This window comes from Pseudomonas sp. MS19, assembly GCF_013277615.1.
Lineage (GTDB): Bacteria > Pseudomonadota > Gammaproteobacteria > Pseudomonadales > Pseudomonadaceae > Aquipseudomonas > Aquipseudomonas marincola.
In genome coordinates, this window is sequence record NZ_VBTO01000009.1 from 171,154 (window position 1) to 222,841 (window position 51,688).

General features: G+C 57.9%; 50 protein-coding genes and 2 tRNA genes. 12 read left to right on the top strand and 40 right to left on the bottom strand.

Annotated elements, in window-relative coordinates:
- Nucleotides 1-133 precede the first annotated feature (133 nt).
- The 3 genes from FEZ62_RS11135 to FEZ62_RS11145 form a co-directional block, all read right to left on the bottom strand.
- The gene (locus tag FEZ62_RS11135) at nucleotides 134-1,192 is read right to left on the bottom strand and encodes a PA0069 family radical SAM protein (RefSeq protein WP_172927690.1); all 1,059 of its coding nucleotides are present in this window, start codon (nucleotides 1,190-1,192) and stop codon (nucleotides 134-136) included.
- Between the two features lie 69 nt (nucleotides 1,193-1,261).
- Nucleotides 1,262-2,035 (bottom strand): N-acetyltransferase, encoded by a 774-nt coding sequence (locus tag FEZ62_RS11140; RefSeq protein WP_172927691.1) that lies wholly within the window; start codon nucleotides 2,033-2,035, stop codon nucleotides 1,262-1,264.
- A gap of 189 nt (nucleotides 2,036-2,224) precedes the next feature.
- Nucleotides 2,225-3,235: a bile acid:sodium symporter family protein gene (locus tag FEZ62_RS11145; protein WP_172927692.1), complete on the bottom strand. Its 1,011-nt coding sequence runs from the start codon at nucleotides 3,233-3,235 to the stop codon at nucleotides 2,225-2,227.
- Nucleotides 3,236-3,317: 82 nt separating this feature from the next.
- On the opposite strand from FEZ62_RS11145, the gene FEZ62_RS11150 reads away from it, so the two are divergent.
- The gene (locus FEZ62_RS11150; RefSeq protein WP_172927693.1) at nucleotides 3,318-4,106 is read left to right on the top strand and encodes a helix-turn-helix transcriptional regulator; all 789 of its coding nucleotides are present in this window, start codon (nucleotides 3,318-3,320) and stop codon (nucleotides 4,104-4,106) included.
- 21 nt (nucleotides 4,107-4,127) lie between these two features.
- Here FEZ62_RS11150 and FEZ62_RS11155 read toward each other — a convergent pair whose 3' ends face one another.
- From FEZ62_RS11155 to prlC, 3 genes are read right to left on the bottom strand one after another with little or no spacing between them, the layout of a single operon-like run.
- Entirely contained in the window at nucleotides 4,128-4,898 is a 771-nt protein-coding gene (locus FEZ62_RS11155) for a DUF1835 domain-containing protein (RefSeq protein WP_172927694.1), read from the bottom strand.
- Nucleotides 4,898-5,179, bottom strand: coding sequence for a YheV family putative zinc ribbon protein (locus FEZ62_RS11160; RefSeq protein WP_069902371.1), 282 nt, complete (start codon nucleotides 5,177-5,179; stop codon nucleotides 4,898-4,900). Before FEZ62_RS11160 ends, FEZ62_RS11155 begins: the two co-directional genes overlap by 1 nt.
- A complete protein-coding gene (prlC, locus tag FEZ62_RS11165; RefSeq protein WP_172927695.1) occupies nucleotides 5,176-7,224 on the bottom strand; it encodes an oligopeptidase A in 2,049 nt (682 codons plus the stop codon). Before prlC ends, FEZ62_RS11160 begins: the two co-directional genes overlap by 4 nt.
- 188 nt (nucleotides 7,225-7,412) lie before the next feature.
- On the opposite strand from prlC, the gene FEZ62_RS11170 reads away from it, so the two are divergent.
- Nucleotides 7,413-7,955, top strand: a complete 543-nt coding sequence (locus FEZ62_RS11170) for a gamma carbonic anhydrase family protein (protein WP_069902373.1) — start codon at nucleotides 7,413-7,415, stop codon at nucleotides 7,953-7,955.
- Nucleotides 7,956-7,993: 38 nt separating this feature from the next.
- Here the strand turns inward: FEZ62_RS11170 and FEZ62_RS11175 are convergent, their stop codons facing one another.
- Nucleotides 7,994-8,368, bottom strand: coding sequence for a hypothetical protein (locus tag FEZ62_RS11175; RefSeq protein WP_172927696.1), 375 nt, complete (start codon nucleotides 8,366-8,368; stop codon nucleotides 7,994-7,996).
- Nucleotides 8,369-8,376: 8 nt separating this feature from the next.
- On the bottom strand, nucleotides 8,377-9,702 hold the full coding sequence (locus FEZ62_RS11180; protein ID WP_069902653.1) for a sulfite oxidase: 1,326 nt from the start codon (nucleotides 9,700-9,702) through the stop codon (nucleotides 8,377-8,379).
- A gap of 212 nt (nucleotides 9,703-9,914) precedes the next feature.
- Between FEZ62_RS11180 and FEZ62_RS11185 the strand changes: the two genes are divergently transcribed.
- The gene (locus tag FEZ62_RS11185; RefSeq protein ID WP_172927697.1) at nucleotides 9,915-10,562 is read left to right on the top strand and encodes an HAD family hydrolase; all 648 of its coding nucleotides are present in this window, start codon (nucleotides 9,915-9,917) and stop codon (nucleotides 10,560-10,562) included.
- 15 nt (nucleotides 10,563-10,577) lie between these two features.
- Here FEZ62_RS11185 and FEZ62_RS11190 read toward each other — a convergent pair whose 3' ends face one another.
- Complete coding sequence (locus FEZ62_RS11190; RefSeq protein ID WP_069902376.1) at nucleotides 10,578-10,808, bottom strand: DUF1161 domain-containing protein; 231 nt, start codon at nucleotides 10,806-10,808, stop codon at nucleotides 10,578-10,580.
- A 167-nt stretch (nucleotides 10,809-10,975) separates the two neighbouring features.
- Nucleotides 10,976-12,097 (bottom strand): aminopeptidase, encoded by a 1,122-nt coding sequence (locus FEZ62_RS11195; RefSeq protein ID WP_172927698.1) that lies wholly within the window; start codon nucleotides 12,095-12,097, stop codon nucleotides 10,976-10,978.
- A gap of 66 nt (nucleotides 12,098-12,163) precedes the next feature.
- Between FEZ62_RS11195 and FEZ62_RS11200 the strand changes: the two genes are divergently transcribed.
- Both FEZ62_RS11200 and FEZ62_RS11205 read left to right on the top strand, forming a co-directional pair.
- Nucleotides 12,164-12,571 carry a hypothetical protein gene (locus tag FEZ62_RS11200; protein WP_172927699.1) on the top strand — a complete coding sequence of 136 codons (408 nt, stop codon included), beginning with the start codon at nucleotides 12,164-12,166 and terminating at the stop codon, nucleotides 12,569-12,571.
- Between the two features lie 54 nt (nucleotides 12,572-12,625).
- Nucleotides 12,626-13,039 carry a hypothetical protein gene (locus FEZ62_RS11205; protein ID WP_069902379.1) on the top strand — a complete coding sequence of 138 codons (414 nt, stop codon included), beginning with the start codon at nucleotides 12,626-12,628 and terminating at the stop codon, nucleotides 13,037-13,039.
- 39 nt (nucleotides 13,040-13,078) lie between these two features.
- On the opposite strand, the gene FEZ62_RS11210 is transcribed toward FEZ62_RS11205, so the two are convergent.
- The 3 genes from FEZ62_RS11210 to FEZ62_RS11220 all read right to left on the bottom strand — a co-directional run bounded on the left by FEZ62_RS11210 (nucleotide 13,079) and on the right by FEZ62_RS11220 (nucleotide 16,741).
- Nucleotides 13,079-13,498, bottom strand: a complete 420-nt coding sequence (locus FEZ62_RS11210; protein ID WP_172927700.1) for an SRPBCC domain-containing protein — start codon at nucleotides 13,496-13,498, stop codon at nucleotides 13,079-13,081.
- A 70-nt stretch (nucleotides 13,499-13,568) separates the two neighbouring features.
- Nucleotides 13,569-14,564, bottom strand: coding sequence for an LLM class flavin-dependent oxidoreductase (locus FEZ62_RS11215; protein WP_172927701.1), 996 nt, complete (start codon nucleotides 14,562-14,564; stop codon nucleotides 13,569-13,571).
- Between the two features lie 269 nt (nucleotides 14,565-14,833).
- Entirely contained in the window at nucleotides 14,834-16,741 is a 1,908-nt protein-coding gene (locus FEZ62_RS11220) for a beta-ketoacyl synthase (RefSeq protein ID WP_172927702.1), read from the bottom strand.
- A 246-nt stretch (nucleotides 16,742-16,987) separates the two neighbouring features.
- On the opposite strand from FEZ62_RS11220, the gene FEZ62_RS11225 reads away from it, so the two are divergent.
- Entirely contained in the window at nucleotides 16,988-18,619 is a 1,632-nt protein-coding gene (locus FEZ62_RS11225) for an acyl-CoA synthetase (RefSeq protein ID WP_172927703.1), read from the top strand.
- Between the two features lie 77 nt (nucleotides 18,620-18,696).
- Here FEZ62_RS11225 and arcC read toward each other — a convergent pair whose 3' ends face one another.
- From arcC to FEZ62_RS11295, 14 genes are all read right to left on the bottom strand, one after another.
- Nucleotides 18,697-19,626 carry a carbamate kinase gene (gene arcC, locus FEZ62_RS11230; protein ID WP_069902384.1) on the bottom strand — a complete coding sequence of 310 codons (930 nt, stop codon included), beginning with the start codon at nucleotides 19,624-19,626 and terminating at the stop codon, nucleotides 18,697-18,699.
- A 71-nt stretch (nucleotides 19,627-19,697) separates the two neighbouring features.
- Nucleotides 19,698-20,708 carry an ornithine carbamoyltransferase gene (locus FEZ62_RS11235; protein WP_090515585.1) on the bottom strand — a complete coding sequence of 337 codons (1,011 nt, stop codon included), beginning with the start codon at nucleotides 20,706-20,708 and terminating at the stop codon, nucleotides 19,698-19,700.
- A gap of 95 nt (nucleotides 20,709-20,803) precedes the next feature.
- Entirely contained in the window at nucleotides 20,804-22,057 is a 1,254-nt protein-coding gene (gene arcA, locus FEZ62_RS11240) for an arginine deiminase (RefSeq protein WP_069902386.1), read from the bottom strand.
- Between the two features lie 26 nt (nucleotides 22,058-22,083).
- On the bottom strand, nucleotides 22,084-23,514 hold the full coding sequence (gene arcD, locus FEZ62_RS11245; protein WP_172927723.1) for an arginine-ornithine antiporter: 1,431 nt from the start codon (nucleotides 23,512-23,514) through the stop codon (nucleotides 22,084-22,086).
- Between the two features lie 337 nt (nucleotides 23,515-23,851).
- Nucleotides 23,852-25,135: a C4-dicarboxylate TRAP transporter large permease protein DctM gene (dctM, locus tag FEZ62_RS11250; RefSeq protein WP_172927704.1), complete on the bottom strand. Its 1,284-nt coding sequence runs from the start codon at nucleotides 25,133-25,135 to the stop codon at nucleotides 23,852-23,854.
- Nucleotides 25,135-25,764 carry a TRAP transporter small permease gene (locus FEZ62_RS11255; RefSeq protein WP_069902389.1) on the bottom strand — a complete coding sequence of 210 codons (630 nt, stop codon included), beginning with the start codon at nucleotides 25,762-25,764 and terminating at the stop codon, nucleotides 25,135-25,137. Before FEZ62_RS11255 ends, dctM begins: the two co-directional genes overlap by 1 nt.
- A 117-nt stretch (nucleotides 25,765-25,881) precedes the next feature.
- The gene (dctP, locus tag FEZ62_RS11260) at nucleotides 25,882-26,871 is read right to left on the bottom strand and encodes a C4-dicarboxylate TRAP substrate-binding protein DctP (RefSeq protein WP_069902390.1); all 990 of its coding nucleotides are present in this window, start codon (nucleotides 26,869-26,871) and stop codon (nucleotides 25,882-25,884) included.
- 281 nt (nucleotides 26,872-27,152) lie between these two features.
- A complete protein-coding gene (locus tag FEZ62_RS11265; protein WP_172927705.1) occupies nucleotides 27,153-28,526 on the bottom strand; it encodes a sigma-54 dependent transcriptional regulator in 1,374 nt (457 codons plus the stop codon).
- Nucleotides 28,527-28,636: 110 nt separating this feature from the next.
- A complete protein-coding gene (locus FEZ62_RS11270) occupies nucleotides 28,637-30,448 on the bottom strand; it encodes an ATP-binding protein (RefSeq protein WP_172927724.1) in 1,812 nt (603 codons plus the stop codon).
- A gap of 107 nt (nucleotides 30,449-30,555) precedes the next feature.
- On the bottom strand, nucleotides 30,556-32,148 hold the full coding sequence (locus tag FEZ62_RS11275; RefSeq protein WP_345940440.1) for a phospholipase D family protein: 1,593 nt from the start codon (nucleotides 32,146-32,148) through the stop codon (nucleotides 30,556-30,558).
- 106 nt (nucleotides 32,149-32,254) lie between these two features.
- Nucleotides 32,255-33,358 (bottom strand): DUF1254 domain-containing protein, encoded by a 1,104-nt coding sequence (locus FEZ62_RS11280; protein WP_172927706.1) that lies wholly within the window; start codon nucleotides 33,356-33,358, stop codon nucleotides 32,255-32,257.
- 292 nt (nucleotides 33,359-33,650) lie between these two features.
- Nucleotides 33,651-34,505, bottom strand: coding sequence for a glutathione-dependent disulfide-bond oxidoreductase (gene yghU / locus FEZ62_RS11285; RefSeq protein WP_172927707.1), 855 nt, complete (start codon nucleotides 34,503-34,505; stop codon nucleotides 33,651-33,653).
- A gap of 117 nt (nucleotides 34,506-34,622) precedes the next feature.
- Nucleotides 34,623-35,318 (bottom strand): haloacid dehalogenase type II, encoded by a 696-nt coding sequence (locus tag FEZ62_RS11290; protein WP_172927708.1) that lies wholly within the window; start codon nucleotides 35,316-35,318, stop codon nucleotides 34,623-34,625.
- Nucleotides 35,319-35,364: 46 nt separating this feature from the next.
- On the bottom strand, nucleotides 35,365-35,916 hold the full coding sequence (locus tag FEZ62_RS11295; protein ID WP_172927709.1) for a carboxymuconolactone decarboxylase family protein: 552 nt from the start codon (nucleotides 35,914-35,916) through the stop codon (nucleotides 35,365-35,367).
- A gap of 133 nt (nucleotides 35,917-36,049) precedes the next feature.
- Here FEZ62_RS11295 and FEZ62_RS11300 point away from each other — a divergent pair, with 133 nt between their 5' ends.
- Complete coding sequence (locus tag FEZ62_RS11300; protein WP_172927710.1) at nucleotides 36,050-36,652, top strand: TetR/AcrR family transcriptional regulator; 603 nt, start codon at nucleotides 36,050-36,052, stop codon at nucleotides 36,650-36,652.
- A gap of 64 nt (nucleotides 36,653-36,716) precedes the next feature.
- Here the strand turns inward: FEZ62_RS11300 and FEZ62_RS11305 are convergent, their stop codons facing one another.
- The 13 genes from FEZ62_RS11305 to FEZ62_RS11365 all read right to left on the bottom strand — a co-directional run bounded on the left by FEZ62_RS11305 (nucleotide 36,717) and on the right by FEZ62_RS11365 (nucleotide 48,398).
- Nucleotides 36,717-36,932 (bottom strand): hypothetical protein, encoded by a 216-nt coding sequence (locus FEZ62_RS11305; RefSeq protein WP_090515921.1) that lies wholly within the window; start codon nucleotides 36,930-36,932, stop codon nucleotides 36,717-36,719.
- Between the two features lie 138 nt (nucleotides 36,933-37,070).
- Nucleotides 37,071-37,146: transfer RNA gene (locus tag FEZ62_RS11310), tRNA-Thr, on the bottom strand.
- Between the two features lie 291 nt (nucleotides 37,147-37,437).
- On the bottom strand, nucleotides 37,438-38,643 hold the full coding sequence (locus FEZ62_RS11315) for a methyltransferase (protein ID WP_172927711.1): 1,206 nt from the start codon (nucleotides 38,641-38,643) through the stop codon (nucleotides 37,438-37,440).
- Nucleotides 38,644-38,678: 35 nt separating this feature from the next.
- Entirely contained in the window at nucleotides 38,679-39,368 is a 690-nt protein-coding gene (locus FEZ62_RS11320) for an ABC transporter permease (protein WP_069902397.1), read from the bottom strand.
- Nucleotides 39,365-40,060, bottom strand: coding sequence for an ABC transporter permease (locus tag FEZ62_RS11325; RefSeq protein WP_069902398.1), 696 nt, complete (start codon nucleotides 40,058-40,060; stop codon nucleotides 39,365-39,367). Before FEZ62_RS11325 ends, FEZ62_RS11320 begins: the two co-directional genes overlap by 4 nt.
- A gap of 50 nt (nucleotides 40,061-40,110) precedes the next feature.
- The gene (locus tag FEZ62_RS11330) at nucleotides 40,111-40,863 is read right to left on the bottom strand and encodes an ABC transporter substrate-binding protein (RefSeq protein WP_069902399.1); all 753 of its coding nucleotides are present in this window, start codon (nucleotides 40,861-40,863) and stop codon (nucleotides 40,111-40,113) included.
- A gap of 17 nt (nucleotides 40,864-40,880) precedes the next feature.
- Complete coding sequence (locus FEZ62_RS11335; RefSeq protein ID WP_069902400.1) at nucleotides 40,881-41,654, bottom strand: ABC transporter ATP-binding protein; 774 nt, start codon at nucleotides 41,652-41,654, stop codon at nucleotides 40,881-40,883.
- Nucleotides 41,655-42,033: 379 nt separating this feature from the next.
- The gene (locus FEZ62_RS11340) at nucleotides 42,034-43,029 is read right to left on the bottom strand and encodes an HAD family hydrolase (protein WP_172927712.1); all 996 of its coding nucleotides are present in this window, start codon (nucleotides 43,027-43,029) and stop codon (nucleotides 42,034-42,036) included.
- Nucleotides 43,030-43,456: 427 nt separating this feature from the next.
- Nucleotides 43,457-43,532, bottom strand: a tRNA-Phe gene (locus tag FEZ62_RS11345).
- Between the two features lie 134 nt (nucleotides 43,533-43,666).
- Nucleotides 43,667-43,939, bottom strand: a complete 273-nt coding sequence (locus tag FEZ62_RS11350; protein WP_172927713.1) for an oxidative damage protection protein — start codon at nucleotides 43,937-43,939, stop codon at nucleotides 43,667-43,669.
- A complete protein-coding gene (gene mutY / locus FEZ62_RS11355) occupies nucleotides 43,936-45,003 on the bottom strand; it encodes an A/G-specific adenine glycosylase (protein WP_172927714.1) in 1,068 nt (355 codons plus the stop codon). The genes FEZ62_RS11350 and mutY overlap by 4 nt, the downstream gene beginning before the upstream one ends.
- Complete coding sequence (locus FEZ62_RS11360; RefSeq protein ID WP_172927715.1) at nucleotides 45,000-47,225, bottom strand: AsmA family protein; 2,226 nt, start codon at nucleotides 47,223-47,225, stop codon at nucleotides 45,000-45,002. Before FEZ62_RS11360 ends, mutY begins: the two co-directional genes overlap by 4 nt.
- 63 nt (nucleotides 47,226-47,288) lie before the next feature.
- Nucleotides 47,289-48,398 carry an NAD(P)/FAD-dependent oxidoreductase gene (locus FEZ62_RS11365; RefSeq protein WP_172927716.1) on the bottom strand — a complete coding sequence of 370 codons (1,110 nt, stop codon included), beginning with the start codon at nucleotides 48,396-48,398 and terminating at the stop codon, nucleotides 47,289-47,291.
- Between the two features lie 122 nt (nucleotides 48,399-48,520).
- Between FEZ62_RS11365 and hisB the strand changes: the two genes are divergently transcribed.
- Genes hisB through hisF form a run of 5 tightly spaced genes read left to right on the top strand, consistent with a single transcriptional unit; the run spans nucleotide 48,521 to nucleotide 51,612 of the window.
- Nucleotides 48,521-49,114 carry an imidazoleglycerol-phosphate dehydratase HisB gene (gene hisB / locus FEZ62_RS11370; RefSeq protein WP_069902408.1) on the top strand — a complete coding sequence of 198 codons (594 nt, stop codon included), beginning with the start codon at nucleotides 48,521-48,523 and terminating at the stop codon, nucleotides 49,112-49,114.
- Nucleotides 49,114-49,752, top strand: coding sequence for an imidazole glycerol phosphate synthase subunit HisH (gene hisH, locus FEZ62_RS11375; RefSeq protein ID WP_069902409.1), 639 nt, complete (start codon nucleotides 49,114-49,116; stop codon nucleotides 49,750-49,752). Before hisB ends, hisH begins: the two co-directional genes overlap by 1 nt.
- Entirely contained in the window at nucleotides 49,752-50,009 is a 258-nt protein-coding gene (locus FEZ62_RS11380; protein WP_090513873.1) for a DUF2164 domain-containing protein, read from the top strand. Before hisH ends, FEZ62_RS11380 begins: the two co-directional genes overlap by 1 nt.
- Before the next feature lie 36 nt (nucleotides 50,010-50,045).
- Entirely contained in the window at nucleotides 50,046-50,783 is a 738-nt protein-coding gene (hisA, locus tag FEZ62_RS11385; RefSeq protein ID WP_172927717.1) for a 1-(5-phosphoribosyl)-5-[(5-phosphoribosylamino)methylideneamino]imidazole-4-carboxamide isomerase, read from the top strand.
- Between the two features lie 58 nt (nucleotides 50,784-50,841).
- The gene (gene hisF / locus FEZ62_RS11390; protein ID WP_150548172.1) at nucleotides 50,842-51,612 is read left to right on the top strand and encodes an imidazole glycerol phosphate synthase subunit HisF; all 771 of its coding nucleotides are present in this window, start codon (nucleotides 50,842-50,844) and stop codon (nucleotides 51,610-51,612) included.
- The last annotated feature ends 76 nt before the right edge of the window (nucleotides 51,613-51,688 follow it).

Below are 51,688 nucleotides of genomic sequence, written 5' to 3' on the forward strand. Positions count from 1 at the left end.
CGGCGGGCGCCAGTACAGCGTGCTACTGGCAAGCCCAGTTAAGACTGGACACATTACAAGGAGTTCGGGTCACAGTTGCGTGTAATAAACTCCAAGTTTATTACCGTTCCGGCCTGTTCGGCAAAGCGCAGGGCTACAGCAGCGACAGCTGACCGCCGGGCGGACAGAACGCCGAGCAATCGAGATTGAAGCGCTCGCGCTGCGCCAGACCATTGCGCTTGAGCGCCACCTTGAAGCGTTGCGAGAGCAGCTCGGCAAATGCGCCTTCGCCGCTGAAACGCTTGCCAAAGCGACTGTCGTAAAGCTCGCCGCCACGGCTTTGGCGCACCAGACTCAAGACATGCTCGGCGCGCTGCGGATAATGCGCGTGCAGCCACTCCTCGAACAGTGGCGCCACTTCACGCGGCAAGCGCAAAAACATGTAAGACGCACTTTGCGCGCCCGCTTGCGCCGCCGCCTCAACCAGATGCTCAAGCTCCATGTCGTTGATCATCGGGATCATGGGTGAACACAACACGCCCACCGGAATACGATTTTCGCGCAGCACCCGAATCGCCCGCAGCCTTGCGGATGGCGAAGCGGCGCGCGGCTCCAGAATACGCTTAAGCTCATCGTCCAGCGTGGTCAGGCTGATCATCACCGCCACCAAACGCTGCCTGGCTAACTCAGTGAGCAGGTCGAGGTCGCGCAAGATCAGCGAGCCCTTGGTGATGATGGTCAGCGGATGACGATAATTGAGCAGCACTTCAAGGGTGCGCCGGGTCAATTGTTGCTGGCGCTCGATAGGCTGATACGGGTCGGTATTGGAGCCAAGGTTGATCGGCGCACACACGTAACCGGGCTTGCTCAACTGCTGTTCAAGCATGGCCGGGGCATTGTGTTTGGCGATGAGCCGGGTCTCGAAATCGATGCCGGGGGACAGATCCCAGTACGCATGGCTGGGCCTTGCGTAGCAGTAAATGCAGCCGTGCTCACAGCCACGGTACGGATTGATCGAGCGATCAAACGGCAAATCGGGCGACTGATTGCGGGTGATGATCGATTTGGCTGTTTCGAGGCGCACTTCGGTCGCCTGCGTGGGCGGTACTTCCTGAAACCAGCCGTCATCACTGGCGATTATCTGCGTCGGTGCGTAGCGGTTTGCAGGGTTGCTGGCAGTGCCGCGCCCGCGGGGTGGCAGGGGAGCGTTCATAAAATAGCCTCGAATTTTACTGGCTAAATATACAGTATAAAATCGAGGCCTTTGCAACTGTTTGTCGGTTTAACCTTTCGCCAGCAAATGCGCCCAGCGCTTAGCCCGGATCAGATAGACGCGGGTGTACGAGCACACCGGCACCACCCTGTAGCCAAGCTTCTCGATAGCTTCCAGGCAGTGTTCCATCAGGATCGCGCCCAAACCCTCGCCACGACGATTAGCGGGAACTTCGGTGTGCGTCAGGTACAGGGTTTGGCCCTCTTTGCGATAAATCAGCTGGCCGCTGGCGCCGTCGCCAAAGTCGACCTCGAAGCGCTGATGCGCCGGATTGTGGCTGACCGTGATCCGGCTTGGCGATGGTTCGGCCGGTGAGCTGTCGAGTGCGGCGCTGATGGTTGCGGCGAGATTTTCCGGACGATAGTTGTTGGCGACAACCACGCCATTGCGGTCAATCACGATAAACCACGGCGTGCCGCCAGTGCGGTAGTCACTCATGATTGTGGGGCGCGGCAATCCGTCGTCCTGACCGAAGGGCAGATCGAGCTGGTAAAGCTCGGCGTTTTCCGCGCGTTTCTCGGGGCCGTTTTCGCGGTGCCCTTCGAACACGCTCTGCACCACGGCAAACACCACAGGTTGGTCTTTGAATTCAGTAATCAGGCTCTGCAGAGTCGGGAAGCCGTGACTGTGGCAGCCCGGGCACCATGCTTGGAAACAGTAGATAACACGCACCTTGCCGTCATGCTCGCTGAGCCGGAAAGGCGCTATGGGCTGGCCGTGTCGATCCACCCAATCGGTTATTCGCAGTTCGGGAGCCGGTTGTCCCTTGATTCCAAATTGCATGGCAAACCTCCTTGTGGTTCTGCGCTGCACCCAGCCAGACAACCGCAGAACCAGGCGACTGGCAAGGCGATTTTGGGCCTGCCAGCCGAGCGGTTATGGGTTGCATAACGGATGCATGAAGATTGCGTTCAGCTTGAGCAAACGCGCCTGCTCTGGCTCCTCTCTAACGATGGGCGTCGACCTGTGGTGTCAGCCTTTGGAGCCGGTTGGCTGGTCGGTTGCAGTGATGTTGATGCCTTCGGGGCGCTGCGCATAACGCTGGGCGATGACCGCGCAGACCATCAATTGAATTTGGTGGAACAGCATCAGCGGCAGAATCAGCAGGCCGATGGTGCTGCTGGCAAATAACACCTGAGCCATCGGTACGCCGGTGGCGAGGCTCTTTTTCGAGCCGCAGAAAAGAATGGTAATGCGGTCTTCAGTATTGAAGCCCAACCACTTGCCCAGCAGGTGTGTCGCCAGCAGCGCCAACGCCAGCAGAATGCAGCAAGCCACAACCAGACCGATAAGTGTTTGCAGCGGCACTTGATGCCACAGCCCTTCGATAACTGCGGCGCTGAAGGCGGTGTAGACCACCAGCAGAATCGAGCTTTGATCGACGAATTTCAGCCAATTCTTGTTGCGGCCGACCCACTCGCCAATCCAGCGCCGGGCAATCTGGCCGGCGACAAAGGGCACGAGTAATTGCAGGGTGATCTTGCCAATCGCATCGAGCGTAGAACCGGCTTCACCGTGCACATTCAGCAGCAGTGCGACCAGAATCGGCGTCAGGAAAATGCCAAACAAGCTGGAGGCCGCCGCACTGCAAATAGCCGCTGGAATGTTGCCGCGCGCCAGCGAGGTGAAGGCGATAGCCGACTGCACGGTGGCGGGCAGGGCGCAGAGATAGAGCATGCCCAGATACAACTCATCGCCGACCATCGGCGACAGCAAGGGTTTCAGCGCCAGCCCCAGCAATGGGAACAGGATGAAGGTGCAGGCGAACACCAGCAAATGCAGACGCCAGTGGCCGGCACCGGCAATGATCGCCTGGCGTGAGAGCTTGGCGCCGTGCAGGAAAAACAGCAGGCCGATGGCAAGGTTGGTGATCCATCCGAAGGCCACCGCCGTTTGGCCGCTGGCGGGAAACAGGCTGGCGATGGCGACCACTGCAACCAGTGCGCAGGTGAAGTTATCGGGCAGGAAACGCTTGAGTGACATGTTCAAATCTCGTACTTGCAGGCAGGTTGAGACAGACACTACTCTGTTGACAAATTTCCGGCTAACGCCAAAGAGTCAGCGAATGTCGCCAAACAGACAAAACAGCGCCGTGCACCGCTCGCTCCCCGAGCTGCAAGCCTTGCCGCGCCCGCTTTATGGCCGTGTCGAGTCGTTGCCGAACCGGGCACTGACATTTCGGCACAGTCATCCGTGGGTGCAATTGTCTTATGCGATTGCCGGGGTGCTGGAAGTGCAAACTGAAAACGCCCGTTATGTCGCCCCGCCGCAGCGTGCCGTTTGGGTGCCGGCCGGGCTGGTGCATCAGGTGTCGAGTTCCTCGCGCACCGAAATGCGCAGCCTGTATATCGACTGCTCGGTGACTGGCTGGGCGGCGGATAGCTGTCGGGTGCTGGCGGTGAGTCCGTTACTGCGCGAACTGATCAGCGCATTCAGCGAACTGCCGGCGGAATACGATGAGGCCGGCGAGGGCGGACGGCTTGCGCAAGTGTTGCTGGATCAGTTGCGGGTGGCGCGGGAAGTCGATCTGGTGCTGCCAATGCCGCACGATTCAAGGCTGCAACAACTGTGTCTGAGCCTGCAGGATAATCCTGAGCAGCATGCCACACTGGCCGACTGGAGCCAGCTTCTCGGCGTCTCGGAGCGCACCCTGAGCCGTTTGTTTGTGCAGGACACCGGCCTTACGTTTCGCGCCTGGCGCCAGCGCTCACGCCTGCTGGGCGCATTGACGCCACTGGAGCAGGGCGCGCGCGTAACTGATGTGGCATTGGCCTGTGGTTACGATTCGATTTCGGCTTTTATCGCCGCATTTCGCCAGCATTTCGGTGCAACGCCAGGCGAGTTCTTTCGTTAGCGTCCGCCACGATTGCGATTGTTATGCGCGCTTTACCTGTTGCTCAGCAAGGTTTTGCTCTGGCGGCGAGGCAAGCAACAGTTGCCCATTCGCGGCGAGTTCGCGCACCCGCCACCAGAGGAAAAAGTCGGTGGCAAAGAAGCCGTCGCACTCGGCCATTACGCATGTCATGACCCGCGTTAGAGGCAGCCACTGTGCTTGGGCAAAGTGCAGCAAACGCTGGTCTGTCGCGGTGTAATCTTCGCCGCTGAACTGGCCGTGCTGCCAGCGTCTGACCCCGGATGAATCCGCGAGTACAGCGCGCCACTGCGCAGCAAGTTGCTGTTGGCGATCGGCCGCAATGCGCTTCGGCTGATACAGCGCAACCAGCTCCTGTGGCGCGCGCATTGAAACGGCTTTGCGCGTGGCCACCCGGCTATCACCGCTGCCACAGGCCACCTCGAAAAGCGCAACTTGAGAGTGTTCCAGCGCCGCAGCAACGCGGGCCAGCAACAGTTGCTCTGAACAGCTGTCGCCATGCCAGACGGTCACAGCTTGCGTTTGCTGGTTCAGCGCAGCCAGCCACTGGGCATCTTCGCTTAAAGCGCTGCAGAAGTCGGGTTGCGGCTGCACGCTTTGCGGCCACACCTGCTGCCAGAAAGCTGCCCGCGCAGCACAAGGTGCTGCATCCACATCGTGCAGCGGGCCAACGGCCAGATCGTCGCGCATAACCCGCAGCGTTTTGGCCGCTTGCTCATCAAGCAGGGGCTTGATGCTTTCGGCCGCCAAATCGCCACAGGTTAAATGCCACATTACTCGGCAGGCTTTTTCAGTTTCGGGTTGGGGAAGAACTGAACTGTCTGGCCTTTCGGCTGCACCGGTTTGGCCGCGGCCTTATTGACCCGGGTGCCGAGTTCTTTCGGCACCGACTGGCCCTGTGCGTTGAGCGTGTCGATGTAACCGCAGCTCACGCACTCGCGATGCGGCACGCCGTCCTCGTCCCACATTTTTACCGTGTCCTGCGCGCTACACGCCGGGCATACAGCACCGGCGATAAAGCGCTTGGGCGTCACCTGACGGGGTGCGTCACTCATGCTGCCTCCTGAGTCAGGCCCAGATGGCGCAGCAGTGCATCGATGCTTGGTTCGCGGCCACGGAAGTCAACGAACAATACCATCGGCTCCTGCGAGCCACCGCGGGCCAGAATCGCTTCACGGAATGCACGGCCGGTTTCACTGTTGAACACGCCTTCTTCCTCGAACCGCGAGAAGGCATCGGCAGACAACACTTCAGCCCACTTGTAGCTGTAGTAACCCGCTGCGTAGCCGCCGGCGAAGATGTGCGCAAAGCTGTTGGGGAAGCGGTTGTACTGGGGCGGACGCAGCACTGAGACTTCATCGCGGATGCTTTCCAGCACCTGCATCACACTGCGGCCATCGCCATGGGTGGCATGCAGTTCGAAGTCGAACAGCGAGAACTCCAGCTGACGCACCATCATCAGGCCGGACTGGAAGTTTTTCGCCGCCAGCATCTTGTCGAGCAAGTCTTCAGGCAAGGCTTCGCCCGAGTCGTAATGGGCCGAAATCAGCGCCAGACCTTCCGGCTCCCAGCACCAGTTTTCCATGAACTGGCTTGGCAGTTCGACCGCATCCCACGCCACACCGTTAATGCCCGAGGCACCGGCGTGTTCAACGCGGGTGAGCAGGTGATGCAGGCCGTGACCGAATTCGTGGAACAGCGTAGTGACTTCATCGTGGGTCAGCAGCGCAGGCTTGCCGCCAACCGCCGGGGTGAAGTTGCACACCAGATTCGCCACCGGGCTGATCAGCGTGCCATCGGCAGCGCGACGCTTGTCACGTGCGCCATCCATCCAGGCACCGCCGCGCTTGTTGGCGCGGGCATAAAGGTCAAAGAAGAAGCGTCCGACCGGCTGGCCGTTCTCGCTGATCTCGAACAGGCGTACATCTGCATGCCAGCTGTCGAAGCCGCTCAGCTCCTTGATCTGGATGCCGTAAAGCTTCTCGACAATGGCGAACAGGCCGCTGAGTACTTTGTCGACCGGGAAGTAGGCGCGCAGGGTTTCTTGCGAGATGCTGTAACGCTGTTCGCGCAGCTTTTCGCCGTAGTAGCCAACGTCCCAGCTCTGTAGATCGTTACAGCCCTGCTCGGCAGCAAAGGCTTGCAGTTCAGCCAGGTCCTGAGCTGCGAAAGGCTTGCTGCGCACGGCCAGATCACGCAGGAAGTTGAGCACCTGCTCGTTGCTCTCGGCCATCTTGCTGGCAAGGCTCAACTCGGAGAAGTTGGCGTAGTCGAGCAGCTTGGCCAGCTCTTGGCGCAGTTCGAGAATCTCGGCCATGACCGGCGTATTGTCGTTCTGGCCAGCGTTCGGGCCCTGGTCCGAGGCGCGGGTACAGTAGGCGGCGTAAATTTCTTCACGCAGGGCGCGGTCATCGGCGTAGGTGATCACCGCGAAGTAGCTTGGGAATTCCAGCGTCACTAGCCAGCCTTCAAGGCCTTTGGCCTGTGCGGCCTGAGCCATCTGCATTTTTGCCGACTCGGTGAGGCCGGCAAGGTCAGCCTCGTCGGTGATGTGCTTGCTCCAGGCCTGAGTTGCGTCCAGCAGCTGGTTAGAGAAACGGCTGGCCAACTCCGAGAGTTTCATCTGGATGGCGCCGTAACGCTGCTGCTGGGCTTCTGGCAGGTCGATACCAGACAAGCGGAAGTCACGCAGGGCGTGTTGCAAAATAGTGTTCTGGGCGACGTCGTAGCCTGCCGCTTCCGGGCTGTTGGCGAGCGCTTGATAAGCCTTGAACAGCGTCTGGTTCTGGCCGATTTCGGTCCAGTATTCCGACAGCTTCGGCAGGCACGCCTCATAAGCGCCACGCAGTTCGGCGTTATTGCACACCGCATTCAAATGGCTCACCGGGCTCCATGCACGACCCAGGCGCTCATTCATCTCATCAAGTGGCAACACCAGCCCTGCCCACGTCGGCGCGCTCGCCTGTTCGTCAAGCAACTTGGCCATCGCGGCGCGGTTGTCAGCAAGAATGGCATCAATCGCCGGCTCTACGTGCTCAGGGCGAATGGCTGAATAAGGCGGCAGATCGAAGTTCTGGAGTAGCGGATTGCTAGCGGTCACAGGCAGGCACCTTGCGTTCAGAGAATGGCTTGGCTGAGCCGGGGATTGTCGAGCGTGAAAAGCGCGAACTTATCCACAGCAGTTCAGCCGTAATAACAGGTTAATTGGGTCGCGATGGCGAATTAACAACCCACATGGCAGCCATAATAATTAGAATTCAGACGAATCGCAGCCAAGAGGAAACTATCGTGTCCATTCGTTCTTTTCAGCAATTCACTCCGCAACTTGGCGAGCGGGTGTTCGTTGACCCGACTTCTGTGGTGTTGGGCGATGTCGAGATCGGTGACGACAGCTCGGTCTGGCCGCTGGTGGTCATTCGCGGCGACATGCACAGCATTCGCATTGGTCAGCGCAGCAGTATTCAGGATGGCAGCGTGTTGCACATCACCCACGCCGGGCCGTTCAATCCGGCCGGCTACCCGCTGAATATTGGCGACGATGTCACGGTGGGCCACAAGGTTACGCTGCACGGTTGCAGCATTGGCAACCGGATTCTGATCGGCATGGGCAGCATCGTCATGGACGGCGTGGTGATCGAGGATGAAGTCGTGCTCGGCGCCGGCAGCCTGGTGCCGCCCGGCAAGCGCCTGCAAAGTGGTTATCTGTATGTCGGTAGCCCGGCCAAACAAGCCCGCGCGCTTACCGAAAAGGAACTCAGCTACTTCCGCTACACCGCGGACAATTACGTGCGCCTGAAAGACCAGCACCTGATGGAAGGCTACTCGCACTGAAACGTAACCGGCCCGCACTGCGGGCCGGGCACATGGCTTTACTGCGCCGGTTTAGCGGCGGGTTTGCGCAGAGGATTATCCGGCAGTTGTTCGGCCAGCAGCGCCGGTCGCCGGGTTTCGGCCTTGGCACCATACTCGCTACTCAAGTAGTCGAGAATCACCGTCTCAGTTTTCGGGTCAAAGGGCCAAAGCCCTTGTTTGTCCTGCATCCAGCGAATCAGCGAGAGCCAATGTTGGCGGCTGCCACTGTTCTGCGTAACCAGTTTGGCCGAGTGACACGCCGTGCAGTTATTGCGCACGGTTTCCCAGCCATCAGCGATGATCAGGCCGCTTGCCGGATCGGTTTCGGCTGCATGAACGGGTGCCGATAACAACCCGAGCATGACCAGGCCTAAGGTGAATGAGTGGGCCATGGGTTCTCCTAAACGATTTGCACCGCGATGCGATGGCAGGCGTTATTCAAATAGCCCTTGGGGTTCCAGCCGGGGACCAGCATCGGTTGCGATTTGCCTTCACTGTCGACTGCCCGCGCCCAAACTTCGTAATAGCCCTTTTCGGCAAAACTCAGGTCGGCGCTCCAGTGCTGCCACGCCAGACGATTCGCCGGCGATTCGAGCTTGGCCTTTTGCCAGGTTACGCCGAAGTCTGTGGATACATGCATTTCACTCACTTCAAGGTCGCCCGCCCATGCGTGACCACGTACCTGCAATGTTTTAGCGAGTGGCTGGCTGATTCCGGATTTTGGGAAGGTGATCAGCGATTTCACTGGCATCGAGTGAATAATCTGCATGTCTTCAGGTGGCACTTCGCTGCCGGGCGCCACCGGGTATTTCGGCACGCTGTAAGACGGCGCTGCCATTTTGTTGCCATCGTGAACCTTGTTGCGCACCACAATCTTTTTCAGCCACTTGCCCGATGTCGAGGCAGGCCAGCCGCCGCAGACCAGTCGCAATGGCTGGCCGTTGAGATAAGGAATCGCCTGATCGTTCATGGCCCAGGCAATCAGGGTTTCATCCTCCAACGCCTTGGACATGGGCACGCCGCGCGATATGGCATGTTTGCTCGGGTCGCCACTGGGGTGTAAATCGGCGCCGTAATAGCCGATATACACCGCATCCTTCTTGATCCCGCAGGCTTCGAGCACGTCACGCAAACGCACGCCGGTGAAGGTTGGGCAGCCGACAGCGCCCACTGTCCATTGGTTGCCGCTGGCAGCAGGCACAAACTCGCTGCGGCCGTTGCCGCCGCACTCAATCACCAGTTGATAGGTGTAGTGCTTGAAGCGCGACTGTAAATCGGCAATTGAGAAGGTGGTCGGCGTAACGCAGGACTCGCCAGCAATTTCCAGCGTCCAGTTGGCGGCATCCAGCTCTTTGGGTGCCGGCACAATACCGTTGTTGCGGACAAACATATGCCGTGCCGGGGTGATTGCATCATCCAATAAGTGGGCCGGTGTTTCGGCGTTCAGCGGTCGGTCGTTAAGCACCTTGAGGCCATCTTTGCCCTCAATGCTGAACGGCTCTTCAGCATGTGCCAGCCCGGCGGGGATCATGCCCAGCGGCAAGTAACGGGCGAAAGGAATACTTGCTCCCAAGGCGGAGGCCATCGCCAGCAAGCTGCTGCGTTTGAGAAATCCGCGGCGATCAGACTCAGGTTCGCGGTCCCACAATAGCTTCTCTGCTTTCAACGGATCTTCGGCATATAACGCGTGAATGCCACGTTCGGTCGGCTTAACCTCTTTCGACATGCTCGGCCTCTCTTGGTTTTTATTGTCATTGGCAGCGGCGAAATCTATCGGGCGCTGTACCTTTGCAGTCTGACAATGACCACCAGATGCGCCATGCACAACGGCCAGATAGTTGAATGGTTATGGTCCAGATGTGCGTTGGCGGTTTGATCGGCGCGCGCTTTTTTGTAAGGTGGCGCCACTTCATACTCTCGGCTTTGCGCGGGCGGCTTATGCATTACCAGAACATTCTGTTTGACCTCGATGGCACACTCACCGACCCGCGTGAGGGCATCACCCGTTCGGTGCAGTTCGCCCTGGCGCGACTGGGAATTGATGAGCCGGATTTACAGGCGCTTGAACACTTTATCGGCCCGCCGCTGCTGCAGTGCTTTATGCAGACCTACGCGATGGACGAGGCCCGTGGCTGGCAAGCGGTGAACTTCTATCGGGAGCGGTTTGCCGATGTCGGGCTGTATGAGAATCAGGTGTTTGCCGGTATCAGCGAGCTTTTGCACATGCTTGAGGCGCAGCAGCGAACCCTGTACATCGCGACCAGCAAACCAACAGTGTTTGCCAGCAAGATCGCCGAACACTTCGGCTTCTCGCGTCACTTCAAGGTGATCTACGGCAGTGAGCTGGACGGCACCCGTACCAACAAGGTCGAGTTGATTGCCCATCTGTTGGCGTGTGAAGGCATCGCGCCCGAACGTTCGCTGATGATTGGCGACCGCAAGCACGACCTTATCGGCGGGCAGCAAAATGGCCTTGATGTGGCGGCGGTTGGTTACGGATTCGGCAGCCGTGAAGAGCTTGAGGCGCAAGCCCCGAACTATCATTTCGAGTCTGTCATGCAGCTGCATCAGGCGTTTGCTGGCTAGCCTGATGACGGCTGGTCAGTCGTTACGCTGATAGATGATTTTCTGGGTGCCGCCATCGCAGCTCCCCACTACCATCGTCTCATCGCTGACCTCATCATTAGGCACGATCTCCAGCGTGTAGCTGGCCACGCCCGCGGCCTGAATTTTTTCCTCGATCTCCTGCTTAAGCTCTTCGCAGGGTTTGACTGCGGCCAGCGCTGCGCTGCTGAGCAGGGTCAGGAGAATTACAGCGCTGCATTTTTGCATCGCGCGTTTCATGGTAATTGCCTCGCAAACATCGATTGATATTGTTTGGACACGGCGATTAGCCACTAGTTTTATCCACAGGGGTTTGTTTTGCAGGCATCTGTGAAATGCCAATGGCCGTCGATGCCGCTCCCGCGCACTGTTTACAGATATCGTCAGCTCAACAACTACAGCTGCGGTTCTTCAGTGTCCTGTGCGCTTTGCGGCGCTGCGGTTTGTTGCAATTGCTCAAGCCGCGCCTTGCGTTCATCCGGAGTCAGGGCGCCAATTTTTGCAGCTTGCGCGTAGAACCTGGTCCAGTCGCCATTGGCTTGCTCGAACAACACGGCAAAGGCTGTAACCCACTGGTCGTAGAGGCCGAATGGCAGCAGCTTGGCGTTATTCATCGGCGCTTCAATCCAGCTGTCGTAAGCGCCTGTGCCGCCCCATTGACTGTCGCGTAGCGCGCGGTAGTTGCGGCGTAATTGTTCGAATTCGGCCTGTTTCCCAGCGCGCATCTGTTCGGGTGTCTGGCCGCTGGCGTAGAGCGTTTTCAGGCGTTCACGGCTGGCCAGCACCAACTCGGTAAATTCAGCGCGCTGCTTTAACACTTGCTGGTTTGGCGCCTGCGCAGCTGAATCCGGATGAGCTTGATGCCACTGCCGCCAGCCTTGTTGCTCGACGAATGTGGCGAAGGATTCGTTGAACGCAGTGTCGCCTGGCACATAGAGTTTTTGATGGGCTAATTCATGGAAGATAACCGCCACCAGCCGCTGATCACTCCAGCGCAGCATGGTGTTGAGAATCGGGTCATCGAACCAGCCCAGCGTCGAGTAGGCCTCGACCCCGCCCATGTAAGTGTCGAGCCCCTGCAGTTGCAGCAGGGCTTTGGCGCCGCGTGCGCGATTCTGGTCATAGAAACCGCGATACGCCACGCAGCCGGCAATGGGGAAGCAATACAGCTCGGGGTCCAGCGAGAACTCGGGCGTTGCGAACACGTTCCACACCACAAACGGCCGCTTTATATCTGCATACAGGCGATAACTGTTGTTGTCCGGCAATGCCAGTGCGCTGCTGGCGAAGTCGCGGGCCTGCTGTGACAGGGCCAGGCGCATACGTAACTGCGGATTTTGTGCCGGGTTGGCGACGATTTCGGCAACCGGTTCGCGGCTGCTGAGCAAGGCGTACTGGCCGCCGAGAAGCTGGCTGTAATAGTCGACGCTGCTGCAACCGCTCAGCGCCAAAGCCCCGAGCAGGGGAACCCAGCGCAGTGAGAGGCGGTCGAGTAGGGGTGATATGAATTTGGGCATGGCGCGACACTACTGCAATCGCAGGTGATTTCGCCAGCCTGACGCACTTTGCTCTGGAGTCTCTGTATGCGTGGTCCGTTACTGGTTGCGGGTGTGATGTTGCTGAGTGGCTGTGCCCATATGTGGGCCTATGATTCCGAGCAGGCCTGGGTCGATTTGAGCACCAATCGCGATAATCGCCTGTTCGCTTATAAAGTCGACGACAAGCCGGTCGATGACTGGGAATATTTTCAGGTAACGCCTGGCCGCCATGAACTGGTTGCACGCGTATTGTTCAAGGTTGATGGCAGCAATGTGGGCTCCAGCAGTTCCGCCTTGAGCCGGCGCTGCGAGGTGAAATTGGTCTACGCCGACTTTGCCAAGGGGCAGCGCTACCGTCTGGAAGCCGGAAATACCGGATTCCGCGCCTGGGCCAAACTTTATGATGAACATAATCAGGAGCTTGCCCGCGCCAAGGAAGGTCGGTGCGGATAACCCGGGCGCAGCCAGCTATGCTTGAGTGAGACTCTCTATTCAGGAGGCGTGACCATGCGCCGCATATCCATTGCCGCCGGCCTGCTGGTTCTGGCTGGTTGTTCTTCACCGTTACCCGCACCAGACCCCGGCAAGGCTTGGGTTGAGCCTTTTGCCGTGGCAGGGGAGCTTTTGATGGCGGATAAGCTGGACGGTAAACGCTGGGACGATGGCCGCTATTTCGAGGTCAGCCCCGGCGCCCATGAGTTGATCTCGCGCTTCCAGTTCGAGGTTAATGGCGGCGGTGGTTACATGTCGGAACCGACTCAGGTGACCTGCGAAATTCGTGTGCGCTACGACAGCTTTGCCGCCGGCCAGCATTACCGGCTGGAGGCGCGTTCACTCATGCGCAGCGCGCAGGCATTTCTTTATGACGAACAGCGCAATGAGCTGGCTCGAGGCGAAGTTCTGCGTTGCGGTACGTTCTAGCCGCACTCAACGCCCGGGCATATTTTCCATGGCCGGGTTTCACCTGCGTTCGCAGTAGTCCTTGAGCGCCTTGAGTGACATCGCCCACTGGAAGTTGCAGAAGCCGAGGTATCGATTCGATTCGTCCCAGCCGGCGTGGCGAAACTCCAACATGGTTTTGTCGGCGTTGGCCGCCAGCTCAAAGACAATTCCGGTGCCAAACCAGGCCGATGCCGGGCTCGATTCTTCATGCTCGCTAACGCAGCGCCACAGTATGCGGCTGTTCGGTACAGACTCATCGACGGCCATTATCAGCACGTCGTGGCCTGCGCCCGGCTCGAATAACCATGCTGCCAGCTGTTCGTGTTCGCCGGCTTTGGGCGTGTCCCACCAATTGCCAATGCCCTCTATGGTTGAGAGTGCTTGGAAAACCTTGGCGGCGGGCGCGTTGATCATCAACTGATGGTAAAGGGTTGCCATGCTCAGACTCCTGACTGGGTTGGGTCACGTCGAATGGCTGGCCTCGCCCGGGGCGAGGCCTTTAAAGACCCTAGCGTAGCTGCGCGAGAATTTCGAATGAGCGCAGGCGATCGTCGAAGTTGTACAGATCGCCGGTAAATATCAGCTCGTCAGCACCGGTCTGCTCCAGCAACACATCAAGGCGTGCGCGCACTTTCTCCGGACCGCCAACCACGGCCATGCCCAGAAAATCTCCTACAGCGGCACGTTCGTGCGGTAGCCACAGGCCTTCCATGCTGTCGACGGGCGGGCGCTGGACCAGGCTCTGGCCGCGAATCAGCGCCAGAATGCGCTGGTAAACCGAGGTCACAAGGTAATCTGCATGCTCATCGGTATCGGCGGCAACCAGCGGCACGCCGAGCATTACGTAAGGTTTGTCGAGGGTGGCAGAGGGTTTGAAGTGATTGCGATAGACCCGGATCGCCTCGTGCATCATGCGCGGGGCAAAGTGCGAGGCGAACGCGTAAGGCAACCCTTTCATGCCGGCCAGTTGCGCACTGAACAGGCTGGAACCGAGCAGCCAGATCGGTACGTTGGTGTCGGCGCCCGGCATGGCGACGACGCGTTGATTGCGCGTGCGTGGGCCGAGATACCCTTGCAACTCTTCGACGTCAGCCGGGAAATCATCGGCGCTGCCGGAACGCTCACGACGCAGTGCATGCGCGGTGTACTGGTCAGCGCCTGGCGCACGGCCCAGGCCCAGTTCAATGCGCCCTGGATATAAGGTGGCGAGCGTGCCGAATTGTTCGGCGATCACCAGCGGCGCATGGTTGGGCAGCATTACGCCGCCAGAGCCGAGGCGAATGGTCGAAGTGCCTGCCGCCAGATACCCGAGCAGTACCGCCGTGGCCGAACTGGCGATGCCATCCATGTTGTGGTGTTCAGCCACCCAGAATCGCTCGTAACCCAGCCGCTCGGCATGCTGAGCCAGCGCCAGTGAGTTATGCAGGGCCTGCTGCGGACCGCCGTCGTCACGAATCGGCGCGAGGTCGAGGATTGAAATCTTGGTCTTTGCTAATTCACTCATGAGCCCTGCCTATTCGGTTGCGCTAAGCGTTCGACACTTCGGTGCCGCGCTGCGGGAAAACATGCCTGAGTTAAATAGTGGGGTTTTATTTGCAGATTCCAAGGTGCGCGGGCAATGAGTCGTGATCAACGGCCCTTGGCGTCCAGCCAGCATCTGGAAAATAGCCTGCACTGCCGAGCGAACAATCAATCGGTTGGAATTGCAGTGCGCGGCGAGGGGACGGTGTTTCGGGGAGCGGGGCGGCAGGTTGGCTGGCCGCCCCGTTTCACTCAATCGAGCATGTCTTTGTAGCGATCATCTTTCTTGAACACCAGCGGCTGGCTGAAACCAGGGATGCTGATTTGTTCGGTGCCCAGTTCGATGTGGCTGTCATCGATCATGTCATTGCCGAAGTTGTAGATGATGTCGAGTTGGCCGAGCAGGGCATTGCGCTCATAGGTTTCGGCATTGCGCCGGGTCTGCTCGCGGCGTTCAACGTAATTGCCCCATGCCGCCTCTCCGTAGCGCTTGCGCAACATACGTTCGGCAACGTGTGGCGCGAGGATCACGCCGCTGGCGTTGTTGCCGCCAAAGCCCTTGGAGTTGACGAAGCACACATCCATCGCCTGCTCGCCCAACTGGCGGTCTTTGATGGCAATGCTCAGGTGTTGCTGGTGCACATCATCGGCCACTTTATCGATGGTTTTGATGCCGGGCAGCAGGCCGTACTTGAAGGTGCCGAGGGCCGAGATAACCTGATCGCCACTGGCGGTTGCCAGTGAGTGGCCGACGAATGCCTTGGCGGCGGTGATTGGCCAGCTTTCGATACCGAAGGTGGCGGCAATCCGGTTGAGCAGGTCGGATTCAGTGGTGCGGTTGGCTGGTGTGCTGGAACCGTGGGCGTGGACGAAGCTGCGCGTGCGCACGGCTTCTGCGCCGAGAATCTGCGTGGCGCTGGCTACGGCCTTGGCCATGGTCAGATAATTACCCGGGCCAGGCGCTGAAATCGATTTCTTGAAGCCGTCGGCGTTGATAAATACATCCGGCACAGCGCCGTGAATGTCTGCGCCCAGCTCCATGGCCAGCTCGTCGTCCATCAGCATCACGTACTGGCAGGATTCGGCCAGCGTGAAACCGCAGTTATGGCCAAATGGACGGCTGGCGCGCTGGAAGTTGACGTCGTCTGTGCCTTCAATCTGGCGCAAGCCTTCCTCGGTCGCCAGTGCGCCCATGGCGCCATAACCCTCGATGCATTCCTGAGTGATCGGCGCCTCGCTGTTACCCACAAGCACCACGCGTGCCTTGCCGGACTGAATGTGCTCGATGCCTTTTTGCAGGTTATACAGGAAGGTTGCGCACGCGCCGGTAATACTGCCGGTGGTGCCGACACTGCCCAGCACGTAGGCGTTGATGAAGTCGGTGGGCATGCTGTTAAAGCCCAGCGGCAACTGCTTGGCCGTTACGCGCCCGCCTTTGAGGCGAGATTGCATGAGGCCACCGTAACCGTTTTCGTCCAGCTGGCTCATGATGCTGCCAGAGAACACCGCCACTTCATCGGGCGCGACGTGCTTGAGAATGGTTTGCCAGTTGATGCCGGTCGAGCGCAGCGCATCGGTGGCGCCGACGACTGTCATGGCCAGGCCGCGCGGGTGGAAGCGGGCGTTGTAGAGTTCACTCGGCTCAAAACCTGTAGGCAATTGCCCGGCCGATTTCACCGGTAAAGCGCGGTAGCTGTCGATCTTGAAGTCGCAGCTGTCGTACAGAGTAACCCGCACTTCGCTGGCGCTCAGGTCTTCCACTGTCCAGTCTGAGGGCAGCGGGTCTGGCAACTGTTTGCGCAGGGTGATGAAGCTCAGCGGGTTGCCGGCGGTGGCATCGATGGTGATGTTTTTTTGCCAGTGGGCCGCATCAACATCGAGGTATTTCTTGTCGATGCGGCGAACCAGTGTCGAGGCCAGAATCACTTGAGCGAATTGCTCGTCGATCTCGGCTAATGTCAGTTCGGTGCCTTCATGGGTCTGATACTGGCCGTCTACCACGCGCACCAGTTTCATCAGCACCGCGAGGCCTGCAAGGGTGGCCTGGCGGCTGGCCAGGTCGAGCGACTCGATTACCGTACGCCGGAAACCGTGGTGAAAAGAACTGCGGCCGGCTGCGTTATAACCACCAAAACCAACAATAACGGGTAAGCGAGACATCACGCGGTAACTCCTCAAATAAGTACACCAGTCGAGCGCAGATGAAGCGATTCAGCTCGTCTGGGGTGCAGCTGCAAGACTGTAACTAACACAGACTCACGCCGGTTTAACCGTTCGGATGCCTATGCTGACGCGAAGTATGACTTGGAAGTCACTGTTTCGACCAAGGTAGAGGATCAAATAAAGCCATGCAACTGATAGGGTTATGACCATAAGTTCAGCGTAATGGTGCGCAGGAGAATAAAAATGAACGCCATCAACCCTTACGAATACGGCATGCCGCGAGAAGCTGCGAACTTTCAGGCACTCAGCCCGCTGAGTTTTCTGGAGCGTGCGGCAAGTATTTATCCACAGCGAGTTGCACTGATTAATGGCCGCCAGCGGCAAACCTGGGGCGAAACATACGCCCGCAGCGTTCGTCTGGCTTCAGCATTGGCCAAGCGCGGCATTGGCCTCGGCGATACCGTGGCGGTGATTGCACCGAATGGTATTGCGATGTTTGAAGCGCATTTTGGTGTGCCGATGTGCGGCGCGGTGATCAACGCGATCAACACCCGCCTTGATGCCGAAGCCATCGGCTTTATTCTCCAGCACGGCGAAGCCAAGGTGTTGATGGTGGATAAGGAGTTTGCCGAGGTCGCTCAACGGGCAACCAGTCACATGCCCAACCGCCCGCTGATTATTGGCATCGACGACGTTGAGTACGATGAGGGTCAGTTGATCGGCGAACTCGACTACGAAGCTTTTCTGGCCGAGGGCGATGCGGACTATGCATGGCAGCTGCCGGCGGATGAATGGCAAGCCATCGCGCTGAATTACACCTCGGGCACCACCGGCAATCCCAAAGGTGTGGTGTATCACCACCGTGGCGCGCACCTCAATGCGTTGTCCAATGCCATGTGCTGGGACATGACGCGCTTCCCGGTGTATTTGTGGACGCTGCCGATGTTCCACTGCAACGGCTGGTGTTTTCCTTGGGCGCTGGCAGCCTATGTGGGAACCAATGTGTGCCTGCGTCACGTGCGCGCCGAGGCGATTTTCCCGGCGCTGGCTGAGCATGCGGTCGATCATTTTTGTGGTGCGCCGATTGTAATGAACATGCTGGCCAACGCATCGCCTGAGCTTAAAGCGCTGAAAACCCGTCCGGTGAAAGTAATGACCGCGGGAGCGCCGCCACCCGCTGCGGTGATCGAGGCGATGGAGTCGCAGGGTTTTCAGGTCACCCACGTTTACGGCCTTACCGAAACATACGGGCCGAGTGTGGTGTGCGAGTGGCAGGATGAGTGGGACAGCGAAGCGCCCGAGCAGCGTGCGCGTTACAAGTCGCGCCAAGGCGTGCGTGCGCCATTGCTTGATGAGTTGATGGTCGCCGACCCGCAAACGCTGCAGCCGGTGCCGCGTGATGGCGAAACCATTGGTGAGATATTCATGCGCGGCAACGTGGTGATGAAGGGCTATCTGAAAAACCCGACCGCCACGGCTGAAGCCTTTGCCGGCGGCTGGTTTCATTCAGGTGATCTGGCCGTGTGGCATGCCGATAGTTACGTCGAGATCAAGGACCGCTCGAAAGACATCATCATTTCCGGCGGGGAAAATATCTCGTCCATCGAGATCGAGGATGTGCTCTATCGCCATCCGTACATTCTTGAAGCCGCCGTGGTGGCCATGCACAGCGAGCGCTGGGGTGAAACGCCGTGTGCGTTCGTGACGCTCAAGCCCGGTACTGAATCGACCGAGGAGTCGGTCATCAAGTTTTGTCAGCATCACATGGCGCGCTTCAAAGTGCCTGGCAAAGTGGTGTTCTGCGAACTGCCGAAAACCTCGACTGGCAAGGTGCAGAAATTCGTCTTGCGTGAGCAGGCCAAAGCGCTGGCCTGAAACGCAACCAGCGCTGAGCGGTGGGGGCCGCGCAGCGCTGGTTGTTTGACACTAGAGCCTGGCTTCATGCCGAGCGCTTAGTGATAACGCACTTCCTTGCTATCGGTGCTGACCCGGGTGCCACCAACGCCCTGAACGATGGCGTCAATCTGCGCCAGCGAACCAATAACGGCGGTCTTGCCAGTGTTGCGGGCAAACTCGCTGGCAGCCAACACTTTCGGCCCCATTGAGCCGGCAGCAAAGCCGAGCTTGTCGAGTTCATCCGGGCTGGCTTCGGCAATGGCTTTTTGCGTGGGCTTGCCCCAGTCAATAAAGGCTGCTTCCACGTCTGTGGCGATGACCAGCAAATCGGCTTCAAGTTGTTCGGCGAGCAGTGCCGAGCACAGGTCTTTGTCGATTACCGCTTCAACCCCTTGTAGCTTGCCGTCTTCACCGTACATGGTGGGAATGCCACCGCCGCCTGCACAGATCACCACCGCGCCTTTTTCGAGCAGCCATTTGGCCGGGCGGATTTCGAAAATCTGCTTAGGCCGTGGGCTGGGTACGACCCGGCGGAACTTGTCGCCATCGGGGGCAATGCTCCAGCCTTTTTCGGCCGCCAGCGCCTCGGCTTCTTCCTTCGAATAAACCGGACCAATTGGCTTGGTCGGGTTCTTGAACGCCGGGTCTTTCGGGTCTACTTCAACTTGGGTAAGCAGGGTGGCGAATGGCACTTCGAACGGCAGCAGGTTGCCCAGCTCCTGTTCGATCATGTAGCCGATCATGCCTTCTGTTTCGGCGCCCAGCACGTCCAGCGGGTAAGGGCTGGTGGCTTTGTAAGCAGCACCTTGCAGTGCCAGCAGGCCGACTTGCGGGCCGTTACCGTGGGCAATCACCAGCTCATTGCCGGGGGCAACTTTGGCGATTTGTTCGGTAGCGATACGGATGTTTTCACGTTGGTTGTCAGCCGTCATGGGTTCACCACGACGGAGCAGGGCGTTCCCGCCCAGAGCGACGACGATACGCATGCTAATACCTCCAAAAGGGATTCAGTGAAGCAACAACGCCGTGCAGGACGCACGGCGTTGCGGGCGGGCGCTTAGACGTCGCCGAGAGTTGAAACCAGAATGGCTTTGATGGTGTGCATGCGGTTTTCTGCTTGCTCAAACGCGATGCACGCAGGGGACTCGAAAACTTCTTCAGTCACTTCGATGCCGCCTGCCAGGTGCGGATACTTTTCGGCAACCTGCTTGCCGACTTTGGTATCGGTGTTGTGGAACGCAGGCAAGCAGTGCATGAACTTGGTCCGTGGAGTTCCGGTGGCCTTCATCATGTCGCTGTTGACCTGATAAGGCAGCAGCAGCTTGATGCGCTCGCCCCAGGCCTCAACTGGCTCGCCCATCGACACCCAAACGTCGGTGTGGATGAAATCAACGCCCTTGACGGCTTCTTTCGGGTCTTCGGTGAGGGTGATGCGTGCGCCACTGGCTTTGGCGAACTCTTCGCACTGCGCAACAAACTCAGGGTCTGGCATCAGCTCTTTAGGCGCGGCGATGCGAACATCCATCCCCAGCTTGGCGCCAACCAGCAGCAGCGAGTTACCCATGTTGTTGCGGGCGTCGCCCAGGTAGGCATAGCTGATGTCGTGCAGAGGCTTGTCGCAGTTCTCGCGCATGGTCAGCACGTCTGCCAGCATCTGGGTTGGGTGATACTCGTCGGTGAGGCCGTTGAATACCGGTACGCCAGCGTATTGGGCCAGGTCTTCTACGATTTCCTGGCTGTAGCCGCGATACTCGATGGCGTCATACATACGGCCCAAAACGCGCGCCGTGTCTTTCATGGTTTCTTTGTGACCGATCTGCGAGGAGTTCGGGTCGATGTAAGTGACATTTGCGCCTTGATCGTAGGCGGCCACTTCAAACGCACAGCGGGTGCGAGTGGAGGTCTTTTCAAAAATCAGCGCGATGTTTTTACGCTGCAGGTGCTGCTGCTCGGTGCCGGTGTATTTGGCACGCTTAAGGTCGCGAGACAGATCGAGCAGATAGCGAAGTTCACGCTCAGTGTGATGAACAAGGCTGAGCAGGTTACGGTTGTGCATGTTAAAAGCCATGATTAAATCTCCATGAATTCAAGAATTTCAGGCCTACCAGTACAGCTTGTGGCTGGTTTGGCGAGTTGCGCCTCGTAAGCGCCTAACATTGCTTTTTAATAGTCGACCGGATCGCGCAGGATCGGGCAGGTCATGCAGTGGCCACCGCCACGGCCGCGGCCGAGTTCACTGGCGCTGATGGTGACAACTTCAACACCGGCTTTGCGCAAAAGAGTGTTGGTGTAGGTGTTGCGGTCGTAGCCAACCACCACGCCAGGTTCGAGGCAAACCACGTTGTTGCCGTCGTCCCACTGCTCGCGTTCAGCTTCATAGCTGTCGCCGCCGGTTTGTACGACGCGCAGTTTTTTCAGGTTCAGCGAGTCGGCAACCACGTCGAGGAAAGATTTCTCTTCGCGGCGGATGTTCATGCCGGTCGGGCTGCTTTCATCCGGGCGCAGGGTGAAGGGCACAATCTGTGAAACCACTTCCGGGAAGATAGTGACAAGGTCACGGTCGCAGAAGCTGAACACGGTATCGAGGTGCATGGCCGCGCGTGATTTAGGCAAGCCGGCGACGATTACTTTCTCGGCAGCGCCTTTGGCAAACAGGTTTTGTGCGAGTTGACCGATGGCCTGACGCGAGCTGCGCTCACCCATGCCGACCAGTACTACGCCGTTGCCAATTGGCATAACGTCGCCGCCTTCAAGGGTGGCCATACCGTGATCCAGATCTGGATCGCCGTACCACACTTCAAATTCCGCGTTGGTGAAGTCTGGGTGGAACTTGTAGATGGCGCTGGTCAGCAGTGTTTCCTGACGGCGCGCTGGCCAATACATTGGGTTGAGCGTAACGCCGCCGTAAATCCAGCAAGTGGTGTCACGGGTGAACTGAGTGTTTGGCAGTGGCGGCAGGATGAAGCTCGACTCGCCAATGAAATCGCCCAGCATGGTCAGTTCTTTGCTGGCACCGAGTGCGTTGATCAGGTCGGTCACTGATACGCCGCCGATCAGGTGCTCGGCCAGTGCGCGTGGATCAAGGCTGCGCATCCAGCTGGAAACTTCATCGGTCAGGCCGGTGCCAATCTGGTTGGCGGTCAGCTTACGTTCGAGAATCCAGTCCATCGCGGCTGGGATCTTCAGTGTCTCGGTCAGCAGGTTGTGCATTTCCAGCACTTCGATGTTGCGCTCACGCATTTTGGTGACGAAGTCGAAGTGGTCACGCTTGGCCTGGCTTACCCAGATCACATCATCAAAAAGCAGCTCATCGCAGTTGTTTGGGGTGAGGCGCAAGTGCGCCAAACCGGGTGAGCAGACCATCACTTTGTGTAATTTACCAACTTCGGAGTGAACGCCTAATTTGACTTTGGACATGTCTTTTCTCCTTGCTATAAAGGCTATTAAAGGGTCAGGAAGCCGTCGTAGAGGCCGTAAGCGGCAAAGGCAGCGCCAAATACGGTGACAACGACAATGACCTTTTCAATTGCGGTAAAGACTTGCAGGTTCTGTTCGCGCTTGGCTTTGGCGAACAGCAGCGCACCGGGTGCGTACAGCAGTGCAGACAACAGGATGTATTTGAAGCCGCCGGCATACAGCAACCAGATGGCGTAGATCAACGCGATGCCGCCGATGATCAGATCCTTCTTGCGGGCGCCGGGATCTTGCTCGTAGGTTTCACCTTTAACCCCGATCAACACGGCGTAGGCGGCCGACCAGAAGTAAGGGATAAGAATCATCGAAGTTGCCAGATACAGCAGGCTGGTATAAGTGCTGGCGGCAAACAGGGTGATAATCAGGAACGCCTGGACCAGGATGTTGGTCAGCCACAGCGCATTGGTTGGCACACCTTTGGAGCTCATCTTCTTGAGGAAGTTGGGCATGGTGTGATCGCTCGCCGCAGCGTGCATGATCTCAGCGCACAACAGCACCCAGGAAAGCAGAGCACCGAGCAGAGAAATCACCAGACCAACACTGATCAGGATGGCGCCCCAGTGGCCTACTACGTGCTCAAGCACATACGCCATTGAAGGGTTTTTCAGCTCAGCCAGTTCTGGCTGGCTCATGATGCCCATCGACAGTACGTTGACCATCACCAGCAGCAACAATGTACCGATGAAGCCAATAACGGTGGCCTTACCGACATCTGAGCGCTTTTCGGCACGGGCCGAATAAATGCTGGCGCCCTCGATACCGATGAACACCCACACAGTGACCAGCATCATGTTGCGCACCTGATCCATCACAGTGCCCAGATCGGTGTTGCCACGGCCCCAGAAGTCGGATGTGAAAATATCCATCTTGAAGGCTACGGCGGTGATCACCACAAACATGATCAGCGGGACGACCTTGGCCACGGTAGTGATCAAGTTGATGAAAGCCGCTTCCTTGATGCCGCGAAGCACCAAAAAGTGTACGGCCCAGAGCACCACTGATGCTCCGACGATCGCCGCAACCGTGTTGCCTTCACCGAACACCGGGAAGAAGTAGCCGAGGGTGCTGAACAGTAAAACGAAGTAACTGACGTTTCCCAGCCAGGCACTGATCCAGTAACCCCAGGCGGATGAGAAACCCATGTAGTCGCCAAAGCCGGCTTTGGCGTAGGCATAAACCCCGGCATCAAGTTCTGGCTTTCGGTTAGCCAGCGTCTGGAATACAAAGGCCAGGGCTAGCATCCCGACAGCGGTAATGCCCCAGCCGATTAAAACGGCACCGGCGCCGGCACTGGCCGCCATGTTTTGCGGGAGAGAGAAGATTCCTCCCCCGATCATTGAGCCTACAACCAGCGCAATCAGTGCGCCGAGGCGAAGTTTTTGGGTGGGTTCTGACATAATCGTTCTCCCTGCGACAAAATGTTTCTTGCAACTATTAGGCGCTCTGATTAATGACAGCGTGTTGACTTAAGTCAGTTCAAATCAACTAAACAACTAGTTCTTTGGTCAGTGGTTTGTTTTTTTGTTTTCTGAATGGGAAACGATAGAAGTTGTAGGACTCATCGCAAGTTGCGGGCATGAAAAAGCCCGGCGCAGAGGCCGGGCTTGGGATTTTTCTAGATGAATCAGTGGCTTAAAATTTGAATCTAATTCTTACAGATGCATCCTTTTCTGCATTTTCTCAGGTAATGCCCTGCAGTTGGTTTCCGGCAGGGCATTAGCATGCGCTGTCAAGCGGTCAGTTCATGCCCAGCCAGTTCGGCAGCGCCATTGAAACAGCCGGGATGTAGGTGATCACCATCAAGAATCCGAGCAGCAGCATCAGCCAAGGCCAGGCGGCGCGGATAACCTGAGTCAGCGGCATACCGGTCACCGCTGAGGTTACGAACAGGTTCAGGCCCACCGGCGGGGTTATCAATCCGATCTCCATGTTCACCACCATGATGATGCCCAGATGGATCGGGTCGATGCCCAGTTGCACGGCAATCGGGAACAGGATCGGCGCCAGGATCAGGATGATCGCCGAAGGCTCCATGAACGCACCGGCTATCAGCAGCACGATGTTCACCACCAGCAGGAACTGCCACGGCTGCAGGCCAGCTTCGATCACCCACGCGGTGATGGTCTGCGGGATTTGCTCGGTGGTCAGCACGTGAGCGAACAGCATGGCGTTGGCAATGATGAACATCAGCATGATGGTCAGCTTGCCGGAGTCGAGCAGCACTTTCGGGCATTCGCGGATCGACAGATCCTTGTACACGAACAGCGCCACAAAGCCTGCGTACACCGCGGCTACCGCTGCGGCTTCAGTTGGCGTGAACATGCCCGAGTAGATCCCGCCGAGAATCACCACCATCAAAAGCAAGCCCCAGATGGCTTTGCGCGCAGCCGTGAGGAACTCGCGCACGGTGGCTCGCGGCTGAGCAGGCAGATTCATTTTGCGCGCGACGATGTAAATCGCCAGCATCAACGCAAGCCCCAGCAACAGACCCGGAATAACCCCGGCCATGAACAGCTTGCCGACCGACTGCTCGGTTGCAGCGGCGTAGACCACCATCACGATCGACGGCGGAATCAAAATGCCCAGCGTACCGGCGTTACACACGATACCGGCGCCGAACGCTTGCGGATAACCCGAGCGCACCATGCCGGCAATCGCAATCGAGCCGACCGCGGCAACGGTGGCAGGCGATGAACCAGACAACGCGGCGAACAGCATGCACGCCATAACGGCCGAAATAGCTAGACCGCCACGGATATGACCGACGCAGGCGTTGGCAAAGTCGATCAGACGTTTGGCCACGCCGCCGGTGGTCATGAACGCGCCGGAAAGCAGGAAGAACGGAATCGCCAGCAGCGTGTAGTGCTCGGAGGTTTCAAACAGCTTGATGGCCAGCGAGCGGACCGAGTCCGGGCTGAACAACATAATCGTTACCGAACCGGCGAGGCCCAGCGAAACCGCAATCGGCACGCCGATGAACATCAGCGCGAACAGCGCGGCAAAGAGGAACAGAATGGTCATTATTTTTGCGCCTCGTGTTCTTTCAGTTTCAGCGCATCGGCGGCTTCATCAGCCAGGCCGAGGCCAGTCTGCTCGTTACGCAGAATTCGCACGAAGATTTCAAGGAAGCGGATAAATACCATCGCGTAGCCAAACGGTACGATGGCCGCGATATGCCATTGGGCGATGCCGTAATGGCCGAGGTCTTCTGCGCCGATGCCCGCGATGAACAGGGTTTTCACCCAGTCAAAGCTGCCAATTGCAATCATGCCGGCGTAAGTCAGGCAGGCGATGCAGGCGATAAGGCCGATGATGCGTTGTACGGGGCGTGAAGCCAGTTTTACCAGCGCATCGACACCGATATGGCCCGCGGTGCGTACACCGTAAGCCAGACCGAAAAAGATCAACCAGGCAAATAGCGCCTTGGTCAGGGCAATACTCCAGGTCATGGACTGAGCCATGTCGAGGATATGGTCGCCAATCCACAGCAAGGACTCGCTGGCGCCTTCCCAGTTGTCAGCCCAACTGTAGAAGAAGGTGTACAGGTTGTTGAGGATTACATAGGTAAAGGTAACCAGAGTCATGGCACCCAACAGAAAGGCAATAAAACCTTCCTCGAAGTGATCCCAGGCTCGCCGCAGGGCGTTCATCGATAAATTCTCCAGAGGTATGAACTGCTGGCCAGAACCGGCATGGAACTGGCCAGCCGTAATGGCCGGCAGCGGGCGTGGCCGCTGCCGGGAGTCGTGCCTTGCGGCAAACTCACCTTACTGGTTGGAAGCCTCGGCGGCTTTGATCAGGTCGGCACCGATATCAGCTTCAAACTTCTTCCAGACCGGCTTCATGGCATCGCGCCACTCAGCACGCTGCTCTGGCGTGAGGGTGATGATTTCGCTGGTTTTAGCGTCGATGATGCGCTGCTTGTCACCGGCGTTCAGGGCATCAGCCTGCTTGTTCACTTCAGCAGTAACTTCCACGATGATCTTGTCCAGTTCAGTGCGGACATCAGCCGGCAGGCCGTTCCAGAACTTGGTGTTGGTGATCAGCATGTAGTCGAGTACACCGTGGTTGGACTCGGTGATGTACTTCTGAACTTCGTTGAACTTCTGGCTGTAGATGTTCGAGTACGGGTTTTCCGCACCGTTAACCACGCCAGTCTGCAGGCCTTGGTAAACCTCGGCGAAGCTCATTTTGCGCGGGTTGGCGCGAACGGCTTTGAACTGCTCTTCGAGTACGGCAGAAGCCTGTACGCGGAACTTCAGGCCGCGAGCATCTTTAGGCTCGTACAGGGCTTTGTTGGCAGACAATTGCTTCATGCCGTTGTGCCAGTAGCCGAGACCGGTGATGTTCTTCGACTCCATCGAAGTCAGCAGTTCCTGACCCTCTGGGCTCTGCTGGAACTTGTCGACTGCGCTGATATCGTTGAACAGGAACGGCAGATCGAAAATCTGCAGTTTTTTGGTGTATTGCTCAAACTTGGCCAGTGATGGCGCGATCAGCTGAACGTCGCCCAGCAGCAGCGCTTCCATTTCCTTGCCGTCGCCAAACAGCGAAGAGTTCGGATAAACCTCAACCTTCACTTTACCCGGCAGACGCTCTTCCGCGAGCTTCTTGAACAGGTTGGCACCTTGGCCTTTCGGGGTGTTATCGGCCACTACGTGGGAGAATTTGATGACGATCGGGTCGGCTGCTTGAGCCATACCAGCGATGCTCAGTGACAGGGCGCACGCGAGCGCCTTGGCAGAAAGTTTGAACATGCGATGCTTCCTCTTTTTGTGGTTATCGCGGTAGCGCGTATTACTGGGCAACAACTGCAAGTCTAGGCGGCCTGTCAAAAAATGACGGGCAAAGGCTGCAATAGACCGAATTTACCGCGTTGTGGGCCAGGACTTAACTAGAGCAACCGGCATGCCAGCCTGTGCCAAGCGCCATAAAATGAGCGCTGCTATGCGTGACACGGCGGTTTAGGCCGCTCGGAAAAACCGAATGCCGGTTATAGAAAGTGACTTGGTCGGGACATGTGGCGGAAATCCGCCAACTACTCCGCTTCGTCTGGCGAGCTTCCGCCACTCAGGCCGTGTTTGCGCAGTTTGTCGTGCAGGGTTTTGCGGGGCACGCCAAGCGCCTCGGCCACGCTGCGTAATGAATTGTGCGAGCGTGCAAGCTCACTGGCGATCAGGGATTTCTCGAAGGCTTCGACCTGCTCGCTCAGTGTGCCGCTGAACTCAGCCGTGGCGTTCGATGCATCGGCGCCGGCTTCCAGCCCCAAATCAAGGCCCAAGGCAAAGCGTTCAGCGGCGTTGTGCAGCTCACGCACATTGCCGGGCCAGGGGTGGCGCAGCAGTTGTGCGCGCTGCGCGGCAGTGAGTTCGCGCACGGCCAGGCCGTGGCGCGAGCTGGCGGTTTCGGTGAAGTGTTGGAACAGCAGCAGAATATCGTCGGCGCGCTCGCGCAGTGGCGGAATCCGCAGCGGCGCGACGTTCAGCCGGTAATACAGGTCAGCGCGGAAGCGGCCCTGATCCGCCGCTTGGCGCAGGTCTTCCTTGGTCGCGGCGATGATGCGGATATCCAAAGGAATCAATTGGTTACCGCCCAAGCGCTCAACCACACGCTCCTGCAACAGGCGCAGTAACTTGACCTGCACATCGAGGCTCATGCTTTCGATTTCATCGAGAAACAGGGTGCCGCCAGCGGCAAATTCGAACTTGCCGATCCGGCGTTTCTGCGCGCCGGTAAAGGCGCCGGCTTCGTGGCCAAACAGCTCACTCTCGACCACAGACTCAGCCAGTGCGCCCGCGTTAATCGCCACAAACGGGCCGGCGCGGCGGTTGGATAAATCGTGCAGGGCACGCGCTACGACCTCTTTGCCAGCACCGGTTTCACCGAGAATGAGTACATCGGTATTGATCCCGGCCAGCGCGCCGATCTGCTCACGCAAGCGTTGCATGCCAGGCGATAGCCCGACCAGCCGCGCGGCGAGTTGCTTGCGGTCCGCCAACTCCAAACGCAGGCTGCGGTTCTCCAGAACCAGCTGGCGTAGCGCCAATGCGCGGCGCACCGACTCAAGCAAGTCGTCGCTGGCGAACGGCTTTTCAAGAAAGTCATAGGCGCCGCTGCGCATGGCTTGCACCGCCAACGGCACATCACCGTGGCCGGTAATCAACAGCACGGGCAATTGCGGGTCTTGTTCATGCAGTTGCGCCAGCAGTTGCAGGCCATCAATGCCCGGCATGCGAATATCACTGACCACCACGCCTTGCCAGTCCGGCTGAATCAGCTCGGCAACACCCCGCGCATCGGCGAGAGTGACGACCTTCAATCCGGCCAGATCAAGGGTTTGGCTCAGAGCCTGACGCAGGTGTGGATCATCATCAATCAGCAGCACCTGAGTGTTAGCGTCGAGGCGGGTCATGTGAGGGTTCCTTTGCAAGCGACTGCACAAAAATAGAGGCGGTTTAGCACGGTGTTCAAGGTTGCACTGCTGCCAGTATGCAAGCTACGAACCAGCTCGGCCGCGACGCTTCACGTCTCATTGGCCAAGTCATCACTCACCCGACTCATGCTGTTATCACCGGCCTTCATGCGCAGGATCAACAAGGCGCCGCCTTGCGGATGATTGTCGAAGCTGAGTTCGCCGCCGAATGCGCGCATCAGGCTGTCGCAAATCGCCAGCCCTAACCCGAGCCCCTGCGCGCTGGTCTTGGTGGTGAAAAATGGCTCCCGTGCGCGTTGCAGCGCCTCGGCCGAGAAGCCGGTAGCGTTGTCGCGGATGTGCAGTTCAATGCCGTCTGCGCTGACCACGCTGCTCAACCACAAACGCCGTGGCGGCGGCACCTCGCTGAGCGCATCAAGGGCATTGGCCAGCAGGTTGCTGAGCACTTGGCGCAGGCGGGTTTCCCCGGCTTGCACCCACAAGGTGGCTTCGGGCAGGTCGCGGATCAGCTCGACATCCAGCGCACGGCGGCGTTTGGCCAGCAATGCCAATGCATCGTCCAGAGCGGATTGCAGTGCGACGGTTTCCGGTGCGTGGCGATCGCGGCGGGCAAAAGCGCGCAGGTGGGCGATGATTGAGGCCATGCGCTCGGTGAGTTGGCTGATGAGCTTGAGATTGGCGCGGGCATCGTCGGTGCGTTGGTGGTCGAGCAATACGCCGGCGTTGTCGGCATAGCTGCGAATGGCGGCGAGCGGCTGATTGAGTTCGTGACTGATGCTGGCTGACATGGTGCCAAGCGCCGTCAGTTTGCTTGCCTGTACCAGTTCGTCCTGCGCGCGCACCAGTTCCTGTTGCGCTTGCTCGCGTTCCAGGACTTCCTGGCGCAGGCGGCTGTTGAGTTGTTCAAGGTCGAGCGTGCGTTCCAGCACGCGTTGCTCCAGCACTTGGCGGGCGTGTGTGTCGAGCGCGATGCGCTCCAGATAATGGCGTCGGCGCTGCATGAGCAGACCGAGCAGCAATATCAGCATCATCAGCGATGCGCCGCCAACCGCAACTGCGGTGCGCACCGGGCCATCGAGCATGCGCCGTGGCGCCAGAATGCTCACCGTCCAGTCGATATCTTCCAGATGCGTGCTCTGCTTGAGCCAGGCTTTTTCATTGAGGTGCAGGGGCGACGGTGACTGAATGCGATAGGGCTGGGTGTCGGCAATGACCGCACGTTCGGCGTTATCCAGCGGGCGCGTCGAGCGAAAGCGCCAGTCAGGATGCGAAGTGAGAATCACCACCCCGTAGTTATCGGTCACCAGCAAGCGTTCAGGGCGATCGCCCCAGAGGGTTTCGGTGTGATCGAGATCGACTTTGACCACGACCACGCCGAGTATGTTGTCGCCATCGCGCACCGCATCGGCGAAGAAGTAGCCGCGCTTGCGCGACGTTGTGCCCAGCCCGAAGAAGCGGCCGTGACGGCCTTGTAAGGCTTCGCGAAAGTAGGGGCGGTAAGAGAAGTTACGGCCGACAAATGAGTCCTCGTCGTTCCAGTTGGAGGCCGCGAGGGTTTGACCGTTTGGCGCCATGAGGTAGATCACATCGGCGCCGGTTTGCTTGCGCAAGCTCGCCAGTTGCCGGTTCACCTGATCTTGCAGGGAAATATTGGCTTGCCCTTTGAGCAATTGGCGCAGGCTTGGCAACTGGCCAAAAATCGGCGGCAGCACTTCGTAGCGGCTCAGGGTGCCGAGGAGGTTGGCCACGTATAAATCGAGAATCTGGCGCTTCTGGTCATTGAGCTGCGCGCCGTAATAGCGCTCGATAGAGACCTGCAGCGGCCATAGCAACGGCGCCAGCAATACACCGAGCAGCAGCAGGCTGCGCCAGCGAAGACGACGGGGAACAGTGGCTTTGATCGGGGCTTGGCTCATAGGCGCATTATGCACAGCGCGCCGAAAAAGCGCTTGTGCGTGTGCTCGTGTCCGGCTTTTTGCAGCGTATTTTCAGCCTGAGCGCCGCGCCCTCAAAGCATCCAGTCGATGGGCAGAATCGACAGGAAACCCACCATGCTGCGTGACCACAAGCTGCTGCCCGGCTCCTTGGTGTGGATAATCTGCCGATCGGCGTCTTGTTCGAGCCAGATGATATTGCCTTGTTCGTCGAGCTTGAGCTGATAGGCGAACAGGCGCAGGTCATGGTCGAATGCATTTTGCATGCGTTGCGCCAGATGCGGGCTGTCGATGACGAAACCGAGTTCGGTGTTGAGGTTGGCCGAGCGTGGGTCGAAGTTGAACGATCCAACAAACACCCGCGTGCCATCCACGGCGAAAGTTTTTGCGTGGAGGCTGGAACCGTTGCTACCGAAAGAGTTGCGGCCTTTGATCTGTTTGCTGGTTGGGGCGAGCCTGCGTACCTCGTAAATCTCGATGCCAGCGTTGAGCAAGTCTTTGCGCGATTTGGCATAACCCGCATGCACTGCGGGCACATCGGTGGCCTCGAAGGCGTTGGTTAGCACGCGCACTTTGACCCCGCTCTGGCTCAGCTTGCTAAACGCGTCCACCCCAACTTTGGTCGGGACAAAGTAAGGCGAAACCAACTCTACGTGGTGAGTGGGGGCGACCAGAATGTTGCTGATTCTGTTGATGAGCAATCCATCGGGCGCGGCCTTGCCTAATCCTTTGGCCGGATCGTCACTGACCATGCGGGTGTTGGCCCAAATCAGCTCCAGTTCGCCATCGAGCAGCTTGCTGATAAAGGGCAGGTTTTTCAGGGCTGTTACGTAGGCATTGGCCTTGGGATTGTGTTCGATGGAAGTGGCCGCTGCGCCTATGGCTTCGCGCTCGGCCGCGTCGGCTTGGGGCAGAAAGTCGTTCACCGCATAGGCCGATTCGCTGGCCCAATAGCGGTCAAAGCTGCTGGACACATCGCTCACCACTGGCCCGACCGAGATGACATCCAGGTCCGCAAACAGAACGCCGTCGGTTGCGCCAAAGTAGGCGTCACCGACGTTGCGCCCGCCAATGATGCTGGCCCGGTTATCGGCGGTGAATGATTTATTGTGCATGCGCCGGTTGGAGCGCTTGAAGTCGGTGATAAATCCGGTCCACTTCGCCGAACGGGTGCGAAATGGGTTGAACAGGCGCACTTCGATGTTGGCATGGCTGTCGAGTGCGGCAAGTTCACGGTCGATGCCGCTGGTGCCGTTATCGTCCAGCAGCAGGCGTACGCGCACACCTCGCTCGGCGGCATCAAGCAGCGCCTGCATCAGCAAGGTGCCGGTGGTGTCGCCGCGCCAAATGTAATACTGCACATCCAGCGTGCGCTCGGCGGCGTTGGCCAGCAGCACGCGTGCGGCGAAGGCGTCTCGCGGATTGTCCAGAGGGTAAATCCCGGACTCCCCCGGATGGCTGCTGACAAGTGGTTGCAACGCCTTGCCCAGACGGGTGTTTTGCGCTTCGTCCTGGCCCAAAGCCATTGACTCAGGCCGCGTGGTCAAACTGGGCAATGAGCTGCAACCTGCCAGCCCGCCGGTGAGCAGGGCAAACAGCATGGCCAGCCAGTGCGCTGGCAACCGGGCAGACTTGTAGAGGTGAAGGGGCTCTGTGTGCGCGCGCATAAGCTTCCAGTGCCAGTGATCAATACGCTCAGGCTAGCATTTTCAGCCGGACCAAATACAAGACCCGCGTCAATGCGGGCCTTGATTTGTCGTGAGGCGACTGTTTTCAGGGTTTTGCGGCTGTGGGTTTGTGATTGTCGGTGAGGTCTTTCTCGAAGGCGAGAATGCTGTCGCGCGACTTGGGCAGGTAAGCACGGAACAAGGCATTCCAGTTTTTCGGAACCTGCAGGTTGTTCGGCGTACCTTCCGGGCCATTGAAGTTCAGGGTGTAGCTGCCGTCTGCATTGGGTTCGGCTTCGAGCGAACTGATCTTGAACGGTTTGCTGACCACCCAGCCGTCGGCATCATAAACAGTCAACGACCAGTAGCCTTTGCGGTCGTACTGCAAATCTGGCGCCTTGAACGTCATGCTCGAAGGCTTGCCATCTGCCGCTGCCTTGTCGCCCGGCAATACCACGAAGTAGTGCGCCTGAGTCGCCGGCAAGCCAGCCCAGCCGGCCAGGTTGGTCATCTGGTAATACGGCGACTCAATGGCATCGAGGCTTTCGACGAAGCCTTTCCAGATCACGGTTTCTTTCGGTGCGCGTTTGATCAGGTCTTCACGCAGCGTGTTGAACGAGACCAGGTCGTACTTAACCTCGGGTACGTACGGTTCCGCCGAGCCAGCCTCGACCACGACTGAGTCCTGCCGTTCGTGCAGCTTGTTCATGCCGGCTTCGTCGAGTGAGGGCGGTTGAGTGCGCATAAACAAGTACACATGGTCGCCAACAGTCAGTTGGTCCGGGCTGATTTTCATCGTTTCGCCCGGATACACCACGCCCAGCGTGATCGAGTTGCCGTCGAAAATCTGCACGGACTGATACAGGTCGTAGGGTGGCACGGTCACGCTCAGTCCTTTGGAGGCGTCGAACACCGCGTAGGAGTAGATCAGGTCAAAATTTGAGCGAATGATCGTTTGGTTATCCAGTTGGATACCCTGGCGCTCATGGCGGAATTTGTTGGGGCCGGTCTTGATGGTTTCTTCGGCAAAGTATTTGGCGGTTTCAGCGCGGACGACATTCTCCATCGTCACTTTCTCACCGCCTTCAGCCGTGAATGCCGGGCTTGAGACGAGCGCTACGCCGTTCTTGCCGACACCGGTTTTCTCATCGGCGTGGCTGAAGCCAGAGGCCAATGCCAAGCCAATCACTAACAGTTTTAGTGCTTTCATATGACTCCCTTCTCTGTCGATTAATCCATTACGCCGCACTCGCCAGCCCAGCTGTCCCGTGAGGTTAACCGCTGGCATTGGCCGCGTCGGTTTTCAGATTTTGAGTCTAGAGCAGTTTTTTTAGGGCGTCGTAAAATCGAGCGTCAATGAGCAGGCGTATGCGGGGAGCATTTTTTAGCGCAATGGCGACGTGCGAGTGCAGGAAGAGAGTCGAACAGGAGGCGGGGAATTTGGCAGGAGGCGGGTGATGGAATGACGGCGCCCGCTTTACGGTCGCCGTCATTTACCGGTGCTATCCGCCAATGTTGTCGAAGTCGCTGGCTGCGTGGCGCTCCGGCAGCTGCTCGCTGGCCTCGCCCCACGTACGGTTAACCATGCGGCCGCGTTTCACTGCGGGACGTTCGGCAATGGCCTTGGCCCAACGCTGCACGTTCTTGTAGCTTTTCACATCGAGGAATGTGGCGGCATCGTACAGACCGCCAAGCGCGAGAACGCCGTACCACGGCCAGATGGCGACATCAGCAATGCTGTATTCGTCGCCCGCCAGGTAAGTATTGTCGGCCAGACGGCGGTCGAGTACATCCAGTTCGCGTTTGACTTCCATGGTGAAACGGTCGATCGCGTATTCGATTTTGCTCGGCGCGTACGCGTAGAAATGGCCGAAGCCACCGCCAAGATACGGCGCGCTGCCCATCTGCCAGAACAGCCAGTTGATGGTTTCGGCGCGGGCTTTGGGGTCTTTCGACAGCAGCGCATCAAACTTCTCGGCCAGGTACAGCAGAATCGAGCCCGACTCGAAAAGGCGGGTCGGCGGGGTTGTGCTGTGATCCATCATCGCCGGAATCTTCGAGTTTGGATTAACCTCGACAAAGCCGCTGGAGAATTGATCGCCTTCGGAAATCTTGATCAGCCACGCGTCGTATTCGGCGCCGCTGTGGCCCAGTGCCAACAACTCTTCAAGCATCACCGTGACTTTCACGCCGTTGGGCGTAGCCAGTGAATAGAGCTGCAGCGGGTGCTTGCCAACCGGCAGGTCCTTATCGTGCGTGGGGCCGGAGATCGGCCGGTTGATGCTGGAGAATGCACCGCCGTTCTGTTTGTCCCACTTCCAGACTGCAGGCGGTGTGTAGGTTGTTTGATCGTCCATTGCAGATACCTATTTTTAACAGGTTAGAGTTTCAATACGTTGATCGCGAAGAGCGAGATAAGCCGGGCGTTGCAGTTGATTGTCGTGACGCTGAAACAACGCAGATTAGTCCGCTATTCAAGCGCCTAATCGGTCAATCAACTGGCTCGCAAGCTCGGTTAAATCCACCGCGACAAAATCCGGCATTGGTACTTCGGCTGCCGGCAGCAGGGTGTTATGCGGTCGCGTGATAAACGCACCCTGCCAGCCCGCGGACTGCGCGCCGATGGTGTCCCATAAATGACAGGCTACCAGCGTCAAACTGGCAGCGGGTACCTGCAGTTGATCCGCAACATGGGCATAGGTTTCGGGCGCGGGCTTAAACTTTTTAACCGACTCGACGCTGAAGGTCTGCTCAAAGAACTCCGCCAGCCCAGCTCGCTCAAGTGCGGTGGGCGATGCGCTGCTCGCCGAATTGGTGAGTGTCACCAGGCGAAAACCCGCATCACGCAGCATTTTCAGCGCAGGTAAGGCGTCGGCGTGGGCGGGCATGTTGCCCATGCGCTCTTTCAGTTCGGCAATGTCGGCATCGTTAATGGTTTTGCCGTGCTGGGTGCCAAGCATGTGCAACGTGCCAACGCCGAGCTCGCCAAACGGGCAGTAACGGCCGCTGAGGGTCAGGGTTTGTGAGTAGAGAATCAGCTGGGCGAACCATTCGCGTAACACCCTTGCGTCGCTAAACACCCGCTCGAACAGCGGCGCGAGGGTGTCTATATCGAGCAGGGTTTCGTTTACGTCGAACACGATAATCGGTGCGGCTGTTGGCTCGCTCATCTGTTGCTCCTGCGCTTCAATCATTGATTAACACTGTTGGCAGCGGTTATTTCTTTTCCCAGGCGAAGCTTTTGAAAGCGGCATCAATTGGTGTTTGAGCAACGTGGTTGGTGTAGTTGCTCATCACCTTTTGGCTGAGCGCCAAAATCACTTCCAATACGTTTTGCTGGCTGAAGCCTGCCGCGTAGAAGTCTTCAATCTGCGATGTTTGCAGCTCACCACGTTGGCGAACCATGGCCAGCGTGAAGTAGCGCAGTGTTTCCAGCTTAGGCGTTGGTAGCGGCGTTTCATCGCGCAGTGCATTACTTATTTCGTCAGATACCTTCATTGCCTTGGCGATGCCGGTATGCGCCGGAACGCAATAGTGGCAATTGTGCTCGACGTTGATGCTCTGCCAAACAACAGTTTGCTCCTCTGCAGTAAAGCTGCTGTTGAGGAACAGGTTGTGCAGAACCTGATAACCCTCCAGCAGGCCAGGCGACTCGGCCATTACCGCGTGCAAACCGGGAACCATGCCAAAGGCTTTCTGCGAGTTTTCCAGCAAAGGTTTAGAGGCTTCAGGAGCTGTGTTTTGGTCGTGCAATTTGAAAGTAGACATGTGCTGATCCTTTTTGAGTGATCGTTCAAATATGACTTCACCTTAATTGAGGAGTTCACCATTATCAAGCTATAATTGAGTGATCGCTCAATTATCAATGATGCTGCCCAACAGCCTTTATGCAGAGACACCCATGCCGCGTATTGCTCGTTTTGATCGTCAAGTTGCTCTGGATCGGGCGGTAGAACTGTTCTGGTCGCGGGGGTATTACGCCTCGTCGATGAAGCACATCGAGCAGGCGCTGGACATGCGGCCAGGCAGCTTGTACGCCACTTTTGGCAGCAAGAGCGGCCTGTTCGCCGAAGCGCTGGATGCCTATGTCGTGCGTACAGCCGACACCTTCCAGCAAACGCTGGACGCAGCACCCGCAGTGCTGGAAGGGTTGAAGTGTTATTTGCGCTCGTTCGCACAGGCCTGCAACACCGAGACGCAGCCGCCGGCGCAGGCATGCATGCTGGTGAAAACCCTGCTCGAAATAAACCCCGAAGACGCCGCCTTGCACGACAAAGTGGATGCGGTGCTGACGCAAATCGAGCAACGTATTGGTAAAGCGCTGGAGCGGGCAAAGGATGCTGGTGAACTGCGCGCCGATGTCGATTGCGCAAGGCTTGCGCGACTCCTGCAAGCGCAAATCATCGGCTTGCGGGTATTCGCCGAGCGCAAAGTAGCGAATGCTCAGATTGCAGCGCTCGCTGATGACATGGCGAGCTTAGTCGACGCGTATCGGCCAGCTTGATGATGCCTCTGTGCATATGTGCCTAAGCGTTTAGCTGAGCCTCATCTGCTATCAGGCTATGGCCTTATTGCCCCTTGTCCCACGCCTCAACCAATTCATCCATGCGATCAGGGATGCGCGGTGTTTTGCTAAGAACCAGGCAACGAGTTGTGCCGACGAATTCTTCAATCAGATACAACGAATCGCCCACATCAACGCCCAGTTCCTGAAGTGCCGCATCCGGAATGCGGATGCCTCCGTCGCCATTCCAGTCTTCGATAACTACCTGTTGCGTGCTCATATCGCCTCCGGGGATTGAAAATGCATTGTGGCGGAGCATGGCAGGCATCGTGAACAGCAAGCAACCCTGGCTGGCTGCACGCAGTGATAAGTCGCAGGCAACAAAAAAGGCCCACATCGCTGTGGGCCTTTCTGTATATGGTGCCGGCACCAAGAGTCGAACTCGGGACCTACTGATTACAAGTCAGTTGCTCTACCAACTGAGCTATACCGGCATTTGTGGGGCGCATTATATAGATAAGTTGCGATGAGTAAAGGCCCTTTTGGCAACTATTTTATAAAAAATGTAATGAGCCCGGATTTCTTTATGCACAACTGAGATAAATTTTGCCAGCAGGAGCGGATTTTTTGTGATGCTCGCCTCGGTATTTCATAAGTATCTGTTTTTATTGGTATTTTTAAATTATTAAAAAAGACCTTGAGTCGCATTGTCCGGCTGTACAGCCTGTGTTAGACGCTTTTTCGAAAAACTATCAACTGACTTATCCACAGTCTTTGTGGATAAGTTAAAGGCGTTCTGCCTGTAACAGCAGGTTTCTTGGGGTTACTTCATGTGGGCAGAAGCGTTTAAGCGTGACGCTGTAGCCGTGCTCCTGCAAATACAGGGCGCGATCGAGAACCAGCCACATTTCCAGCGGGCGGCGGAACAGGTCGCGTACCAGTTCCAGATTGCGGACCTCGGCAAGGCGTTGCCAGCCGAGGGCTTGCAGTGCATCCCAGTCTTCGTCGGCGGTCGGTGCGGGCAGGTCTTTGAGTGCGGCGAGGTCTTTGCAGTAGTCGGCGAACGGTTTATCCAGCCAGGCGGCTGGCAAAGAAGGCGTGGGCAGGTATTCATTGATGCCGCGTAACCGGCGCTGCAATTGATCAAATGCCAGGCGACGTGCCATCGAGTTGTCGCGTTGTCTGCGCACGCGGGCGCCGGCGGTTACGGTTTCGCTGGCGGGCAGGCCGAGATCGTCGCGGGATAGTTGCAAGCTGGAGGCTTTTGCAGTCGTGGATAACGGCTGGTAATGCTCATCACGGGTGCGGTTATAGCAGCAGGGCGCAATCGCCAATTGCTGGCAACCTGCCTTGCTGGCGAGTTGCATCAGGCGAACATGCAGGTCGCCGCAGGCATGCAGGGCCACGGGTGTGTGGCTGGGCTGCAGCTGTTGTTGGCAATCCTCGGCGAGCACGTCTTGCTGGATATGCCGGGTCTGGCGCTTTAAGTGATCGCTGATCTTTTGCCCGCTTGCGATCAGCTCTGCATCGTATTCAAGGCAGGTCAGTAGCTGTGGGTCTTGCGCCAATACCCGTCCAAGATGGCCCTTGCCCGCACACCAGTCGAGCCAATGACTGACAGAATGGGCAAACTGCAGGCTGTGAGCGAATGCCTCGATCTGTTGCAGCTTGCGCCCCGGAATACCCGCCGTTTGCCGCGCGTTCAGCTGTGTGTGTGGCGCGACTGATACGCCATCAACATGGCAAAGCGTTTGCGCACTTTTGGCGATCTCGCCAAACGGGGCGGGTGCATCGAGCAACTCTGGTTGGTTGTGGGCAAGTTCGGCCTGTTCCAGCGTTCGTGCGCGCAGCCAGTTGGCCAGTTCAGGATGATCATGTTCCCACTCAAGCTGCAGTTGGGTAAACGGGCGCGGTCGCCACAGGTGCTGGTGCTTTATGAGCAGGGCGTCGAGTGCGGCAAAACGCTGGGCAAGAGAGACGGGGGTTGTCATAAGGAAATGCAGTCGGGCCGTTGCCGGCCCAACTGTTAACGGCCTTGGCAGGCGTCTACGCGCAGCCAGCGTTCCAGCAGCTTGAAGCCGCGAACCAGAACGAAGGCGATCACCAGATAGAACATCCCGGCGGCGAAGAAAATCTCCACTGGCAAGTAGGTGCGGGCGATGATTGTGCGCGCCATGCCGGTGAGCTCAAGCAAGGTGATGGTGCTCGCCAGTGCGCTGGCCTTGAGCATCAGAATCACTTCGTTGCTGTAAGCGGGCAGGCCGATGCGTGCAGCGCGGGGCAGCAGAATGTGCACCATGGTCTGGAACCGTGACATGCCTAATGCTCGTGCGGCCTCAACCTCGCCTGGCGGAACAGACTGAATCGCGCCACGCAGGATTTCGGCGATATAGGCGGCAGTGTGCAGCGTCATGGTGAGAACGGCGCACCAGTACGGGTCACGCAGGTAAGGCCAGAGCGGCCCTTGGCGCACGGACTCGAACTGCGCAAGGCCGTAATACACCAGAAACAGCTGAACCAGCAGCGGTGTGCCACGGAAGAAGAAAATGTAGCCGTAAGGCAGGCTGCGGATATACCAGTGCCGCGATGAGCGGGCGATGCCCATCGGAATGGCCAGAATGAGACCGGCGATTACCGCAAAGGCGACCAGCTCTAATGTAAGCACTGCACCTTCGGAAAGGCGTGGCAGCCACTTGATGATGACTTCCCAGTTCATTGGCTGCTCCTGACAAAACCACGGCTTGCGCGTTTTTCAAGCAGGTACATGCCGGTCATGGCGATGACGGTGAGGCTGAGATAAATCAAGGCGGCGACCATGTAGAAGGTGAAGGCTTGCTTGCTTGAGGTCACTGCGATTTGCGAGCGACGCATGATTTCTTCCAGGCCGATCACTGAAACCAGTGCGGTGTCCTTCATCAAAATCATGAACAGGTTGCCAAGGCCGGGCAGGGCGATACGCCACATTTGCGGCAGTATCAGGCGCCAGAAAATGCGTGGCTTGGACATGCCCAGTGCCTGACCCGCTTCGCGGTGGCCCTTGGGGATTGCCAGAATTGCACCGCGAAATACTTCCGTTGCGTATGCGCCGAAGCAGATGCCGAGGGCGATTGTGCCGGCAGCGAACGGACTGAGTTCCAGGCTTTCCATGTGCAGAAAGTCTGCCAGGGTGCGCATCAGGTTGACGGTGCCGAAGTAGATCAGCAATACCCAGAGCAATTCCGGGATGCCGCGCACGATGGTCGAATACGTGCCGCCAAGCCATTGCAGCGGCTTGTACGGAGAAGTTTTAGCCAGTGCACCAAGCAAGCCCAACACCAGACCGAGGCATAGCGCGCTTAGCGCCAGCTTGATGGTCATCAGGGTGCCGGCTGCCAGGGCAGGGCCGAATCCATAGAGATCGAAGTTCATGTGGGCTCAGTAGCCTGCGCCGCCGGTGAGGGCGGCGCAGTGCCGGCAGCTTAGTAAATGCTGAACGGGAAGTACTTGTCGTTGATCTGCTTGTAAGTGCCGTCGGCAACGATTTCTTTCAGGGCGGCGTTGAGTTTCACGCGAAGCTCGTCGCCTTTACGCACAGCGATACCGATTTTGTCGTTATCGAATACAGGGTCACCCTTGAATTCGAAGCTTTTGCCCGCGTCGCTCTTGAGCCATTCCCAGTTAACGAAGGTGTCTGCCAGCACGCCATCGAGGCGGCCAGACGACAGGTCGAGGTAGGCGTTTTCCTGGGTGTCATACAACTTGATGTCGACAACGTCTTTCATGTTGTCTTCCAGCCAGGTGCCGGCGATGGTTGCGCGCTGAGCGCCGATGACCTTGCCTTTCAGGCTGTCTTTGTCAGCTTTGAAATCGCTGCTTTTCGGCGCGATGAACTGCAGTTTGTTGGTGTAGTACGGATCTGTGAAGTCGACCGCTTGCTTGCGCTCTTCGGTGATCGACATGGAGGCGATCAGGAAGTCGAACTTCTTGGCGTTCAAGGCCGGAATAATACCGTCCCAGTCGGAAGTAACGACTTCGCACTCAACCTTCATCTTGGCGCAAAGTGCTTGGCCGATCTCGACGTCGAAGCCACCCACCTGGCCACTTGCGTCAATCAGGTTGAACGGAGGGTATGCGCCCTCGGTACCAATTTTCAGTTTGTCGGCGGCGACTGCGCTAGTGCCGAAAGCCAGTGTTGCAGCAGCGGCTAGCAGAATTTTTTTGTAGTTTTGCATTCGATACAGCTCCTTGGTTAGCGATTGCCTGACATGAATTGTTTGCAGCGTGCTGAGCTTGGGTTTTCGAAAACCTGCTCGGGCGAGCCTTGTTCTTCAACCAGGCCTTGATGCAAAAATACCACTTCACTCGACACTTGGCGGGCGAAGCCCATTTCGTGCGTCACGAGCAGCATGGTGCGACCCTCTTCGGCCAGTGCACGAATTACGTTAAGCACTTCTTGTACCATCTCGGGGTCTAGCGCCGAGGTGGGTTCGTCAAAGAGGATGACCTTGGGTTGCATGGCCAGCGTGCGTGCAATCGCTGCGCGCTGTTGCTGCCCACCCGAAAGCTGGTTGGGATAAACGTGACGTTTGTCGGCAATACCGACCTTGGCCAGTAATGCTTCCGCGATTTCAGTGGCTTCGGCTTTGCTCTGACCCAGCACGCGGCGCGGCGCTTCGATGATGTTATCGAGCACGCTCATGTGTGGCCAAAGGTTGAAGTTCTGAAACACGAAGCCGATTTCGCTGCGCATGCGGTTGATCTGCTTGCCATCTGCGGCAACCAGTTCACCATTTTTGGCAGCTTTGAGCTTGAGCTCTTCACCGGCGACGATGATCTGACCCTTGTGCGGGTTCTCAAGCAGATTGATGCAGCGCAGGAAGGTCGACTTTCCGGAGCCAGACGAGCCGAGAATCGAGATGACATCGCCATCACGGGCGGTCAGCGAGATACCTTTAAGTACTTCAAGATCGCCATAGCGTTTATGCAAATCGCGAATTTCTAGCGCAGGCGAAGCCTCAGCCATGGGTATTCCTCTTATTCTCTGAGTGCTCTCCAGCCATCATTTAGCCATCCTGGCGCAGCCAAATTAGCATAGCGCTTCGATTACGGCCAAGCCTGCGGGAGCGGTTTAAAAGCTTGAAGTGGGTCGTGTGTCGCATCACCGCAGTTGCCTGTCGCGCAGGTACAAAAAAGCGGATTTTTGATTGAGGCTGTCGAGTTCGGTTGCGATCAGCCGCAAAGATGCAGCAAGTTGAGACTGTCACTGAATGGAGGCGATTATGCCGAGTCAGTCCGCCACTGGCCAGCCATCGTACAAGTACGGCGACCAAGTAGAGGCTGTTGACGGTGAAGTAAGGTGCGCCAAGCCCCTGTCTTGAGAGCTTGGCGCATGCCTGCTGCGGCTATTTATCGCTGTTAGCGGGATAAATTCGCGCCCAGTCGCGCTGCATATCCACCACCGTCCAGTTGTTGGCAACGGCCTCATCAAGGGCTTCGTCCAGCTTGCCGATCAGCGCTTTGCGGTCGTAAGCCCATTCGCGCTTGGCGTCTGTGTGGTGGATCACGCCCATAAACCTCGGGCCTTCGCCGGCAGCAGTCCACTGCAGCATCTCTAAGTCCCCATCGCCGTTGCCTATTGCCATGATTGGCCGCCGGCCGATGATCGACTCGATGCCCACAGGCTTGCCCGGGCCTTCGTTGTGGTGCGCCATGATGACGGTGCGCACAATTTCGGGATCGCCGTTGTTGTCGTGATAACGGTTGATAAACGTGGTGCCGATTACCTGTTCAGGCCCAATGCCGTAAACATCTTCGCTCCATGCGCGCATGAAGGTGACCTCACTGCCTGAGACGATGTAGGTCTTGAACTCATTGGCGCGCAAATAACCGAGCAACTCCAGCATTGGCTGGAAAACCATTTCGGTATACGGACGATGAGTGCCGGGGTGGCGTGCTGTGGCCAGCCAGGCTCTTACGTTGGCGGTAAATTGGTCGGTGCTGATTCCAGTGTGGGTCGCCTCAACTATTGCCATGATGCCTTCGTGATCGTTTTCCTTTACTGCGTCTATACCGCCTTCGAGCAGTTCTTTGAATCCATGTCGGTCTTTCCAGTCCGGATGGTCCGAGGCCCTGCGCTTGACCTCATCAAAGGCGAATAGCACCTGGAAATAGAGCGGCTTTTCGCTCCACAGCGTGCCGTCGTTATCGAATACCGCAATCCGGTCGCTCACAGGTAGGCAATCTTTGCAGGTGCTGTCGGTAACGGACTCAACAAACGTGATGATGGCTTGCTTCGTCGCGCCGTCGCGCCACGAAGGAAGAGGATCAGTTGGGGATGGCTGGCGACCGAGCGGATCTGACTGCTCGGGATTTTTGAAGGGCAATTGGATGTGTTTCATTTATCGTCCCTGATAGATGATTGAGCCGCTATTGTAGCCTCAGTGTCTATCTATTTTGGCGAATCGATGTGCTGAAAGGCTTGATCTAGAGCACTTTGGCGATGGGTTTGATATCCGCCTGCTGTTGCATAGAGCAAGCTTTTGACCCGAGAAAGGTTGGCCAGGCTGTATACAGGCAGGGCTGGATTGGGACGTTGCGCTAAGGGCAAACAAGATGCGCGACTGCAGGTTCAGAAACTGTCTGCTTGGCCGTGATTGAAGTGCGATTTGCTCGGTGCGGGTAAGGCCGAATGCCGGCAGCAAGAGAAACAGTGTCGGCTTAGGTTTGCTCGTGAGAAAGGCATGCCTTTATAGCAGGCAATAAAAAACCCGCACTAGGCGGGTTTTCGTATTTCAGATGCTGCTGGCACCACCTGAAATTAATTAGTGGTGCCCAGAGACGGAATCGAACCGCCGACACGGGGATTTTCAATCCCCTGCTCTACCGACTGAGCTATCTGGGCAACGGGGCGTATTAGACGGATTTGGCGGATGCATGTCAAGCGTGTTTGTGAAAAATATTTAAAGAAAACGGGCTCTTACGATGAATCAGGGCAAAAGTGATCAAAAAATAATCGCTTTTGCCCTTTGCCGGGTTTCACTCGCTTGGCGGCACGTAACCTTCGGCTTGCGCGTACTCTTCGCCGGAAAGGAATTTATCCATCTCGGCTTGGAGGAATTTGCGGTCTTCGGCGTTCATCATGTTCAGACGACGCTCGTTGATCAGCAAAGTCTGGTGTTTTTGCCATTCATCCCAGGCTTGCTTGGAGACGTTGTTATACAAGTCTTCACCTTTTGGGCCCGGATACGGTGGGCGATCAAGGCCTGGCAGCTCTTGTTTGTGTTTGAGGCACATTACGGTGCGGGTCATGACAATTCTCCTGCGTTCAGTGCATCGGCTGCGCGCTTCAACAGTTTTTTGACTGGAGCGGCGAGTCCGAGGCGCGGTGGTGTGGCGAGGTTATACCAGAGCCAGTCGGCCTCGGCCACGTTGCTGGGGGCTGCGGTGACGTCGACCAGCCACGGCTCGATCGTTAACTGGAAGTGGCTGAAGGTATGAATCAACTCGGCCAGCGGTTTGCGTTCGCCGAGTTCAAGGGCGTGTTGGTTGGCAAAAGGCTCGAGTGCTTGCAGGTCGTTAAGCTCTGGCAGGCTCCAAAGCCCGCCCCAAAGCCCGCTTGCCGGTCTGCGGTAAAGCAGAATGGCGTGTTCGCGGTTGGCCAGTATCGGCATCAGGGCGCGCTTTTGCGGTAGCTCCTTGCGCGGCTTGGGGATTGGGTAGCGAATCTCCAGCCCCAGCAGATGCGCCTGACAGCCATTTTTTAGCGGGCACAGTAAGCAGCTTGGTTTGCTGCGTGTACACAGCGTTGCCCCAAGATCCATCATTGCCTGCGTGTAGTTGTTCACGCGGCGCTCGGGCGTAAAACGCTCGGCGACATCCCAGAGTTGTTTGGCCACTTTTGGGTCGCCTGGATAGCCTTCCTGCGCCACATAGCGGGCCAGCACGCGTTTGACGTTGCCATCGAGGATTGGTGCGCGGATCTCCATGCTCAGGCTGGCAATTGCGCCGGCAGTCGAGCGACCAATGCCGGGCAGCGCGGTGAGCGCATCGACGCTGCGTGGAAACTCCCCGCCGTGCTGACTGACGATGATCTGCGCGGTTTTCTGCAAATTGCGCGCACGAGTGTAATACCCGAGGCCCGTCCACAGGTGCAGCACTTCATCTTCAGGTGCGGCCGCCAGCGCCTGCACGGTCGGCAGGGCGCTCATGAACCGGTCGAAGTAGCCAAGCACGGTGCTCACTTGGGTTTGTTGCAGCATGATCTCGGAAACCCAAACCCGATAAGGCGTGATTGCCTGCTGCCAGGGCAGATCTTTGCGGCCGTGGCTGTCGTACCAATCGAGTACAGCTTGGGAGAATTGCGCGGGACTCATCGTTTGAACAGACCCTTGAGCGCATCCTTGAGGTCTGGACTGACTTTGTCGCCAAGCTTCTCTTCGAGTTTTTCGGTCAGTTTCTCGCCTGCCAATTGCGCGGCTATCTTGCCCATGCCGGCTTTGTCCAGGCGGCAAGCCTTGGCGCCCAGCTCTAGCGGGCCGCGGCAACGCAGTGGCCATTCGATGCCGACGTAACGTTCATTTACCTGGCACGCCGGGTCTGGCATTTCGCGCTGGTCGCCCTTGAGGGTGATACCGGCGCGGTAGTCGAGGCCCATAACCCGCAGGTCGAGATCACCGTGGCCGCTAACGCTGAGGCCGGGAATGCTCACGGCCAGATCAGGATTGCTGGCCACGCCGTTGGTAAAGGTCAGGCTGCCCTGGAGTTTCTCGAATGGCGTGCTCTTGTTCGGGAAGTCGCGGGTAATGGGTTTGCGGTTCAGCGTGGCAATGCCGATGCACACTTGTTGCTCAACATTGGCATCAACCAGCATGCCGTCGTTGAGGATGAACTTTGAGGTTCCGTTGAGCCCGGCCACCCACTCGCGCTGGCTGTTGCCGGTGGTCGTCAGGTCGGCTTGCAGGTCGAGAAGGCCTTTCACCGGAGCGGCATGTTCAGGCGTTTTCAGGAAGGGTTCTATCTGAGTGCGCTTGATCTGCTTGTGCAGGGTCAGTTGCGGAATGGCCTTGCGCACATCGACTCTGGCATTGGCGCTGAAGCTGCCGCTACCGAGGTTGCCGCTGGCATTCTCAAGGGTCAGCAGGCCGTTAATGCTTTTCGCCTTGACTGCCAGATTGCTGATCGCTTGTTGCTTGACGGTCAGGCTGTCCATGTTCAGATCCACCTGCATATCGAGCTTGCGCAGACGCTCAATCGGCAACACCGGAGTATTGCTCCAGGCTTGCTGAGTGGGCGCGTTGGGCAGATCGCTGGTGCCGTTCTTGCCCGCTTTGGCGATGCTTTCCTTAACCTCTGCGTTACGCGCAGCGGTGCTGCTTTTGGTTTTCTCGTCCGGCGCCAGCAGGTAACGGTCGAGATCGAGCTGGTCGCCCTTGAGCTGCGCGCGCAGCGCTTGCTTGGCAACGCTGGCAATGGCGAGGTTACCGGTGAACTTGCTGTCGTCGAGTTGTACTTTGAGGTCGTCGAGCTGGACGCTGTCCGGGCTGCCACTGAGGCGGGTGACCAGTTCGAACTTGCGCAGGGTTTTATCGTCGTTCATCGGCGGCAACTGGTGGCCGATACCGCTCAGGAACTCGCGCAGATTGATCTCGGCAATCGACAGCCCGCCGGTCAGCTTGGGCGCTTTCTGGTCAAGCTCGGTGACTTTGATTTCACCGAGTGCGCGCAGCTGGTTGGCTGAGAGTTTGAGATTGCTCCACTCGGCAACTTGCTTGGTCAGGTCGACCAGAATCTGGCCTTGCATTGAGTAGGTGAGGGTTTGCCCGTTGAGCGGCTCCCCAGACGCTTCACCTGAAATTCTGGCGTTTTCCAATTGGTAGCGTTTGCTGTTTCGGTCGATGCGCAGGTCACCTTGCAGCTCGGTGCGCGCACGAATCAACGGCTTGTTGGTGCCAAAGAATGCACTCAGCTTGATAGGCACAGCCTGCCCTTCGCTGATGGCGCCAGTGGTGAGCTGAATGCTTTCGGCGCTGAATTGCTGGCCCTTCTGTGCATCGCTGTATTCCACGCGAGCGCCGTTAACAATCAGGCTGTCGATATCCAGCTTCATGGGCTCGGAGCGTTTGGCGGGCGTCTCTGCGGTTTTTTCAGGTTCTGCTGGCGCTGCAGGTTCGCCATCGGCAGCTGCGGTTTTTTGCGGATGACCGATGTCTTCCCAGTTGCCGTGGCCTTTTTCGTCACGCTGCAGATTCAGGTTGAGGCCGTCGATGCGGATGTCGCTCATCTGGATCTGCTTGCTCAGCAGCGGCAATACCCGCACGGAGAGGCCAAGCAGGCGCAAATCGGCGAACGGCTGATCGGGGGTCGAGGCGCTGGCGACAGTCGCATCGGTCAGCTCAAGGCCAAGCCACGGGAACAGGCTCCAGCCGATATCGCCGTTTAGCGTCAGCTCGATATTGGCTTTTTCGCGTGCCAGATCGCGGATTTCGTCTTTGTAGTCGTTGGGATCGAACAGGTGCGTCAGGATAAAACCCGCCGCCACGATGATCAGCAACAGTCCGAGGAAAAACAGGCCCAGGATTTTGCCGAGCGATTTCATGGACGATTCCTTGTATGCATTGGCTTTTATTTAGAGCGAAGAAGTATAGCGCCCATGTGATGACTATTTAGCATAAAGCGCCACGCGATCGGCAATTGCCAGGCTGGCAGTCAGCCCCGGCGATTCGATCCCGTACAGGTTTATCAGGCCTTCCAGCCCATGTATGGCTGATGTTTGGATGATGAAGTCGGCCGGCGGTTCCCCTGCGCCACTCAGTTTAGGGCGGATGCCGCTGTAAGCCGGGCTGAGCCGGGAACTGTCGAGCGCGGGGAAGTAGCGGCTAATGGCCGCGGCAAAGGCGTTGCGCAGTTGTGCATCGACGTTGTAGTCAATGCGCTCGATGTATTCAGTGTCGGGGCCGAAACGTAACTGGCCGCCCATGTCCAGGGTGGCGTGTACGCCAAGCCCGGCGTTGTTGGCTTCCGGCATCGGGTAGATCAGATGATTGAATGGCGAGCGGCCGCTGTAACTGAAATAGCGGCCCTGACACAGATGCAGCTTGGGAATGGTCGCGCCGGACAATTCGCTGGTTTGCTGCGCCAGTTGCTGAGCAAAAAGCCCGCCGGCATTGATGACCTGCAGGGCTTTGATCTGGAACGGCTCGCCGGCACTTATTCCGCTGGCGATCCAGCCATCCGGAGCGCGCTGCAGTTGGCTTACGCGGGTGTTGAGCACCAGTTGCGCGCCTTGACGCTCGGCAGCACCGAGCAGCGAATGGATAAATTCGTGGCTGTCGATAATGCCGGTGTGCGGTGAGTAGAGCGCCGCCACTGCGCTGACCGCCGGTTCGAGCTGTTGCAATTGCGTGCGACTGATCTCTTGCAGCGGCTCGACACCCGATGCAATGGCATTGCTGGCCAGCGCATCAAGGCGGTCGATTTCATTGGCAGTTACCGCGACCAGTAATTTGCCGATTTTGCGGTGCGCAACCTGATGCTGCGCGCACCAACTGTAAAGCCGCTCACGGCCTTCAAGGCAGAGTTGCGCCTTGAGCGAGCCGGGCGCGTAGTAAATCCCAGCGTGAATCACCTCGCTGTTGCGGCTGGAGGTGTGGCTGCCAATCAGGCTTTCGGCCTCCACAATCAACAGGCTCTGTTGCGGGCTGGCCAGGCGTGCAGCGCAGGCCAGACCCACTGCGCCGCCGCCAATTACGAGGGTGTCGATGCTGTCCATCCGGTTACTCAATCGCAGTTATTCGGCAGAATTGTTCTTCTGATCGGCGCTTGCTTCAAGGTTTACCCCGATTGGGCCTATAATGCCTGCCCATTTTGCACAATGATTTCGTGGAGCAGGTGATGGCCGAACGTACGGCATGCGTCGAGCGCAACACCCTTGAGACCCAAATCAAGGTTTCAATCAACCTGGACGGCACCGGTAAGGCCCGTTTTGACATTGGCGTACCGTTTCTTGAGCACATGCTCGATCAAATCGCACGCCACGGTCTGATTGACCTGGATATCGAGTGTAAGGGCGATCTGCATATCGATGATCACCACACCGTCGAAGACGTCGGTATTACCCTCGGTCAGGCCTTCAGCAAGGCTGTCGGCGACAAGAAGGGCATGGTCCGTTATGGCCACTCTTACGTCCCGCTGGATGAGGCGCTGTCGCGCGTAGTTATCGACTTCTCCGGGCGTCCCGGCCTGCAAATGCACGTGCCGTTTACCCGCGCTGTAGTCGGCGGTTTTGACGTGGACTTGTTCCAGGAGTTCTTCCAGGGCTTCGTTAACCATGCGCTGGTAAGCCTGCACATCGATAACCTGCGTGGCACCAACACCCACCACCAGATCGAAACCGTGTACAAGGCATTTGGCCGCGCATTGCGCATGGCCACGGAGCTGGACCCGCGTATGGCGGGCCAGATGCCTTCGACCAAGGGCGTGCTCTGATGCAAACAGTCGCGGTAATCGATTACGGCATGGGCAACCTGCATTCGGTGTCCAAAGCACTGGAGCACGTTGGTGCTGGCCGGGTGCTGGTCACCAGTGACGAGAAAGTGATTCGCGAAGCAGACCGCGTGGTTTTCCCGGGTGTTGGCGCTATTCGCGACTGCATGGCTGAAATTCGCCGGCTGGGCTTCGACACGCTGGTCCGTGAAGTGAGCCAGGACCGTCCGTTTCTGGGCATCTGCGTGGGTATGCAGGCGCTTATGGAGAGCAGCGAAGAAAACGCCGGCGTTGACTGCATTGGCATGTTTCCAGGGCAAGTTCGCTTCTTCGGCAAGGATCAGGTCGAAGACGGCGAAGCGCTGAAAGTGCCGCACATGGGCTGGAACGAGGTCGCGCAAACGATCAAACACCCGCTGTGGCACAACATTCCGGACATGGCGCGCTTCTACTTCGTGCACAGCTATTACATCGAAGCCGGCAACCCCAAGCAGGTCGTCGGTCGTGGTCATTACGGCAAGGATTTTGCCGCTGCGCTGGCTGAGGGCTCGCGCTTTGCCGTGCAATTCCACCCGGAGAAGAGCCATACCCATGGCCTGCAATTGCTGCAGAACTTCGCCGCCTGGGATGGCCGCTGGTAATGGCCCGGAGCAAGATCACTGCGCAACTCAAACTTGAGCCGGCTCAGGAGCAAGCCGCTGTCGAGGCGCTCAAGCGTTTTCTCGAACAGCGTTTCGAGCTTGAGCTGGGCTCGTTTGAAGTGCATGAAGTGCTCGAGATGTTCAGCCGGGAAATTGCCCCGCTTTATTACGACAAGGCGATTGCCGATGTGCAGGCCGTTCTCAGTGACCGGTTTGTCAGCATCGAAAGCGACTTGTGGGCGCTCGAAAAGAGCTGACCTTTAAATTTTATAAGACTTGAACAGGTTCAACCGATGCTGATTATCCCCGCTATCGATCTGAAAGACGGCGCCTGTGTGCGCCTGCGTCAAGGCCGCATGGAAGATTCCACAGTGTTCTCCGATGATCCGGTGAGCATGGCTGCCAAGTGGGTGGAGGGCGGTTGCCGCCGCTTGCATCTGGTTGACCTGAACGGCGCATTCGAAGGCCAGCCGGTCAACGGTGAAGTGGTCACGGCGATTGCCAAGCGCTATCCGCATTTGCCGATCCAGATCGGCGGCGGCATTCGCTCGCTGGAAACCATTGAGCATTACGTCAAAGCGGGCGTCAGCTACGTGATCATCGGCACCAAGGCGGTTAAACAGCCTGAGTTCGTTGCCGAAGCGTGCAAGGCATTTCCGGGCAAAGTGATTGTGGGTCTGGATGCCAAAGATGGTTTTGTCGCCACCGATGGTTGGGCAGAAGTCAGCACCGTGCAGGTCATCGACCTGGCCAAGCGCTTTGAGGCGGATGGCGTCTCAGCAATCGTATACACCGACATCGCCAAAGACGGCATGATGCAGGGCTGCAACGTACCGTTCACAGCCGCGCTGGCAGCGGCGACCAGCATTCCGGTAATCGCCTCGGGCGGTATCCATAATCTGGGCGACATCAAAACCCTGCTCGACGCCAAGGCGCCGGGAATCATCGGCGCAATCACCGGCCGTGCAATCTACGAAGGCACGCTGGATGTGGCCGAAGCTCAGGCTTTCTGCGACAGCTACAAAGGCTGATTGAACGTGCGCAAGGCGGGCTGACCCAAACGTTGCCCGCACTACACAGGACGGCGATATGACCCTGGCTAAACGTATTATTCCTTGCCTCGACGTCGACAACGGTCGCGTGGTCAAGGGTGTCAAATTCGAGAATATTCGCGACGCCGGTGATCCGGTAGAAATCGCCCGTCGTTATGACGAGCAGGGCGCTGACGAAATTACCTTTCTCGACATCACCGCCAGCGTTGATGGCCGTGACACCACGCTGCATACCGTTGAGCGTATGGCCAGCCAGGTGTTTATCCCGCTGACAGTTGGCGGCGGCGTGCGCACCGTGCAAGACATCCGCAACCTGCTCAATGCCGGTGCAGACAAGGTGTCGATCAACACCGCTGCGGTATTCAATCCGGAGTTTGTCGGCGAAGCGGCGCAGCGCTTCGGCTCGCAGTGCATCGTCGTGGCCATCGACGCCAAGTGCGTTTCGGCGCCGGGCGAAGTGCCGCGCTGGGAAATCTTCACCCACGGCGGGCGCAAGCCAACTGGTTTGGACGCAGTGCTCTGGGCAAAGAAAATGGAAGACCTTGGCGCCGGTGAAATCCTCCTGACCAGCATGGATCAGGATGGCATGAAGAACGGTTTCGACCTCGGCGTTACCCGCGCAATCAGCGAAACTGTGGGTATTCCGGTGATTGCCTCCGGCGGCGTTGGCAACCTTGATCATCTCGCCGATGGCATCTTGCAAGGCAAGGCTTCGGCCGTGCTGGCAGCAAGTATTTTCCACTTCGGCGAATACACCGTACCGGAAGCCAAGGCCTACCTTGCCAGCCGCGGCATTGTCGTGCGCTGATCCGCTACACGTAACGCGAAAAGGCGCTCATTTGAGCGCCTTTTTTGTGCGTATTGTCCCGTCCTGAATAAGGTTT

What these genes read in the sequence shown, in the direction of transcription:
- FEZ62_RS11135 (WP_172927690.1), bottom strand. Translation starts at nt 1,192, where the DNA reads ATGAACGCTCCCCTGCCACCCCGCGGGCGCGGCACTGCCAGCAACCCT.
- FEZ62_RS11140 (WP_172927691.1), bottom strand. Translation starts at nt 2,035, where the DNA reads ATGCAATTTGGAATCAAGGGACAACCGGCTCCCGAACTGCGAATAACC.
- FEZ62_RS11145 (WP_172927692.1), bottom strand. Translation starts at nt 3,235, where the DNA reads ATGTCACTCAAGCGTTTCCTGCCCGATAACTTCACCTGCGCACTGGTT.
- FEZ62_RS11150 (WP_172927693.1), top strand. Translation starts at nt 3,318, where the DNA reads ATGTCGCCAAACAGACAAAACAGCGCCGTGCACCGCTCGCTCCCCGAG.
- FEZ62_RS11155 (WP_172927694.1), bottom strand. Translation starts at nt 4,898, where the DNA reads ATGTGGCATTTAACCTGTGGCGATTTGGCGGCCGAAAGCATCAAGCCC.
- FEZ62_RS11160 (WP_069902371.1), bottom strand. Translation starts at nt 5,179, where the DNA reads ATGAGTGACGCACCCCGTCAGGTGACGCCCAAGCGCTTTATCGCCGGT.
- FEZ62_RS11175 (WP_172927696.1), bottom strand. Translation starts at nt 8,368, where the DNA reads ATGGCCCACTCATTCACCTTAGGCCTGGTCATGCTCGGGTTGTTATCG.
- FEZ62_RS11180 (WP_069902653.1), bottom strand. Translation starts at nt 9,702, where the DNA reads ATGTCGAAAGAGGTTAAGCCGACCGAACGTGGCATTCACGCGTTATAT.
- FEZ62_RS11185 (WP_172927697.1), top strand. Translation starts at nt 9,915, where the DNA reads ATGCATTACCAGAACATTCTGTTTGACCTCGATGGCACACTCACCGAC.
- FEZ62_RS11190 (WP_069902376.1), bottom strand. Translation starts at nt 10,808, where the DNA reads ATGCAAAAATGCAGCGCTGTAATTCTCCTGACCCTGCTCAGCAGCGCA.
- FEZ62_RS11195 (WP_172927698.1), bottom strand. Translation starts at nt 12,097, where the DNA reads ATGCCCAAATTCATATCACCCCTACTCGACCGCCTCTCACTGCGCTGG.
- FEZ62_RS11200 (WP_172927699.1), top strand. Translation starts at nt 12,164, where the DNA reads ATGCGTGGTCCGTTACTGGTTGCGGGTGTGATGTTGCTGAGTGGCTGT.
- FEZ62_RS11205 (WP_069902379.1), top strand. Translation starts at nt 12,626, where the DNA reads ATGCGCCGCATATCCATTGCCGCCGGCCTGCTGGTTCTGGCTGGTTGT.
- FEZ62_RS11210 (WP_172927700.1), bottom strand. Translation starts at nt 13,498, where the DNA reads ATGGCAACCCTTTACCATCAGTTGATGATCAACGCGCCCGCCGCCAAG.
- FEZ62_RS11215 (WP_172927701.1), bottom strand. Translation starts at nt 14,564, where the DNA reads ATGAGTGAATTAGCAAAGACCAAGATTTCAATCCTCGACCTCGCGCCG.
- FEZ62_RS11220 (WP_172927702.1), bottom strand. Translation starts at nt 16,741, where the DNA reads ATGTCTCGCTTACCCGTTATTGTTGGTTTTGGTGGTTATAACGCAGCC.
- FEZ62_RS11225 (WP_172927703.1), top strand. Translation starts at nt 16,988, where the DNA reads ATGAACGCCATCAACCCTTACGAATACGGCATGCCGCGAGAAGCTGCG.
- arcC (WP_069902384.1), bottom strand. Translation starts at nt 19,626, where the DNA reads ATGCGTATCGTCGTCGCTCTGGGCGGGAACGCCCTGCTCCGTCGTGGT.
- FEZ62_RS11235 (WP_090515585.1), bottom strand. Translation starts at nt 20,708, where the DNA reads ATGGCTTTTAACATGCACAACCGTAACCTGCTCAGCCTTGTTCATCAC.
- arcA (WP_069902386.1), bottom strand. Translation starts at nt 22,057, where the DNA reads ATGTCCAAAGTCAAATTAGGCGTTCACTCCGAAGTTGGTAAATTACAC.
- dctM (WP_172927704.1), bottom strand. Translation starts at nt 25,135, where the DNA reads ATGACCATTCTGTTCCTCTTTGCCGCGCTGTTCGCGCTGATGTTCATC.
- FEZ62_RS11255 (WP_069902389.1), bottom strand. Translation starts at nt 25,764, where the DNA reads ATGAACGCCCTGCGGCGAGCCTGGGATCACTTCGAGGAAGGTTTTATT.
- dctP (WP_069902390.1), bottom strand. Translation starts at nt 26,871, where the DNA reads ATGTTCAAACTTTCTGCCAAGGCGCTCGCGTGCGCCCTGTCACTGAGC.
- FEZ62_RS11265 (WP_172927705.1), bottom strand. Translation starts at nt 28,526, where the DNA reads ATGACCCGCCTCGACGCTAACACTCAGGTGCTGCTGATTGATGATGAT.
- FEZ62_RS11275 (WP_345940440.1), bottom strand. Translation starts at nt 32,148, where the DNA reads ATGCGCGCGCACACAGAGCCCCTTCACCTCTACAAGTCTGCCCGGTTG.
- FEZ62_RS11280 (WP_172927706.1), bottom strand. Translation starts at nt 33,358, where the DNA reads ATGAAAGCACTAAAACTGTTAGTGATTGGCTTGGCATTGGCCTCTGGC.
- yghU (WP_172927707.1), bottom strand. Translation starts at nt 34,505, where the DNA reads ATGGACGATCAAACAACCTACACACCGCCTGCAGTCTGGAAGTGGGAC.
- FEZ62_RS11290 (WP_172927708.1), bottom strand. Translation starts at nt 35,318, where the DNA reads ATGAGCGAGCCAACAGCCGCACCGATTATCGTGTTCGACGTAAACGAA.
- FEZ62_RS11295 (WP_172927709.1), bottom strand. Translation starts at nt 35,916, where the DNA reads ATGTCTACTTTCAAATTGCACGACCAAAACACAGCTCCTGAAGCCTCT.
- FEZ62_RS11300 (WP_172927710.1), top strand. Translation starts at nt 36,050, where the DNA reads ATGCCGCGTATTGCTCGTTTTGATCGTCAAGTTGCTCTGGATCGGGCG.
- FEZ62_RS11305 (WP_090515921.1), bottom strand. Translation starts at nt 36,932, where the DNA reads ATGAGCACGCAACAGGTAGTTATCGAAGACTGGAATGGCGACGGAGGC.
- FEZ62_RS11315 (WP_172927711.1), bottom strand. Translation starts at nt 38,643, where the DNA reads ATGACAACCCCCGTCTCTCTTGCCCAGCGTTTTGCCGCACTCGACGCC.
- FEZ62_RS11320 (WP_069902397.1), bottom strand. Translation starts at nt 39,368, where the DNA reads ATGAACTGGGAAGTCATCATCAAGTGGCTGCCACGCCTTTCCGAAGGT.
- FEZ62_RS11325 (WP_069902398.1), bottom strand. Translation starts at nt 40,060, where the DNA reads ATGAACTTCGATCTCTATGGATTCGGCCCTGCCCTGGCAGCCGGCACC.
- FEZ62_RS11330 (WP_069902399.1), bottom strand. Translation starts at nt 40,863, where the DNA reads ATGCAAAACTACAAAAAAATTCTGCTAGCCGCTGCTGCAACACTGGCT.
- FEZ62_RS11335 (WP_069902400.1), bottom strand. Translation starts at nt 41,654, where the DNA reads ATGGCTGAGGCTTCGCCTGCGCTAGAAATTCGCGATTTGCATAAACGC.
- FEZ62_RS11340 (WP_172927712.1), bottom strand. Translation starts at nt 43,029, where the DNA reads ATGAAACACATCCAATTGCCCTTCAAAAATCCCGAGCAGTCAGATCCG.
- FEZ62_RS11350 (WP_172927713.1), bottom strand. Translation starts at nt 43,939, where the DNA reads ATGACCCGCACCGTAATGTGCCTCAAACACAAACAAGAGCTGCCAGGC.
- mutY (WP_172927714.1), bottom strand. Translation starts at nt 45,003, where the DNA reads ATGAGTCCCGCGCAATTCTCCCAAGCTGTACTCGATTGGTACGACAGC.
- FEZ62_RS11360 (WP_172927715.1), bottom strand. Translation starts at nt 47,225, where the DNA reads ATGAAATCGCTCGGCAAAATCCTGGGCCTGTTTTTCCTCGGACTGTTG.
- FEZ62_RS11365 (WP_172927716.1), bottom strand. Translation starts at nt 48,398, where the DNA reads ATGGACAGCATCGACACCCTCGTAATTGGCGGCGGCGCAGTGGGTCTG.
- hisB (WP_069902408.1), top strand. Translation starts at nt 48,521, where the DNA reads ATGGCCGAACGTACGGCATGCGTCGAGCGCAACACCCTTGAGACCCAA.
- hisH (WP_069902409.1), top strand. Translation starts at nt 49,114, where the DNA reads ATGCAAACAGTCGCGGTAATCGATTACGGCATGGGCAACCTGCATTCG.
- FEZ62_RS11380 (WP_090513873.1), top strand. Translation starts at nt 49,752, where the DNA reads ATGGCCCGGAGCAAGATCACTGCGCAACTCAAACTTGAGCCGGCTCAG.
- hisA (WP_172927717.1), top strand. Translation starts at nt 50,046, where the DNA reads ATGCTGATTATCCCCGCTATCGATCTGAAAGACGGCGCCTGTGTGCGC.
- hisF (WP_150548172.1), top strand. Translation starts at nt 50,842, where the DNA reads ATGACCCTGGCTAAACGTATTATTCCTTGCCTCGACGTCGACAACGGT.